This is a genomic window from Streptomyces sp. AHA2 (assembly GCF_036857595.1).
In the GTDB taxonomy this organism is placed as follows: domain Bacteria; phylum Actinomycetota; class Actinomycetes; order Streptomycetales; family Streptomycetaceae; genus Streptomyces.
Window position 1 is genome coordinate 113,833 of the sequence record NZ_JAUQWJ010000004.1, and the last position, 56,224, is coordinate 170,056.

Sequence of the window (56,224 nt, forward strand, 5' to 3'; positions counted from 1 at the left end):
ACCCCGGTCACCGTCACCTACGACCCGCGTGATCCCGCGGGCACGGCGACGGTGGCGGGCCGGGGCAGCTGGTCCCCGGTGCTCCAGGCGCTGGCCCTGGCCGCGGGCTGCACCCTGGGCGCGCTGGGCTTCGCGGTCCTGCTGTACGCCGAGATCTCCGGAGGGAACCGATGACGCTCGTCCGCTGCTGGGCCGTCGGCATCGTCGTGCTGGTGGTTTCCGAGTACCTGCAGATGACCCTGCTGCACGACCCGCTGGTCGGCCCCGAGGGGGTCGGCTCGTTCGGCGCGGCGGTCGCGCTGGTGCACCTGCCGAACCTGGTGTGCGTGGTGCTGGCGACCTGGGCGGCGGCGCGGGCGCACCCGCAGCCGTGGCGGGAGGTGCCCGCCCGTCACCTGGCGGCGGCCTGCGCGGCTCCCGTGGCGGCCCAGGTGCTGTTGCTGGGCCTGCGGCCGGACGTGCTCGACCTGTCCGGACCGGCGTTCTGGATGTCGACCGGCGTGCTGCTGGCGGGGTGCGCGGTGGGACTGCTCCTCGACAGGTTGGTCTGGACCTCTTGACAGCGGATGTGGTCTGGACCATTTTCTTGTCATGTCCCCACACAGATCACTGCGGCTGTGGGCGGGTGCCGTCACGGCTGCCCTGGCCCTCACTGTCACGACCGTCGGCCAGGCCTCGGCCGCCGACGTCAACAACGCCAGGAACGCCGGCTTCGAGGCGGGCCTGAGCAACTGGACCTGCTCGGCGGGCAGCGGCACGACGGTCTCCTCCCCGGTGCGCTCCGGGTCGGCCGCGCTGCAGGCCACTCCCTCGGGGCAGGACAACGCCCGGTGCAGTCAGACGGTGGCGGTGAAGCCCAACTCCACCTACACCCTGGGCGCCTGGGTCCGCGGCGGGTACGCCTACCTCGGCGTCTCGGGCACGGGCACGACGGACGTGTCCACCTGGACCCCGGACTCCACCGCCTGGAAGCAGCTGTCGACGACCTTCAAGACCGGCGGGTCGACGACGTCGGTGACCGTCTACACCCACGGCTGGTACGGGCAGGCCGCGTACTACGCGGACGACGTGTCGGTCTTCGGCCCCGACGGGGGCGGCGGCACCGACCCGGGCCCCACCGTCCCGGCGGCACCGGCCGGCCTCACGGTCTCCGGCACGACGACCTCCTCGGTCTCCCTCGCCTGGAACACGGTCTCCGGCGCGACCGGCTACACCGTCTACCGCGACGGCACGAAGGTCACCGCGGTCTCCGGCACCTCGGCGACCGTGACCGGCCTCGCCGCCTCCACGGCGTACTCCTTCCAGGTCACGGCGACCAACGCGGCCGGTGAGTCACCGAAGTCGGCGGCGGTCACGGCCACCACCACCAAGCCCGACGGGCCGGGCCCCGCCCTGCCCAAGCACGTGGTGACCGGCTACTGGCAGAACTTCAACAACGGCGCGGCCGTCCAGAGGATCTCCGACGTCCCCGGCCACTACGACATCATCGCCGTCTCCTTCGCGGACGCCACCTCCACGCCCGGCGCGGTCACCTTCAACCTGGACACGGCCGGCCTGAACGGCTACACCGTCGACCAGTTCAAGGCGGACGTCCGGGCGAAGCAGGCGGCCGGCAAGAAGGTCATCATCTCCGTGGGCGGCGAACGCGGCACCGTCAGCGTCAACGACGCGGCCTCGGCGACCAACTTCGCCAACAGCGTCTGGGCCGTGATGCAGGAGTACGGCTTCGACGGCGTCGACATCGACCTGGAGAACGGCCTCAACGCGACGTACATGACGCAGGCGCTGCGGTCGCTGTCGGCGAAGGCCGGGCCCTCGCTGATCCTGACCATGGCGCCGCAGACGATCGACATGCAGTCGACGTCCAACGCGTACTTCCGCACCGCGCTGAACGTCAAGGACATCCTCACGGTCGTCAACATGCAGTACTACAACAGCGGTTCGATGCTCGGCTGCGACGGCAAGGTCTACAGCCAGGGCTCGGTCGACTTCCTCACGGCCCTGGCCTGCATCCAGCTGGAGAACGGCCTCGCACCCTCCCAGGTGGGCCTCGGCCTACCGGCCTCCACCCGCGGCGCGGGCAGCGGTTACGTGGCGCCGAGCGTGGTCAACAACGCCCTGGACTGCCTGACCAAGGCCGTCAACTGCGGCTCCTTCAAGCCGCCGCGGACGTACCCCGACCTGCGGGGTGCGATGACCTGGTCGACCAACTGGGACGCCACGGCGGGCAACGCCTGGTCGAACGCGGTCGGACCGCACGTGCACGCACTGCCGTAGCACCCGCTCGACCGCACCGGCGGGGTGGAGGGGACCGGCCCTCTCCACCCCGCCGTCCCGTCCGGGTCCGCTGCCGTGCCCGCCGGCTAGAAGAAGTCACCCCAGGGCTGGTCCCAGATCTGCTTCAGGCACAGCACCAGGAACAGCAGCCCGGCCACCGCCAGCATCACGTTGCTGAGCGGGCCGTTGCGCCACTCCCGCGGGGTGCGGGAGGTGTTGAGGAGCCAGATGAGGGTCCCGGCGAGGAACGGCATGAAGGCCGCGCCCAGCACGCCGTAGAGGATGACCAGGCGGAACGGCTGGCCCTCGAACAGCAGGACCATGGGCGGGAAGGTCAGCCACAGCAGGTAGCCGCGGAAGGGCCAGGAGCGTTCGCGCTCGCCCGAGGCGACCTCCTCGCCCTTGGCCCGGCCCCGGCCCGTCAGCCGGGCCACGAAGTCGGCGAACATCAGGCTCACGCCGTGCCAGACGCCGATCAGCGAGGTGAAGGACGTGGCGAAGAAGCCGATGAGGAAGAACTTGGCGGTGGCCGCGCCGTACTCCTCCTCCAGGATGTCGCCCAGCTGGACCAGGCCCTTGTCGCCGCTCGCGATCGCCACGTTCGCCGAGTGCAGCAGCTCGGCCCCGACGAAGAGCATCGCGATGACGAAGACGCCGGTGGTGAGGTAGGCGACCCGGTTGTCCAGCCGCATGACCTTCATCCAGCCGGTGTCCGTCCAGCCCTTGGCGTTGACCCAGTAGCCGTACGCGGCGAGGGTGATCGTGCCGCCGACCCCGCCGATCAGGCCGAGGGTGTTGAGGATCGAGTCCTTCTCGTCCGGCAGGACGGGCAGCAGGCCGGCGAAGGCGTCCGCGAGGTTCGGCGTGACCCGGATCGCCAGGTACACCGTCACCACGAACATGACGCCGACCAGGACCGTCATCACCTTCTCGAAGACCGCGTACTTGTTGAACCAGACGAAGACCAGCCCGACCAGGCCGCACGCGATGCCCCACCACTTCAGGTCCATCACGCCCGGGAAGAGAGCCTGCAGCGGGAGCGCGCTGGACGACATCGCCGCCGCCCCGTACACGAAGCCCCACACGACGACGTAGACCGCGAAGAACCAGGTCGTCCAGCGGCCGAGGCTCGCCCATCCGTCGAACAGGGTGCGGCCCGTGGACAGGTGCCAGCGGCCCGCCGCCTCGGCCAGGGAGATCTTCACCAGGCAGCCGATGATCGCGGCCCACAGCAGGGTGTAGCCGAAGTTGCTGCCGGCGATGAGGGTGGCGACGAGGTCACCGGCGCCGACACCGGTCGCCGCGACGACGATGCCCGGGCCGATGTACTTCCAGCTTGCTTTGCGGGGCTGTGGGGGGTGGGTGGCCTGGTTCTGCGTGGTGTCCGCCATGCAGATCAAGAAACCGCAAAGGAGACCGGCCGACAAGAGGGCGGTGACCGTCCGGCCCAAGGGGGGCGGGGAACCGCGCGGGAACCCGTTCGCCCCGCGGCCCGAAGCCGGACCACGGCGGAACGGCGTACCGCCGTGGTCCGGCGCGGCGGAGCGTCACGGCTGTCGCCGACCGCAGCCGTCCGATCCGCACGTGCCGAGTTCGAACCACACGGTCTTGCCCGGCCCGTCCCGGTGGCAGCCCCAGCGCTGGGCCAGCGCGTCCACCAGGAACATCCCGCGGCCGTTCTCCCCGGTGCCCGCCTCCACCACCCGGGGCACCCGCCGCTCGGTGTCGGCGACCTCGCAGCGCAGGACGCCGTGCGCGGCGGAGAGCGTGAGCCGGAAGGAACTGCCGGCGTGCACGAGCGCGTTGGTGGCCAGTTCCCCGACGAGCAGCTCGGCCACGTCCACGACCTCGCCGCGCTCGTCGAGCCCCCAGCCCTCCAGCGCCTTGCGGACCTCCGCGCGCGCCTCGCGGACGGTGACGGGCCCGGGGGCGTACTCGACGCTCAGGTGGCCCGCTCCCAGGGGCGGCTGGGGGAACGGGCCGTGGTGGGCGTCGGGGTCCGGGACGGAGCACCCGGAGAGTTGCAGCATGACTCCAGGGTGATCCCCGGGGACGGCCGGGCGCAGGGGGAGGACTACCCGTTCCCGTACCTGCTTGCGCAGGTGGAGGGCTACGCGTACTGCAGACGGACGGTCGCGCCGCCGCTGTCGTCGCGGATGTCGACGTACGCGCACACCTGGCGCGCGTACCACAGGCCCGGTGGGGGTTCGGTGCCGTCGGCCGGGGGCGGGACGAAACCCGCGAGCGGGTCGTCGACGCGGCGGGCGGAGCGCAGTTCGCAGACGCACGCGGGCGCCTCGCCCCACAGCAGGGCGGCGCCGTCGAGGGGCGCCAGGGCCGCGGCGGTCTCGGCCACGGCCGCGGCGAACAGTTCCGCGTCGGCGGCCTGCATGCCCCGCCCCTCCGCCCAGCTCCGCACGGCTGCGGCGTCCGGCGCGGCCAGGGCCCGGGCACCTGCGGGGGGCGACGGCAGAGGGGCGGCGTCGAGTTCGGCCACGAGGTGCTCCGGCTCCTGGTACACCTCCGTGCCGGGGTGGGCGCGCAGGGCCGCGGCGACGACGGCGGGTTCGGCGGTGCGGGTGTCGTAGGCGCACAGGGCGGTCGTGGCCATGGGCGCGAACAGGAGGTTGGCGAGGGCCTCGTAGCGGATCCACTCGGTGGCCTCACGGGCCGACCGTCCGGCCCGGCCGCCCCACACGGGTTCCATGAGCAGGTGGATGCCGCCGCCCGGGCCGGCATGCGCGGTGAGGTAGCCGGCGGCCTGGGCGACGGCGTTGGCGGCGGAGCCGGTGTACCAGTCGGTGTGCGGGACGCAGACGACGTCCTTGGTGTCGCCGCCGAGGGCGTCGCGCAGCAGGTCCAGGTTGCGCGGGTCGGCGATGGCCACGGGCGGGGGCTCGCCGGGGGCGGCGAGCCCCTCGCCGAGGAAGGGCAGGGCGGCGGCGAGGAAGGCGTCGTCGGAGCCGAAGACGGTGATGCGGTGGTCGAACGGGGCGGGTCGTCCGTCGGTCATGCGATCCCCTCGGGGTGGGTGCGGTTGCGGGTGGGGCGCCGGGTCAGCGCCGGGCCGTCACCCAGGCGGCGATCTGGCTGCGGTTGCTGAACCCGAGCTTGCTGAGGATGCGTTCCACGTGGCCCTCGGCGGTGCGGCGGGCGATCACCAGCCGGTCGGCGATCTGCTGGTTGGCGAGCCCTTCGGCGACGAGCCGGGCGACCTCGTTCTCGCGGCGGGTGAGCCGGACCGCGCAACCGTCCTGCGACGGCTGTTCCCCGTCGGGCCCGCCGGGGTGCGGGCGGCCGGGTTCCTGAAGCGCGTGGCCGGTGAGGTCCGGCAGGGAGAGGCTTCCGCCGCGCCGGTGGGCCCGGTCGAACGCCTCCTGTCCCAGGGCCCTCGACGCCAGCTCCTCGCTGCGCCCGCGGGCGGCGTTGAGGGTGCGCGAGCCCCAGCGGCCGGCGTGGATGCCGGCCCAGACGCGGTCGGCGCCGCCGAGCAGTACGGCCGTGTGCTCGTGCGCGCCGCGTTCGGCGGCGACGGACGCCAGCAGGTCGAGGGTGAGGGCCATGCCGATGACGTCGTGGACGGCGACTTTCAGCCGCAGCGCGTCCCGGGCGTGCCGCTCGGCCAGGGCCCAGTCGCCGCGCACGGTGTGCGCCAGGGCGAGCATGCGCGCCACGTACGAGCGCACCCACTGCTCGCCGTGGCGCTCGCACAGCCGCAGGGTCCGCTCGCAGACCTCCACCGCCCGGTCGGCCTCGCCGAGGAAGCCCAGCGCGCAGGCGAGTTCGACCTGGTCGAGTCCTGCGAGGCTGAGGTGCTGGCCGGGCACGGGACCGCGGGCGACGGTGGCCTCGAAGTGGCTCAGCGCCCCGGGCAGGTCGTCGCCGAACAGCCGGATGACGCCGATGACGTACTCGGCGTGCGCGGCCTCGGCGGCGTCGCCCAGGGCGCGGGCCAGGGCGAGGGCGTCGGCGGCGTGGCGCCGGCCCCGGGGCAGGTCCTGGGTGGCGGCGGCGAGCAGACCGGCGACCCACAGGCCGCGGGCCCGCTCCCGGGTCGGCTCGGGGCAGGCCGCCAGGGCGCGGTCGAGCCAGTGCAGGCCCTCGCGGGAGGCGCCGCAGGCGTGCCAGTAGAACCAGAGCGTGCCCGCGAGGCGCAGTCCGGTGCGGGCCTCGCCGGGCGTGGACAGGCTGAAGTCCAGCGCCGCCCGCAGGGCGTCCCGGTCGGCGCGCAGCCGGGCGACGGCCTCCGGCTGGCCCGGCCCGAACCACCCGTGCTCGTAGGCCTCGACCCGCCGCAGGACGTGGTCGCGCTGCCGGCGCCGGGCGGCCTCCTCCTCCCCCGCGACGCGTCGCAGCCGCTCCAGCCCGTACTCCCGCAGGGTGTCCAGCATCCGGTACCGCACCCCGCCGGCTCCCGTCTCCCGCTGCACCACGGACTTGTCCACGAGCCCGGCCAGGGCGTCGAGGACGTCGTCCGGGCGCGAGAAGGGCCGACGGGTCCCGCCTTCGCCGCGCGACGCCGGGACCGCGCCCGCGGGGCGGGGCGCCGGCGGGGCCGCGGGAACGGGCACCGCGCCGGGGGAGGGCAGGGCGGCGCCTACAGGCACGGGCACGGGCGCTGCCCGCGTCTCCGGGGTGTCCGCGCAGACCGCTTCGGCGGTTTCCAGGTCGAAGCAGCCCGGCAGGACCGACAGGCGGGCCCACGCCAGCTGTTCGGGGCCGGTGCACAGGTCGTGGCTCCAGGCGACCGCGGCCCGCAGGGTCTGGTGGCGGGGCGGGGCCGCGGGGCTGCCGGTGGTCAGGACGCGGTAACGGTCGTCGAGGCGGGCCAGGAGCTGCTCGGCGTCGAGCACGCGCATGCGGACCGCGGCGAGTTCGATGGCGAGGGGCAGGCCGTCCAGGCGGCGGCACAGCCGGGCCACGGCGGCCCGGTTGTCGGGGGTGAGGCGGAAGCCGGGGACGACGGCGGCGGCCCGGTCGGCGAAGAGCGCGAGGGCCGGGCATCCGTCGGCCGCCGACAGGTCACCGTCCGGGTCGGGCACCGGCAGCGGACGCACCTCCAGCAGGTGCTCCTCGGTGAGCCCGAGCCGGTGCCGGCTGGTGGCGAGGATCCGGACCCCCTCGGCGCCGAGCAGCAGCGCCGCCGCCAGCCGGGCGCAGGCGGCCGTCAGGTGCTCGCAGTTGTCCAGGACGAGGAGCAGCCGCCGCTCGCGCACCTGCTCGACCAGCGCGTCCGGCTGCGGCCTGCTGGAGTGGTCGTGCAGCCCCAGCGCGTCGGCGACGGCGAGCGGGACGAGGTCCGGGTCGTGCAGCCCGGACAGGTGCACGATACGCACGCCGTCCGGGAAGGCACGCTGGACCCGGGCAGCCAGGCGCGCGGCCAGCCGTGTCTTGCCGACGCCGCCCGGTCCGGTCAGCGTCACCAGCCGTGCGCGGGCCAGCAGTTCGCGGCCCTCGGTCAGTTCGCCACGCCGGTCGACGAAGCTGGTCGTCTCGGCCGGCAGGGAGTGCTCCCGTCGTGGCGCTGATCCGCCCATGATCAGCCAGTCCTTCGGGGGTGTGGTCCCGGGGTCCGGTCGCCCCGGCTCCCCTTGCGCGAGCCCCCACCCTCTCCCGGCCCCGGGCCGATAGGCTCGCGCGGATCACACCCCCGGGTGCACTTGCGCCGCTCCTCCCCGGCTGCCGCGTCGCACGCGTACACTGCGCGGCCGCTTTCAGTCTTGACCTGGTCATGCCATTGGCAGAACGATGTGCGCCACCCGCACCACGCACGTCGCACGGAACAACCCCACCTCCCACAAGGAGATTTCATGCGACTTCGCACGTCAGGCCCGGGCGCCGGCAGACGCACCGCCGCCCTCGCCGCCCTCCTCGCCCTCGCCCTCGCGGCTCCCCTGTACGGGACGACCTCCGACGCCACCGCCGACAGCGCTCCGAAGGCCGCACCGGCTGCGGACGACATCCGGCAGTACGAGGTCCACCTGCACGCGACGGCCGAGGACCGCACGGCACTCCAGCGCACCGGCGTGAGCGTCGACGAGGCCGACAGCCACGGTGTCGTGGTCTCCGGCCGCGCCGACCAGATCAAGAAACTCCGCGCCCAGGGCTACGAGGTCACCCCGCTCGGCGCGGTGCCCGACCGGTCCGCGGGCAAGGACGACGTCCGGCTGTTCGACTTCCCGTCGGGCGACTCGAAGTACCACAACTACGCGGAGATGACGAGCGCGATCAACTCGATCGTCGCCGCGAACCCCTCCATCGCGAGCCAGCGCGTCATCGGCACCTCGTACCAGGGCCGCAACATCGTCGCCGTCAAGATCAGCGACAACGTGGCCGCGGACGAGTCCGAGCCGGAGGTCCTGTTCACCCACCACCAGCACGCCCGTGAGCACCTGACCGTCGAGATGGCGCTCTACCTGCTGCGCGAGCTGACCTCCGACTACGGATCCGACTCCCGCGTCACCAACATGGTGAACAACCGCGAGATCTGGATCGTCCCCGACATCAACCCGGACGGCGGCGAGTACGACATCGCGACCGGCTCGTACCGCTCCTGGCGCAAGAACCGCCAGCCCAACTCCGGCTCCTCGTACGTCGGCACGGACCTGAACCGCAACTGGAACTACCGCTGGGGCTGCTGCGGCGGCTCCTCGGGCTCGACGTCCTCGGAGACCTACCGGGGCCGGGCGGCCGAGTCCGCTCCCGAGGTGAAGGTCGTGGCCGACTTCGTGCGCAGCCGGGTCGTCGGCGGCAAGCAGCAGATCAGGGCCGGGGTCGACTTCCACACCTACAGCGAGCTGGTGCTGTGGCCGTTCGGCTACACGTACTCGGACACCACGACCGGGATGACCGCGGACGACAACGCGGCGTTCAAGGCGGTGGGTCAGAAGATGGCCGCGAGCAACGGGTACACCGCGGAGCAGTCGAGCGACCTCTACATCACGGACGGGTCGATCGACGACTACCTCTGGGGCGTGCACAAGATCTTCGGCTACACCTTCGAGATGTACCCCCGGTCCGGCGGGGGTGGGTTCTACCCGCCCGACGAGGTGATCGAGCGGGAGACCTCACGCAACCGGGACGCGGTACTGCAGTTGCTGGAGAACGCGGACTGCATGTACCGGTCCATCGGCAAGGAAGCGCAGTACTGCGGTTAGGCGCGCGCTTCCTCGCCGCCCTCCGGCTCGCCGGCTTCGCCGACCTCGAAGTAGGCGTCGAGGACCGCGTCCAGCTGCTCGTCCCACTCGGCGAACCGGCTCCTGGCCGGCGCCTCGATCTCGATCGGGTACCAGCGGCGGTCAGGGGTGTGGACGGTGACGGTGTACCGCTTGCCGAAGCGGGCCGTCTCCGTCTCCACCGCGCCGATCTCGTCCCAGCGGAACTCGCACTCCTGGTCGTCCAGGCAGAGCCGGACGCCTCGGTGATCGGCTGTTATCCGCGCACGGCGGTCGGACGCCTCGAACACGGGACCGTCGGACCCGGTGTCCTCCTCCGGCCCGGAGGAGGACACCGGGTCCGTCTCCTCCGGCTCGGGGGCGGCCTCCTCGGCCTCGGCGGCCCCGGGTTCCTCGGCCGGCTCGCCGTCCTTCGTCCGTGGGGACGCGGGTGACGTGAGCCCGGGGATGAAGGCCGGGTCGAACCCGGCGCCTTCCAGGGGCTGGCTGCTCGAACCTATGCGCTGCTCCACAGCGCAGCAGTATGGTCGACAAACCTGTGCGGCACACAGCCGGGCCCGACTTCGTTATCAGACTCCTACACGAACAGGCTCAGCACGGCGGCGACCACGAACCCGGCCACCGACAGCACGCTCTCCAGCACCGTCCACGACTTGAGCGTGTCGCGCTCGCTGATGCCGAAGTACTTGGCCACCATCCAGAATCCGCCGTCGTTGACGTGCGAGGCGAAGATGGAGCCCGCGGAGATGGCCATGATGACCAGGGCGACGAACGCCTGGGAGTGGTCGCCCTCGGACAGCAGGGGCGCGACGATGCCGGCCGTCGTCACGATCGCCACCGTCGCCGAGCCCTGGGCGACACGCAGCACCACGGAGATCAGGTAGGACAGCACGATCACCGGCAGGCCCACGTCGTGGAAGGTGTCCGACAGGGCCTGGGCGACGCCGCTGGCCTTGAGCACGGCGCCGAAGATGCCGCCCGCGCCGACCACCAGCAGGATGTTGCCGACCGGCTTGAGGGACGCGGTCGACACCGTCTCCAGGGACTTGCGGGACCAGCCGCGGCGGATGCCGAGCAGGTAGTAGGCGAGGAAGAGGGCGATGGTCAGCGCCACGAAGGGGTTGCCGAAGAACTCGACGACCGAGCGGAGCGTGGAGGGGTCCAGGGCGATCGAGGAGAAGGTGGCGGCGAGGATGAGCACCAGGGGCGTGCCGATGATGCCGAGGACCGTGCCGAGGGAGACCGGCTCCTCGCGCGGCTCCACGCCGGCGGCGCGCTGCTCGTCCACGACGGCCTGCTTGGCCTCCTGGGCGGCCTCGACCATGTCCTGCGGCACGGCGACGAACACGCGGCGGCCGATCCACGCGGCGTAGCCCCACGCGGCCACCACGGCGGGCAGACCGCAGACGATGCCCATGAGGATGACCCAGCCGAGGTCGACGTGCAGGAGGCCGGCGGCGGCGACCGGGCCGGGGTGCGGGGGCAGGAACGCGTGGGTGACGGACAGGCCCGCGAGCAGCGGCAGGCAGTACAGCAGGATCGACTTGCCCGAACGCTTGGCGGCGGCGTAGACGATGGGCGCCAGGACGAAGATGCCGACGTCGAAGAAGACCGGGATGCCGAAGATCAGACCGGTCAGGCCCATGGCGAGGGGGGCGCGCTTCTCGCCGAACAGACCGAGCAGACGGCCCGCCAGCACCTCGGCGCCGCCGCTGACTTCGAGGATCGCGCCGAGCATGGTGCCCAGGCCGATGATGATGGCGACGTGGCCGAGGATGCCGCCCATGCCGGACTCGATGGTGGAGACGGCGTCCGACCTCTGGACGGTGCCGAAGAGTTCGGTGACGGACAGGCCGGCCGCGAGGCCGACGGCTATGGAGACCGCCAGCAGGGCGACGAACGGCTGGAGTCTCATCCGGATGATGAGGAAGAGCAGCAGCGCGATGCCGAGCGCGGCGGTGAGCAGGAGCCCGGCGGTGCCGTCGACGAGGAGGAGCAGTCCTCCGGTGTGCGGTGGGGCTTCGGCGGGGGCGGACGCGGCGAGCGGAAGGGACATACGGGGGTCCTCTGCGTAAAGGCATGCAGCTTCTGGGTAGGGGGGAGCGCGGCGCGTCGAAGGCGCCGCGCCTCGAAGAAGGCGGGGTGGGGTGGGTCAGCCGAGGACGGCCAGCGCGTCGATCTCGATGAGGAGGCCCGCGGGCAGACCGACGTAGACGGTCGTGCGCGCGGCGGGCGGCTGGGTCAGCCCCTGCTCCTCGAAGTACGCGTTGTAGATCTCGTTCATCTCGGCGAAGTGGGCGACGTCCGTCAGGTAGACGCGGATCATCATCACGTCGTCCCAGGAGGCGCCGCCCTCCTCCAGGATGGCCTTGACGTTGGCCAGGGTCTGCAGGGTCTGCTCGCGCAGGGTCGGCCCGGCGGGCGTGGGCGCCTTGCCCTCCTCGGCGGGCAGGAAGCCGACCTGGCCGGCGACCTGGAGGATGTTGCCCTTCCTCACACCGTGGGAGAACCTGGCCGGCGGGGTGGTGTGGGTCTTCGGGGTGAGTGCGGTCTTGTCGGTCATGCGGTGGTGCCCTTCACTGGTGTTCTGCCGGAGTACTCCCCGCTGATGGCGTCGGCCGTGCGGCGCACCAGCGGCAGGAGGGTGAGGAGTTCGTCGGCGGTGACGACGACGTTCGGCGCGGACACCGACATCGCGGCGACGACCCGGCCGTCGGCGCCGCGGATGGGCGCCGCGACGCAGTTGATGGACTCCTCGTGGCCGCCTAGGTCGGTGGCCCAGCCCTGTTCGCGCACCTTCTCCAGCTCGCGCAGGAACGCGCTCGCGTCGGGGGTCGAACGGGACGTGTAGGTGGGGTAGTCGAGCTTCTCGGCGACCGCGCGCCGCTCGTGCTCGGGCAGGTCGGCCAGCAGCAGCTTGGCGACCGCGGCGACGGTGATGGCGACGGGCTTGCCGATCCGCGAGTACATGCGCACCGGGTAGCGGCTGTCGACCTTGTCGATGTAGAGGACCTCGTTCTCCTCGTACACGGCGAGGTGCACGGTGTGCCCGCAGGTCTCGTTGAGGCGGACCAGGTGGGGATGGGCGATCTCGCGGACGTCGAGGTTCTCCATCGCCTCCTGGGCGAGGGCGAAGAGCCGGGCACCCAGGCGGTAGCGCTGGTCGGACTGGCGGTAGACCAGGCCGTGCTCGTGCAGGGTGCGCAGCAGGCGCAGGGCCGTGGACTTGTGCACGCCGAGGCGGTCGGCGACCTGCCCCAGGTCGGCGGGGCCCTCGGCGAGCAGCGGCAGGATGCTGAGCGCGCGGTCGACGGTCTGGCTCATGACGTACGTACCTCCTCGTCGGCCCGCTGTGTCCCCTCGGTCCAGCCCGGGCCGAGTCGCAGTCTCCCCCATGCGTCGTCGTCCAGGGCGGCGAGGCGGTCGGCGTGGTCCCGGGCGGGCGGGGTGGCGAGGTCGCCGGGCACGGTGAGCGCGGCGGCGGCCGTCAGGTGCCCGTGGCGCAGCCGGTCCCGTACGGGCAGGGCGCGCAACGTGGCGGAGAGGAACCCGGCGGCGAAGGCGTCCCCGGCGCCGACGGCGGCGACGACGTCGACGCGGGGGGCGGGGACCAGCGTGGCGGTGCCGTCCGCGTCGCCGGCCCCGGTGGTGTCCCGGCCGAGGGCGACGGCGCCGTCCGCGCCCAGCTTGACGACGACCAGGCCGGGCTCGGGCAGCGCGGCCCGGACGGCGGCCGGGCCGTGCAGGCCCCACGCGTCCTGGGCCTCGTCGGCTCCGACGAAGACGACGTCGGCGCGGCGGGCCAGGTCGAGCAGGACGCGCGCCCCGGCCGGGTCGGCCCACAGGCCCGGCCGGTGGTTGACGTCGAAGGAGACGAGCGGGCGCCGCGCTCCCGGCTCGGTCAGTTCCCACAGCAGGTCGAGGCACGTGCCGGACAGCGCCGCGGTGATGCCCGACAGGTGCAGGACGCGGCCCGCGCGGGCCGCCGCCAGGTCGACCGTGGCGGCCGACATGGCCGAGGCGGCCGAACCGGCCCGGTAGTAGGCGACCTCGTGGGCGTCGCCCGCGCGGTCGCCCGCCGTGCGGAAGTAGACGCCGGTCGGGCGTCCGGGGTCGCGCCGCACCGAGGCGACGTCGACTCCGTAGCGGCCGATCTCCGCGAGGAGGTGGTCGCCGAAGCCGTCGGCGCCCACGGCGCTGACCCACCGCGTGGAGTGGCCCGCTGCGGCCAGCACGCAGGCCACGTTGGACTCCGCGCCGCCGATGCCGCGGTCGAAGGACGGCACGTCGGCGAGGCGGCCGGGCCGGGAGGGCAGGAACGCGACCATGGACTCGCCGAGCGCGACGACGTCCACGACGTCGGGGGCGTTGCAGGGTCCGGTGGGGGTCACGATGCTCGTAGCTCCTCGGCTGTTCGGTGGGCGGCTCGTTCATTGACCGGCGGTGGCCGAGATGTTAGACAGCGTTGAGCGTTATACGCAATGAAGGTTGCAGTACATGCAACACCGCTGATCAGGAGGGTTCATGCCAGCCGACACCGCAGCCGAGTCCCTCGCCCGGCTGGCCGCCGAGCGCGTCGACCACCGCTTCAAGGGGCTTCCGCCGGACGCCGGCGGACTGACCGTCGGGGAGCTGGCCGCCCAGCGCCGCAACCTCTTCACGGACGGGTTCACCACCCCCGTGCTCGCGCTGTCCGCCGAGCGGCTGGAGCACAACCTGAAGCTCATGGAGTCCTACGCGGCCCGGCACGGCCTGGCCTTCGCACCGCACGGCAAGACCTCCATGGCACCGCAGCTGTTCCAGCGCCAGATCGAGCACGGGGCGTGGGGCATCACCCTGGCCGTGCCCCACCAGGTGCGGGTGGCCCGGGCCTTCGGGATCCGGCGCGTGTTCCTGGCCAACGAGCTGGTCGACGTGGCGGCCCTGCGCTGGATCGCGGCCGAGCTGGACGCCGACCCGGAGTTCCGGTTCGTCTGCTACGTCGACTCGGTGCGCGGGGTGGAGGTGATGGACGCCGCGCTGCGGGAAGCGGGCGCCACGCGTTCCCTGGACGTCGTCGTGGAGCTCGCGGCCGGCGAGGGCGCCCGGACCGGTGTCCGTACGGAGGCGGAGTGCGCGGCGGTCGCGGACGCGGTGGCGGCCACGCGGACCCTGCGCCTGGCCGGCGTCGCGGGCTACGAGGGCGAGGTGCCGAAGGCCGACACCGAGCGGGTGACGGCGTGGCTGCGGCGGCTGGTGGCGCTCGCCGCCGACTTCGACGAGGCCGGGCGGTTCACCGGCCTGGACGAGATCGTGGTCAGCGCGGGCGGCAGCGCCTGGTTCGACGCGGTCGCCGGCGTCTTCGCGGACCTCCCGGAACTGTCGCTGCCGGTGCTGAAGTTGCTCCGCTCGGGCGCCTACGTCTCGCACGACGACGGCCACTACCGCAAGCTCACCCCGTTCAACCGGGTCCCCGAGGAGGGCGCCCTGGAGCCGGCGTTCCGCCTGTGGGCCCAGGTGGTGTCGCGGCCCTCCGCCGAGCAGGCCTTCGTCAACGCGGGCAAGCGGGACGCCGCCTACGACCTAGACCTGCCCTTCGCCCAGGTGGTCCGCCGCGGCGGCACCGAGCGGCCGGCCGCCGGCGTCACGGTGACCGCCCTGTCGGACCAGCACGCCTGGCTGAGCACCGCGCCGGAGGCGGACCTGGAGGTCGGCGACTGGGTGGGGCTCGGCCTGTCCCATCCGTGCACCTCGTTCGACAAGTGGCAGCTGATCCCCGTCGCCGAGGCGGACGGCACGGTCGTCGACTACGTGCGCACGTTCTTCTAGGAGGTCCAGGCCATGGAAGAGCTCGTCATCCGGGACGCCGACGTCGTCGACGGCTCCGGCGCGGACGCCTACCGCGCCGATGTCGTGGTGGACGGCGGCCGGATCGTGGAGATCGTGAAGGAGGCCGCGGCGGCGGGCTGCCAGCGGCCGGAGGCCCGCCGCGAGCTGGACGCCGAAGGGCTCGTCCTCTCCCCCGGCTTCGTCGACATGCACGCCCACAGCGACCTGGCGCTGCTGCGCGACCCCGACCACAGCGCCAAGGCCGCGCAGGGCGTCACGCTGGAGGTCATCGGCCAGGACGGCCTGTCGTACGCGCCGGTCGACGACCGCACGCTCGGCGAGGTGCGCCGCGCGATCGCCGGGTGGAACGGCCCCGGGGACGACGTCGACTTCGACTGGCGCACGGTCGGCGAGTACCTCGACCGGCTGGACCGCGGGATCGCCGTGAACGCGGCCTACCTGATCCCGCAGGGCACGGTCAGGGCACTCGCCGTCGGCTGGGAGGACCGCCCGGCCACCCCGCGGGAGCTGGACCGGATGCGGCAGGTGGTCGCCGAGGGCATGGAGCAGGGCGCCGTCGGCATGTCCTCGGGCCTGACCTACACCCCGGGCATGTACGCGCGGGACGCCGAACTGACCGAGCTGTGCCGGGTGGTGGCGTCGTACGGCGGCTACTACTGCCCGCACCACCGCTCCTACGGCGCCGGCGCGCTGGAGGCCTACCGGGAGATGGTCGCGCTGACCCGGGAGGCGGGCTGCCCGCTGCACCTGGCCCACGCCACCATGAACTTCGGCGTGAACAAGGGCCGGGCGCCCGAGCTGCTGGCCCTGCTGGACCAGGCCCTGGCGGACGGGGCGGACATCAGCCTCGACACCTACCCCTACACGCCCGGCTGCACCACCCTCGCGGCCGTCCTGCCGAGCTGGGCGAGCGAGGGCGGCCCGGAGGAGACCCTCAGGCGGCTGGCGGACGACGGCACCGCCGAGCGCATCCGCCACCACCTGGAGGTCATCGGCTCCGACGGCTGCCACGGCGTGCCCGTCGAGTGGGACACCATCGAGATCTCCGGCGTGGCCGATCCGGCCCTGGCCGACTTCGTCGGCCGGACCGTCCAGGAGTCCGCGGCGCTGCGGGGCGAGGATCCCTGGGTGACCGCGCGTCACCTGCTGCTGTCCGACCGGCTGGCGCCGACGATCCTGCAGCACGTGGGCCACGAGGAGAACGTCCGGGAGATCATGCGTCACCGGGTGCACACCGGCGGCTCGGACGGCATCCTCCAGGGCGCCAAGCCCCACCCGCGCGCCTACGGCACGTTCCCGCACTATCTCGGCCACTACGTCCGGGAGTTGGGGGTGCTGTCGCTGGAGGAGTGCGTCGCGCACCTCACCTCCCGCCCGGCGGCGCGGCTGCGCCTGCCCGACCGGGGCCTGGTCCGCGAGGGGTACGTGGCCGACCTGGTGCTGTTCGACCCGGCGACGGTGGCGGCGGGCTCCACGTTCGCCGAGCCGCGCACGCTGCCGACGGGCATCCCCCACGTCCTGGTGGGCGGCCGGTTCGTGATCGAGGACGGCCGGCGCACGGACGTGCTGGCGGGCCGGGCGATCCGCGGGACCCCTCCCGCGTGACCGCCCGGCCGGCACCCTGCCCTGGGCTCAGGGCTTGGGCAGGGTGCAGCCGCTCGCGCTCAGGTCGAGCTTGCTGTCGATGCCGATGCAGGCGGGGATGCCGTAGGTCTGCTGGGCGTAGTTGATGCCCTGGCGGACCGTCACGTCGCCGTCGGCGTCGACCTCGCACGGGTTGTTCACCGTGCAGCGCTCACCGTCCTCGTTGCCGGTGTTGTTGACGGCGACGACCCTGTTGGTGGCCTGGTCGACGACGGGCGAGCCGGAGGTGCCGCCGATGGTGGTGCAGGCGGAGGTGTAGCGGACCGAGTCCTTCCAGGTCCAGCCGCCCTCCTTGAGGGTCGGCACGAATCCGTCGATGCTGCAGCTGTAGATCCGCTTCCAGTACCCGGAGGGGATGCTGATGGCGGTGCCGGCGACCGGGTGGGCGTCGTTCAGCGTCAGCGCGTCGATGCCGTACGAGCTCTTGATGCGCCCGTAGGTGGTGGTGAGCTGGTACAGCGCGACGTCCGTGTCGGTCATCGTGCCGTAGGCGAGTTTGGCGGCGCGCAGGGTGGCGACGCGCGAGCCGGAGGCGTTGAGCAGGCTGAACGTGCGGCTGGAGGACCTGTCGACGAGCACCTGCCCGGGGGCGGGGAAACCCGACTCCAGACAGTGGCCGTTGGTCATCACCAGCGCCGGGTCGTCGCTCTCGGAGTCCGGCATGCGCACGACGGAGCCGGAGCAGTTGCTGAGCGCGACGGTGCCCGCGAAGGTCACGGCGCCGGCCGACGGCCGGGCCGGCCCGGACAGCGTCTGCCCGACGGACGCGACCACGTCCGACACGACGGACGCGGCCGGGCCCGTGTCCGCGGCCTTGCCGGCGCCCGTGGGGGCGACGCCGGCGGCGGTCGCGGGAGCCGCGCCGGCCCCGGCTATCGCCAGGGCGAGGAACGCGGCGGCGAGAGGTTTTCTCATGGGGGGTCCCCTCTTGCGACGGAGGCGGCCGGAGAACCTCCGGCCGCCCACACTGTTGTCATGTGCATTCTCATCGTCGCGAGGGGTGCGCACAAGGACCCGATCCACGACCGGAATCGAATGTTCCGCCGCAGCCCTTCCCGACCGACCCGTCGGGTCGGCTACTTCGGCCCCTCGGTCCCGCCCGGGCCGCGCCCCGGTTTCCCGCCCGGCCTGCCGGGGGCCGAGGAGGTGACCGTGGGCGCGGGCTCCGCCGGGGCGCTGGTCGCGAGGTCGCCGTTCGGCGGCACCGCGTCATCCGCGACGGACGCGGAGGGGGTCGGACTCGCGGCGCGGGACGGACCGACGGGCCCGGAGGCCGACGGCCCGCCGGACGCCGCCGGCGCATCGGCGAGCGGGTCGGCGAGCGGGACCCGGACGGTCGCCGCCGGGCCGGTGCCGGCGGGCGACGCCGCCGGGAAGTCCTCCGCCGTCGGAGCCGTGCGCCCACGCCGGCCGTCCGGCGACCCGCCGGAGGACGAACCGCTCAGGGTGAACCCGGCGACCAGGGCGATCGCCGGACGGCTCACGGCCCGCCGCCGTGGCGTGCGCCGGGCCCCGCGCCCCCCGCCCGGACGGCTCGGGGGCGGTGCGGCCGGCGACTCCCGGGTGCGCTCCGTACCGTCGAGCCCCTCGCCGGCGTGCGTGCCGCCGGCGGCACGCCTCCCGGACGAGTCGGGATCCCCGGTGCCGTATGCGTCCCGCCGTCCGTGCGCGGCGGCCGGATCCGCTTACGCCTCGTACGCAGGGCGCGCGGCTCCCTGCGGCAGATACACGGGCGGCGGCTCCAGCGGACCGCCGCCCTTCGCTCCGTCGGCGTACTCGAACCGCTCGGGCACGGCGGCGCATTCGGGGACTGAAGGTGCTGGTGGGACAGCGTGCGGCGATATCCCACCAAAGCGCCCCGTCTCACGTGGCGGAAAACACGACCCGTCAGGCATGACCGGGCCGTAAGCTCCCTGCATGCAGGTGATCCAGTCGACCAAGCTCGCCAACGTCTGTTACGAGATCCGGGGCCCGGTGCTCGAGGAGGCGATGCGGCTGGAAGCGGCCGGTCACAAGATCCTCAAGCTGAACACCGGCAATCCGGCCGCGTTCGGCTTCGAGTGCCCGCCGGAGATCCTGGAGGACATCCTCCGCAACGTCTCCTCGGCGCACGGCTACGGGGACGCCAAGGGCCTGCTGGCGGCGCGCCGGGCCGTCGTCATGCACAACCAGACCCTCGGCATCGAGACCGACGTCGAGCACGTCTTCATCGGCAACGGCGTCTCCGAGCTGATCGTGATGGCGATGCAGGGCCTGCTGGACGACGGCGACGAGGTGCTCGTCCCGGCCCCCGACTACCCGTTGTGGACGGCTGCCGTCTCCCTCTCGGGTGGCACGGCGGTCCACTACCGCTGCGACGAGCAGGCCGACTGGATGCCCGACCTGGCCGACGTCGAGCGCAAGGTCACCGACCGCACCAAGGCGATCGTCATCATCAACCCGAACAACCCGACGGGCGCGGTCTACGACGAGGCGATGATCAAGGGCCTGACCGACATCGCCCGCCGCCACAACCTGCTGGTCTGCTCCGACGAGATCTACGACAAGATCCTCTACGACGACGCCGTGCACACCCCGACCGCCAAGGTCGCCCCCGACCTGCTGACGCTCACCTTCAACGGCATGTCGAAGGCGTACCGGGTGGCCGGCTACCGGGTCGGGTGGATGTCGATCTCGGGACCGCGCGCGCACGCCGACTCCTACATCGAGGGCCTGACGATCCTGGCGAACATGCGGCTGTGCGCCAACATGCCGGGCCAGCACGGCGTGGTCGCCGCGCTCAGCGGACGCCAGACGATCAACGACCTGGTCCTGCCGGGCGGGCGGCTGCGCGAGCAGCGGGACGTGGCGTACGAGCTGCTGACCCAGATCCCGGGCGTGAGCTGCGTGAAGCCGAAGGGGGCGTTGTACCTCTTCCCGCGTCTGGACCCGGAGGTCTTCAAGATCAAGGACGACCGCCGCATGGTGCTGGACCTGCTCCGGCGCGAGAAGATCATGGTCGTGCAGGGCACGGGCTTCAACTGGCCCGAGCCGGACCACTTCCGGGTGGTGACCCTGCCGACGGCGGGGGACCTGCGTGACGCGATGGGCCGGATCGGCCACTTCCTGGACGGCTACAGCCAGCCCTGACCCCGGGCCCGTGATTCCCGGCCCCTGACCGCCGCCGCTTCCGCCGACTGCCTGCTCACCGTATGTGCGCAGGCAGTCCGGTTTTGTGAATGACTCAACTTTAGACGAAATCTAAGCTAGGATGGTTTCCTGTTGAACTCAGGAGGCCCTCCCATGTACGAACCGATCCGCACCAAGTCGGTCCACAGCACGGCTGACGGCCCCAACCCGGACTTTCCCCACCGTTCCCGTGAGGAGGAGCTGGACATCCAGCTCGCCGGGCACCTCGCCGCGCTGCTCGCCGTCACGGACGAGCTGCGCGCGAGGGAGGCGTCGGCCGACCTGGACGCCGCGGCGGAACGGCTCGCCGAGCAGGTGGGCCGCCTGCGCGGCGGCCGGGCCCCGGTGCGCGCCCCGCTGGGCGCGACCGGCCGCGAGCGCGGCGCCGCCGCCCTGCACCGCAGGGCGCACGCCCTTGCGGGCCGCGCGCTGGTCGTCGCCGCGTCCCGCGCCGACACGGCGGCCGCGATCCTGGCCGCCGAGCGCATGGACGCCCACACGGCGGCCCTGGGACCCCGCGAACTCGCGTCCCGCTGAGCCCCTTTCGGGGCTCCCCAAGACGGCCCCGGTCCGCGCGCACCCGCAGCGACGCGCGGACCGGGCGCCACGAACCCCTCCGTGAGGGCCGTCGGGTATCCGTACCCGACGGCCCTCACGCCCGTGGTGAAGCGCGCCGCGATCACCCGGCCGCCCCGGGCGTCGGCCGCCCGGATCCGCCTGCGGCCGTCGGCCCACCGGGGCCGCGTACGGCCGGGACCACGCGCGGCGGGGGACGACGAAACCGGCCGGCTCAGCCGGAGTGCCGCGCGCCGAGGGCGGTGACGACGTGACGGAGGATCACGCGGCCGTCCCCCTCCGCCGTCGCCTCCGCCCGCATCAGGACGCCCGTCTCCGGATCGACGGTGAAAGCGCACGCCAGGCTCTCGTCCGGTGCCCAGGCACTGCACGGGAAGGTGCGCAGCGGACGCACCCCGGCCCGGACGGAGGTCGCCGATACTGCCGTTATGTGCGCCAGATGGGACACGATCCTGGCCGGGGTGAGCAGTTCGGCCAGCCGGGCCGCCGACGGGCTGGTCGCGTCCGGCGCGTAGTCCCCGGTCACCGTCAGCTCCCGCCCGCCGGACGAGACCGTCCAGGACCGGGCCGACGGCTCGCCCGTGAAGGCCAGGTCCTCGTGCGGGTCGGCCTCGACGGCGACGGCGGCCCTCAGCCGGACGGGCTCGACCAGAGTCCTGGCCATCCGCGCCACCACCCGCCCCGCCGCAGCCGACGACCGCACGTCGCGGACGTGCAGGTCAACGAGCCGAGCCGAGACCAAGGGACCGCGGTCGTCGTGCAGCGCGGCGGACCGCAGAAAACCGGTGCCCGGGTCGAGCCGCACGACGAGGCCCCGGGCACCGGGCGGCAACCAGGCGTCGGCCGGGTGGGCGAACGATGGGTGCGGAACCAGGGAGAGTGCGACGTACCCCTCACCACGCTCGGCCCGCGTCACCGCCCCGATTCCCCGGATCAGCCGGGCAGGGTCGAACAGCACGGCCCACGGTTCGTCGGAGTCCTCCCCCCGGAGCCGGGCGGGTGAGACCCCGTCCAGCCGGAAGGTCCGCGTTCCCCCGGACCGCGGCGAGGCATGTCCGCCCATCGTCTCGAAGCCGAACCGTCCCCCGAGATCCGGCTCGAACTCCCGCTTCGCGAAGGCGATGTGAACCACCGCGTCCACTCGCGCGTCCTCGGCGGCCGTCGCGGCGATCCGGGACAACGCCCAGCAGGTCAGCGGGCCGTGCTCCGTGGGCGGGTCGCCCAGCCAGTGGGTGGTTGCCATGATGCCCAGGTCTCCTCGGCGCCAGACGATCGGGTCCCACTGCACGGACAGTACCGGGGCCGTGTGGGAGGCAGCCGTGCTGTTCGGCCCAGGCCTGGGGAAGGCGCCGGCTCAGGCCGAGGGTGCCGACTTGAGGGACGTGACGAAGGACGTCCAGGCCGGGGCCGTGATGGTGAGGACCGGGCCGTGGGGGACCTTGGAGTCCCGGACGGGGACGACGGAGGTGTGGGCATCGCACACTTCGAGGCAGTTGCCGCCGTCGCCGTTGCTGTGTGTGCTCTTGCGCCAGTGGGCCGTGTCGGGGAACGCTTCGGCAACCTCCAGGCAGTCGCCGCCACTTCCGTTGCTGTACGTGCTCTTGCGCCAGACGGCTGTGCTCAAGTCAATCCCGTTGCTTGCCATTTCCGCCATCCTCAGCCGCTTGCTCGATCAGGGCGAGGGACGCCTCCGGGGGCAGTGCGGCGGCCCTGAGCCGATCGTATGCCTTGCGGTACTGCTTCACGAGAGCCGGATCGTCGATGGTGTCCCCGCTGTACTGAGCCTCCGTGTAGGCCAGGGGCGGGGCGTCCGGGAAGGTCATGACCATGGCCGAGCCCAGCATCAGCGGATGCGCCCCGCAGTTCCACGGAAGGATTTGGGGAACGATCCGCCGGCGTCGCGCGAGTTCCGCGACGCGCTCCCACTGTTCGGCGCTTCGCTCCGGCGGCAAGATCGGCTGTCGCAGCAACGACTCGGGCAGGATCACCCAATACTCCGGCGTCTCGTGGCCGTCCTCGAACAGCCGCGCCCGCGCCAGCCTGGCGGTCACCTTCTCCTCTACTTCCTCGTCCGGAGCGAGTGGGTGCGTTGCCCGCACCACCGCCCGCGCATACGCCTCCGTCTGCAACAACCCCGGCACCAGCGTCGGGCACCACTCCTCGATGGACTCGGCGTGCTGCTCCGCCTCCAGCACCCGCTCGAAGTAGCTCGCATGCCCCCGCCGCTTCGCCCGTCGCACGTCCTCGCACCGCCGCCGGAAGAAGCCGTCCGTGCCCAGCACCCGGTCCACGTGCTCGGCGAGTTCCGCCGGCATCCGGCGCGTGCCCCGCTCGATCTCGCTGAGGTGGCTCGGGCCGTAGAAGCTGCCCTCGACGAGTTGCTGGAGGGTCAGGCCCGCCTCCTCCCGCTTCCAGCGCAACTCACTGCCGTAGAAGGTCGGGACGCCCGTCGAACCGTCGATGTCCTTGCGCTGACCCATCGTTCACCGTCCTTGGTGTGCCGTTACCGCGCGCTACCAGCCCCTTCACCACGCAGCCGCAGTTCGGGAGCGGGAGGCGGAAGGACTGTCACGGTACGGCGGTTGGCGTCACAGTGTGAGGAGTTCGTCACTCAGCGCACTGGAAGGTGTGAACCCCCATGCACAGCCCTGCCGAAGCGGAAGCCGACGCCTGCGTCGAGGACCTGCGTGTCGCGCTCGCCGCGCACGGCATCACCCTGCCGTCCCTCGGAGTCGATCTTCCGTCCTTCGCCTCCCGCTGCCCCACCCGGCCGCTGATCGTGCTCGGCCACTGCAATCTCCTCACCGCCAAGGCCCTGGCCGCCGCCCTGCGCAAGGGTGCGGCGTGATGCGGCCGGTGGTGACGCTCGAACTGCTCGCGACCCCCGCCGAGGTGTCCGCCGTGCGGCGGGCCCTGCGCGCGTACGGGATCGACGTGCAGCTCTGCGTGAGCGAGCTGGTCACGAACGTCATCCGGCACGTCGGGGAGGGCGTCCCCGTGACGGTACGGGTGTGGGAGGAGGAGGGCGGACACGTCCGGGTCGGGGTCACCGATCCCGATCCCCGGGCCCTGCCCGTCCTGGTCGCGGCGGCCAGGGCCGAGGCGGAATCCGGGCGCGGGCTGGCGCTGCTCGACGCGCTGGCCGTGCGGTGGGGTGTGGAGCAGGAGGCCGGTCGCAAGACGGTGTGGTGCGAGCTGCTCGTCCGCGTTCCGGGAACGCCCGAGCGCTCCGGTCGACGCAAGGCGTCGGCCGGAGCGCTCGGTCCTTCATCGGCACGTTCGTGAGCCCGCGGGGCGGGCCGCGCCGAAGCGGGCGGGAGTGGGCCTGTCGCCGCCGGGTTCCGTCGGGGCGGACGGAGGGCGGCCACGGGCCAGGTGCCCCGCACGCCGTTGTGCGGGCCCCGCCGGTCGGTCCCGCGGCCGGCCGTGACGATGTTGCTGGTCAGGGCACTGTCGGTTCCAGCCGGCCGCGGAGTTCAGGAGTGGGTTCAGCCCAGGCGCTTCACCAGCGCGCGGTACTCGTCCCACAGCTCCTTCGGCGTGTGCTCGCCGAAGGTGTTGAGGTGCTCGGGGACCAGCGCGGCCTCCTCGCGCCAGACCTCCTTGTCGACCGTGAGCAGGAACTCCAGGTCGGACTCGGCCAGTTCCAGGCCGTCGGTGTCGAGGGCCTCCTTGGTCGGCAGGACGCCGATGGGGGTCTCGACGCCGTCGGCCTTGCCGTCCAGGCGCTCCACGATCCACTTCAGGACGCGGCTGTTCTCACCGAAGCCGGGCCAGACGAACTTGCCCTCGTCGTCCTTGCGGAACCAGTTGACGTAGTAGATCTTCGGCAGCTTGGACTGGTCCTTGTCCTTGGCGACGTCGATCCAGTGGGCCATGTAGTCGCCCATGTTGTAGCCGCAGAAGGGCAGCATGGCGAAGGGGTCGCGGCGCAGCTCGCCGACCTTGCCCTCGGCGGCGGCGGTCTTCTCGGAGGCCACGTTGGCGCCGAGGAAGACGCCGTGGTTCCAGTCGAAGGACTCCGTCACCAGGGGCACGGCGGTGGCGCGGCGGCCGCCGAAGAGGATCGCCGAGATCGGCACGCCCTTGGGGTCCTCCCACTCGGGCGCGATGATCGGGCACTGCGAGGCCGGGACGGTGAAGCGGGCGTTGGGGTGGGCGGCCGGGGTACCGGACTCGGGGGTCCAGTCGTTGCCCTTCCAGTCCGTGAGGTGGGCCGGGGGCTCCTCGGTCATGCCCTCCCACCAGACGTCGCCGTCGTCCGTCAGCGCCACGTTGGTGAAGACGGCGTTGCCCCACAGGGTCTTCATCGCGTTGGCGTTGGTGTGCTCGCCGGTGCCGGGCGCGACGCCGAAGAAGCCGGCCTCGGGGTTGATGGCGTAGAGGCGGCCGTCCTCGCCGAAGCGCATCCAGGCGATGTCGTCGCCGATGGTCTCGACCGTCCAGCCGGGGATGGTCGGCTCCAGCATGGCGAGGTTGGTCTTGCCGCAGGCGCTCGGGAAGGCGGCGGCGACGTACTTGGCCTCACCGCGCGGCGGGGTCAGCTTGAGGACGAGCATGTGCTCGGCCAGCCAGCCCTCGTCACGGGCCATGACGGAGGCGATGCGCAGGGCGTAGCACTTCTTGCCGAGCAGGGCGTTGCCGCCGTAGCCCGAGCCGTAGGACCAGATCTCGCGGTCCTCGGGGAAGTGCGAGATGTACTTGGTCCGGTTGCACGGCCACGGCACGTCCTCCTGGCCGGGCTCCAGCGGGGCGCCCAGGGTGTGCACGGCCTTGACGAAGAAGCCGTCGGAGCCGAGCTCGTCGAGGACGGCCTGGCCCATGCGCGTCATCGTGCGCATGGAGACGGCGACGTAGGCCGAGTCGGTGATCTCGACGCCGAGCGCGGACAGCGGCGAGCCGAGCGGACCCATGCAGAAGGGCACGACGTACATGGTGCGGCCGCGCATCGAGCCGCGGAACAGGCCGCCCTCGCCCTCGGAGCCCTGGAAGATCTCCCGCATCTCGGCGGGGGCCTTCCAGTGGTTGGTGGGGCCCGCGTCCTCTTCCTTCTCGGAGCAGATGAAGGTCCGGTCCTCGACGCGGGCGACGTCGGTCGGGTCGGAGGCGGCGTAGTAGGAGTGGGGGCGCTTGATCGGGTCGAGTTTCCGGAAGGTGCCCTTCTGGACGAGCTCCTCGCACAGTCGCTCGTACTCGGCCTCGGATCCGTCACACCAGACCACGTTGTCCGGCTGCGTCAGTTCGGCGATCTCGTTGACCCACGAGATCAGTCCCTGATGGGTGGTGGGGACGGTGGGAGCCGCGATGTCGCGCGCCACGATTGCTCCTAGATGAGGGATTTGTGTCGTTGTGGAGGCCCCGTGGGGGCTGCGACCCGGATGCTTGTCGATGACTTGGCGCTCATCCGGTGCCGACCGCACTCATTTGATCATCCGACGTGAGCGCCCATCTGTCCAGAGGAGCGCACAGGTGAGCAACGTGAGGATCGCCACGGTTTCTCGCGCACGCTTTGCGTGCACGTTGCGTTCACCTGACCGTCCGTTTGCGTGACCACCGCACCGGGCGGGGTGAGACGGACCACTGGTGACCGGCGAAAAGACCCGGCTGATGGGCCACTTACGGTTCCGTAGCTACCATTTCTCCATGACTGCGTTCGCCCCCGACGCGCCCACGGACACGCCGGACGACGGCAGCGGTCCGCAGGCGCTCCACTTGCCGCACCCGGTGAAGCCCAAGCTCCGCGGCTGGCTCCACCTGGGCATGTTCCCGGCCGCCCTCGTCGCGGGCCTCGTCCTGACCGCGCTCGCCGACTCGACCAGGGGACGCATCGCCTGCGGGATCTACGCACTGACGGCGTGCCTGCTGTTCGGCGTCAGCGCGCTGTACCACCGGGGCGACTGGAGCCCCCGCATGGACGGCGTCCTGCGCCGGCTGGACCACGCCAACATCTTCCTGATCATCGCGGGCACCTACACGCCGCTGGCCATGCTGCTTCTGCCCGGTGCCCAGGGTGAGTGGCTGCTGTGGGGCATCTGGGCGGCGGCGGTGGCCGGCATCCTCTTCCGCGTCTTCTGGGTCGGGGCCCCGCGCTGGCTCTACACGCCGTGCTACATCGCCATGGGCTGGGCGGCCGTCTTCTACCTGCCCGACTTCATGCGCACCGGCGGCGTCGCCGTCCTCGTGCTGATCGTCATCGGCGGTGTGCTCTACAGCGCGGGCGGTGTCGTCTACGGCATCAAGCGGCCCAACCCGTCCCCGCGCTGGTTCGGCTTCCACGAGGTGTTCCACTCCTTCACCCTCGCGGCCTTCATCGCGCACTACGTGGGCATCTCCCTGGTCGCCTACCAGCACGGATGACCGTCCCGGCGGGGGGACGCGCCGCGGGCCGGTGCCCGAGAGCGAGGTACGTGACGGCCGTACGCACCACCCCCGCCGACCGCCCCCGGCCGGGGCCGCGGGAGCGGAGGAGCCGAGCGCGCCGAGGTGTCCCCGTCGAGGGTCTCCCGCGCTTCCCCGCCGAGGAGGACATCGTCGTCGCCGACGAGTGGGACGCGGTGACGGCGGAGCCGCGGGCCCGTCCGCGGGACGAGCCGTGAGCGGACGCCCTGCGGCACGGGGTGCGCACGGCCCTCGACCTCGGCCTCGCCGGGGAGCCCGAGGTGACCCGGTTGCCGGATGACGGAGAGCATGGCCGGCACCGGGCACCTGCTGCGCCGAGACCGGTCAACCGGGACGACGTCCGCCGGCTCGTCGACCGCGCCCCGGACGTCGTGGAGCGCGGCCTGCCGACCGGAAAACCCTCGGGCCGCCGCCCGCCCCCGTGACATCCTGACCGGGTGAACGGTCCCGAGATCCACGTCGAGTTCGCCCCCGAACTGCACGTCTTCGTCCCCCGTGCCCGCAAGGACGGCATCGTGCGGGCCGCCACCGACGGCGTCTCCAGCCTCGGCCACGTCGTCGAGTCGCTGGGCGTGCCGCTGACCGAGGTGGGCGTCCTGCTGGCCGGGGGCCGCGAGGTGCCGGTCTCGCACGTGCCGGTCGCCGGGGAGTCGGTCGCGGTACGGGCCGTCACCCGTCCGCAGAACGTGCCGGGGGCTCCCCTGCGCTTCCTCCTCGACGTCCACCTCGGCACGCTGGCCCGCCGGCTGCGGCTGCTCGGCGTGGACACGGCCTACGAGTCGACCGACATCGGCGACCCGGCACTGGCCGCCCGGTCCGCCGCCGAGCAGCGGGTGATGCTGAGCCGCGACCGGGGGCTGCTGCGCCGGCGCGAGCTGTGGGCGGGGGCGTTCGTGTACAGCACCCGGCCCGAGGAGCAGCTCGACGACGTCCTGGACCGGTTCCGTCCCGGGCTGCACCCCTGGACGCGCTGCACCGCCTGCAACGGTCTGCTGCGCAAGGCGACCAAGGAGGAGGTCGCCGATCAGCTCGAACACGGCACGCAGGCGACGTACGACGTGTTCGCGCGGTGCGGTGCGTGCGGGCGGGCCTACTGGAAGGGCGCGCATCACGAGCAGTTGGAGGCCATCGTCGAGCGGGCGACGGCGCGCTTCGGTCCGAGCGCCGTCGAGGGTTGAGCGCCACGGGGGACCGCGCGACCGTCGTGGCCGGTCGCGCGGTCCCCCGCGCCCCTGACGGGACGCACCCCCCTCAGCGCTCGCCCAGGTCCTGCTTGCCGCAGGCGACGCCGTCCCCGTCCCTGTCCAGGCCCAGGGGGTCGTCCTTGCCGTTGATCTTCAGACGGCCGTAGTCGTTCTTCTCGAGCCACGCGCAGCGGGCCGCCGTCGTCTTCCCCACCTCCGCCGGGAAGTCGGTCGGCACGCAGACGTTGATCGAGCCGTAGTGGCGGTCGCAGCCGGAGATCGTGGGGCTGACCTTCTGCGCGGTGCGCTTCCTGCCCGGGCCCGTCACCTCGCCCCCGGGCGCGGCCGCGAAGTCGTGGACGTGGGCCGAGGCGTCCGTCGCCTTCAGGGCCTGCGGGCCCTGCAGGTGCACCCACTTCGCCACGGACGGCACGCCGTTGGCGTCGACCGCGAAGAGCATGTACCAGCCGGGCGGCGCCAGGTCGGGGTTGCTCGTCACGTTCAGGTCGACGTTGTCGCCGTCGACGGACAGCGGCAGGTCCACGAACCGCTGGTTCGGGTCGGAGGAGTGCGTGACGGCGGCCGGGCGGATCAGCTCGGCCTTGGCGATGGGCCGGTCGACGGTGATGCGCTGGGTGTCGCCGTAGGTCCACTCGGTGTCGATGACCGACGTGATCTGCGGGCGCGGGCCCTTGAACAGGTAGGGCGGGCTGTAGACCGACACGTCGTGGTTCCAGGAGCCGTTGCCCGGGTTGTCGCCGGTGGTCATCACGCGGCCGTCGGGCAGCAGGAACGCCGAGGAATGGTAGCCGCGCGCCTCGGGGTCGACGGCCACCGGGTCGAAGGTCTCCGTCGCCGGGTCGAAGATCGACGTCTCGTAGACCGGGTCGGCGCGGTTGTGCAGGGCGCCGCCCGTCTCCAGCACCTTGCCGTCGGGCAGGAGCACGGCGGAGACGTACATCTTGCCCTGGTCGCCGGTCTGCGGGACGGGCCCGTCGCCCAGGTCGACCGTGCCCTGCGGGATCGGCGGCCCGGCCACGTACGACGGGTTCGGCTGCTTGAGGTCGATGATGTCGGTCAGGCGGTTGGCCTCGGGGTTGGAGTCGATGTTGCCCCCGCCGAGGGTGAGGACCCTCTGGTCCTGCGCCGGGGGCAGCAGCACGCTGGCCGACTGGTCGCGCTCGTCCTTCTTCCGCAGGCCCGGGACCTGCGTGATCGTGTTGGCGCCGTAGTCGTAGATCGCCGAGCCGGTGCCGGGGATGTTGTTGCCGAAGACGTGGCTGCCGGAGTAGAAGAGGCGGCCGTCCTGCATGAGGATCATCGACGGGTACAGGCCCCAGTACGACCAGGTCTGGTTGACCTTCCACAGCGGCTGCCACCGCTGCTCGGCCTCGGAGAACAGCTCGGCGGCGACCGAGCCGGTGGAGTCCTCGCGCAGGCCGCCGAAGGAGATGACGTCGCCGTTGCCGAGGATCGTGGCCGACGGGTACCAGTGGCCGTCGTTCATGTCGTTGGTCCTGCTGTAGGTCTCGGTCTCCGGGTCGAAGACGTACGAGTCCTTGTAGCCCTGGTAGCCGATCCGGCCGTCCGCCGTCGGGTAGCCCTTGTTGCCGGACATGACCAGCACGCGGCCGTCCTGGAGCTGGACGTGCCCGGCGCAGAACATGTCCTTCGGCGTGGGGACGATCTTGTAGGAGCCGTTCGCCGGGTCGTAGACGGCCGAGGTGAAGGTGCCCGCCTCGAACATCGACTCGTCGTTGCCGGAGCCGGCGATCAGCAGCACCTTGCCGTTGTGCAGGACCACGGAGTGCATGGAGCGGACCGGGTTCCGCGTGGGCAGCACGTCCCACCTGCCGTTGGCGCACTGCTCGGCGGTGCCCGTGCAGTCCGGCGGCGGGACGGGTTCGGCGACCTGGTCCATCGTGTGGTCGTCCGTGGTGGCGGAGCCGGTGCCGTAGACCGAGACGCCCCAGGAGATGCGGTCGGTCCCGGCCGGGACCTCGGGGGTGCGGACCGTCGCCTCGGTCCAGTCGCCCGCCAGGTCCAGCGTCTTCAGGTCGGTCCAGTACTGCCAGCCGGCCGTGGTGTCGTGCCGGAACAGCGTGATCGCGGCGTCGGGCGTCGTCGTCTTGTACCAGAGACCGAGGTCGTACTGCTCGCCCGGCGTCACCACCGGCGCGCACGCGGCGGACTCGGTGATCAGGGCCTTGCGGTCGCCGTCGACGCGGCGGGTCAGCTCGACCTTCATGGCCTTGGAGCCGGTGTGCGCGTCGGCGGTGGTGGTGAAGGCGAAGTCGTTGTCGCCCCAGCCGGACTTCTCCCAGCAGTACGGCATGTCACCGCTCCCGGCGGTCTCGAAGCCGGGGTTCTTGATCAGGTTGGCGGCGGAGGCGGTCTGGGGTGCGGTCAGCAGCAGGCCCGAGGTGAGGCCCGCCACGGACAGCAGTGCGGTCGTTCTGCGACGGAGGTTCACGCGGCTCTCCTTGCGGTGCGGCCGTCGCGCGCGGGCTTCTCACGCCCCCGGCGCGGCAGGTAGACCAGCGCTTCGGTCGCCGCGAAGCGCAGGACGAACGTCGTCACCAGCGCGAGCGCGGTGGCGGACAGCACGCCCAGGTGCAGCCGGTGCACGAACAGGGCGATCAGCGGGATGCGCAAGCCCAGGTCGGCGTTGGCGAGCAGCGCGAACCGCCCGGCCCGGTCCCACCAGCGCCGGTGCCGGCGCCGCTCGCGGAACAGCAGGTGCTCGATGAGCAGGAAGTTCCAGGCGACACCGAGCTGGTTGGCGAGGATCTCCGCCGGTACGTAGTGCATACCGAGCGAGGTCAGCGCCCACAGGCCGAGCAGGTTCGGCAGGAACCCGGTCAGTCCGATCAGGCCGAAGCCCACCATCCGCGCGGCCGGTGAGGCGGCGCGCAGCCCGGCCAGGTGGCGGAGGAAACGCAGGCCCTCCTGTGCGGTCGACTTCGACTCCCCCGCGAACCGGTCCTGGAAGACGAACGGCACCTCGGTGACCGTGCGGGGGCGGCTGCGCACGGCGAGTTCGAGGAGGATCTTGTAGCCGAGCGGCTGGAGGACCTCGGCGGTGACCGCGCTGCGGCGGATCGCGAAGAAGCCGCTCATCGGATCGCTGATGCCGTGCAGCCGCCGCGGGAACAGCGCCTTGGTCAGCCAGGTCGCCCCGCGCGAGACGGCGATGCGGTAGCCGCCCGCGAGCCCGGCGCGGCTGCCGCCCTTGCTGTACCGGGAGGCCACCACCAGTCCCGCGTTGGCCCGTTCGCCGGTGGCGACCAGGTCGGGCACGAGGGACGGCGGATGCTGGCAGTCGCCGTCCATGACGACGATCCAGTCGGACGTGGCCGCCTTCAGCCCTTCGACGACCGCGCCCCCGAGCCCGCCGGCCGGTTCCTCGCGGTGCAGCACCGTCACCGGGAACGGGCAGTCCTGCGCCGCCTCCTCGATGACCGCGGGCGTGTCGTCGGTGGAGTCGTCGACGAACACCACCTCGCAGGGCAGCCGGGCCGGCACCGACTCGGTGATCAGGCGCAGCAACCGCCGTACGTTCGCCGACTCGTTGAACGTCGGGACGACGATGGTGACGGCGCCCGGTTCGGGGACCTCGGCCGTCTCGACGACCTCACGGGGGGCGGTGTACTCCTGGCTCATCGCGCGCCTCCGGCGGACGTGTGGATGCGGCGGATCTCGATGCGGTCCTCGCCGGTGCCGAAGGTGGCGACCGGGTCCGAGTGCTCCATGGCGGCCCTGACGTTGGGCAGGTCGGCCGCGTCCCGCCGCACGGTGGGTGAGGCGACCACGTAGTCCAGGTCCTTCCAGCCGCGCGGCATCGTCTTCGTCACCGCCGGGTCGAGGTCGGCCTTGTAGAACCAGATGACGCCGAGCCCGGGCCGGTAGCCCTGGTGCACCAGGTCCAGCCAGAGGGCGTCGTCGACCAGCACGCGCGTGCGCCGCGGGTTCTCGACCTCGGTGGCCAGCCACTTCGAGGCGGCCTCGTAGGGGGCGTTGGCGTCGGTGGTGACGGCCGTGTGCGCGCCGTCGTACCAGCGGGGCACGACGTAGGCGCCGGCGGCCAGGGCGAGGACGGTGGCGAGCGCGTAGCGGCCCACGCTGACGTGGCGTTTCTCCGCCTCGGAGCGACGTCGCCTGAGGACCGCGTGGGCGACGGAGGCGGTTCCACCGGCCAGGACCAGGGCGAGGAAGGGCAGGGCCTGGATGACGTACATCGCGGGCAGGTAGCCGTTGGGGCGCAGGGCGAGCGCGGCGAGGATCGCGACGGCCAGGGCCGGTCCGGCCAGGGCGCGGGCGGTGACCGACCAGCGCCAGGTGACCAGGAGCAGCAGGGCGCCGGCGAGGCCGCCGAGGGGCAGGATCCTGTCGTAGTACAGCCACGACCGGAGCACGCCCCAGGAGCCCGAGCCCCGGTCGAGGATGAAGCCGGAACCGGGCCGGGTCATCTGGTACCTGACGCCGTCCCAGAGGGAGACGTGCCCGGCGCCCGGCAGCAACTCGCCCTTGAGCAGGGCGAACAGCGGGTAGGAGAAGCCGATCAGCGCGCAGGCCGTCACGGCGCCGGTGAGGGCGAACTTCCGGGTGTCGCGGTGGCTGTGCCGCCACATGGTGAGGAACAGGGCCGGCAGGACGACGAGCATCGTCTCCTTGGTCAGCACGGCCGTGGCCGCCGCGATGCCCGCGCCGAAGTGGTGCCACAGGTGGCGGCTCGGGGAGGCGGCCAGGGTGAACGCCAGCAGCGTCCACATCACCGCCAGGTTGTCGAGGAAGATCTCGCGCTGGAGCACCACCGACAGCGGTGACAGGCCGAACAGCGCCATCCCCAGCCCGGCCGCCCAGCGGGGCAGGGCCAGCCGGCGGCCCAGCACGTAGACCAGGACCGCGCTGATGCCGCTGATCACCAGCATCGCGGCCCGCATGGTGCCCACCGTCATCGACTCGGGGCTGATCAGGGCGGGGATCCAGGTCAGCACGGCGAGCTGGATCCAGCCCAGCGGCGGGTGGTCGTACCAGTAGGTGTAGTGGGCCAGGCCGTTGCCCTGCTGCACCGACCAGGCCTGGGCGAGGTAGGTCCCCTCGTCGTCGCTGAGGGCCGGGTAGTCGGCGATGTTCCAGCCCTGCACGACGAGGATCGCCAGGAGCAGCACGCCGCACAGGAGCAGGTCGGGCCGTGAGGAGCGCAGCCGGCGCGGCGGCTCGGGACGACGGTGGGTACCGGTGCCGGGCACGGGCCGGCGCTGCGCGGGGACCCTCGCAGTGGCCGCCGCGGGAAGGGTGGAGGTCACGCCGGAACGTCCTCTCGGGTCGCGTCCTGCCGGGTCACGGCCGTCTCGTCGAGGTGCGCCCCGACATGGCTGGTCAGCTCCCAGTCGTTGCGGCCGCGCTGCTCGCGCCAGACCGCGCGCAGGGCCGCACCGGCGAGCAGGACCTGGTAGAAGGGCCCGCCCAGGACCAGCTTCAGGTAGTGCACGAACCGCACGCGCAGCCCGTACTGCCTGCCGAAGTCGTGCAGTCCGACGATCTCGAAGACGAAGGTCACCAGGGCGGTGACGGCCGGCAGGAAGGTGATGAAGGCGATGCCGACGGGCACGTCGAGGAAGAGCGCGATCGCCACGTTGAGCGGGATGATCAGGCCCGTGAAGGCCTGCATGAACGGCGTCATCAGGGTGTAGCGGGCCAGGAGGCGCTGTCCGAGGGTGGGCAGCTGCTTCCAGTCCTTCTTCCGGTACACCTGGAGGAAGCCCTGGTTCCAGCGGGTGCGCTGCTTCAGCAGCGACATCAGCGAACCCGGGGTCTCCTCGCGGGTCACCATGTCGGAGTCGTAGGCGACGACGACCTTTTTGCCGACGCTGGACAGGCGCACCCCCAGGTCGCAGTCCTCGGCGAGGCAGTCCGGGTCCCAGCCGTCCGCCTGCCGCAGGACGTGGGTGCGGACGAACACCGTGTTGCCGCCGAGCGGAATGAAACCTTTCTGCGCGTGCAGGTGGAGCCGCGAGCGGAACCAGAAGAAGTACTCCAGGCAGTTGCGCAGGCTGTACCAGCTGGAGTGGAAGTTGATGAGCTGGACCCCGCCCTGCACGACGTCGGCGCCGGTGGTGCGGAAGGCGTGGTCGACGTGCGCGAGGAGCTCGGGATGGACCTGGTCCTCCGCGTCGAACACGCCGACGACGTCGCCGCGGCAGTGCGGCAGCGCCGTGTTCATGGCCTTCGGCTTGTTCTTCTTCTCGTGGGTGTCGACGACGACCCGGACCCGCGGGTCGCGCGCGGCGGCCCGCTCGGCCACGGCGGTGGTCTCTGGGTCGTCGTGCCCGACGATCACGATGATCTCGAAGTCGGTGTGGCTCGACTCCAGCAGCCGCTGGATCGTGTGGTCGAGCACCGCCTGTTCGTGCCGTGCGGGCAGCAGCAGCGAGAACGAGACGTGCTCGTCCCCGTCCGGGCTGCTGAACCGCGTGGAGGCGAGCACCTCCGGCGTGCGCCAGGCGTGCATCTGCCACCACAGGGTGAACGCGGCCATCCAGAACAGTGCCAGTGAAACGGCAGCGATGAAGACAGACGTCAGCAAGCAGATCCCCCCAGATCCCTGAGCCCCCGTCGTGACGGCGTGCCGATGCGGCCCTCTCCCGTCACGTCACCGTGCAGAGATTAGGGGGGAACTGTGAAGCCCGGGGGCTGTTCCGATAAAGAGCGTGTTTCCGTTGATTCCCGACTTCAGTCGCTCAGCACCGCACGCAACCGTTCAACGTCCGTCGTCGGTGCGTCACATGTGAAGTTACGGCAGACGTAGGCGGACGGTTCACCACCCACCAGCGGACGGTCGCCGAGCAGCGGGAACTCGTCACTGTCCGGGACGCCCACGGCGACGACCGCCCCCGGCGCCGTTCCCAGGAGTGCCGTGCGATGCAGGGCCCTCGTGCCCGCGTCGTCCAGCGACGGCCCCACGATCGCCACCTCGCGCGGACCGTCCAGCACGGCTTCCGCGACGGCCAGCCCCCAGCCGGTGAACCGGGGCACCCGCGGACCCAGCGCCTTCACCACCCCCAGGGCCTTCTCCGCGGCCGTGCGGTGCGGCGCGGAACCGGTGTGCGCCGCGTAGCTCAGCAGCGCGCCCGCCGCCGCACTCCAGCCGGACGGCGTGGCGTTGTCGGTCGGGTCCTGCGGCCGGCGGATCAGCCGCTCGGCGTCGGCGGCGGTGTCGAACAGCGCACCCGACTCCGGGTCGGCGAAACGGGCCAAAACGTGGTCGAGCAGGAACCCGGCGAACTCCAGCCACACCCCCTCCCCGGTGACCGACGCCAGCGCCAGGAACCCCTCCGCCACGTCGGCGTAGTCCTCCAGGACACCGGCGTTGGCGCCCGCGTGACCGTCCTTGCTGGTGCGCGTGAGACGCGCCTGCTCGTCCAAATGCAGCCGCACCAGGAGATCGGCGGCGGCCACGGCGGCCTCGATCAGGTCCGGCCGGTCGAAGTAGGCGCCCGTCTCGGCCAGCGCGGCGATCGCGAGCCCGTTCCACGCGGCGACGACCTTGTCGTCCCGGCCGGGCGCGGGACGCTCCGCCCGCGCCGCGAGCAACCGCTGACGGATCGAGGCGATCCGCTCCGCGTCGAACAGCCCGTCCTGCACGGGCAGTTGCAGCACGGACTGCCCGTGCTCGAAGGTGCCCTCCTCGGTCACGCCGAAGTACCGGACGGCGACCTCGGCGTCCTGCTCGCCCAGCACCTCGCGCAACTGCCCCGGCGTCCACACGTAGTACGCGCCCTCGACGTGCCTGCCGGTGCCGTCGTCGCTGTCGGCGTCCAGCGCGGAGGCGAACCCGCCCTCGTTCGTGCGCAGTTCGCGCACCATGAAGTCGGCCGTCTCCAACGCGACCCGCCGGGCCAGCTCCGAGCCGGTGGCGCGCCAGAGGTGCGCGTACACGCGGCACAGCAGGGCGTTGTCGTACAGCATCTTCTCGAAGTGCGGCACGACCCAGTCACGGTCGACCGAGTAGCGGGCGAAACCGCCGCCGAGCTGGTCGTAGATGCCGCCCCGGGCCATCCGCTCGCAGGTGTCGGCCGCCATCTGCAGGGCGCCCTCGGCTCCGGTGCGGGCGTGGTGGCGCAGCAGGAACTCCAGCACCATCGACGGCGGGAACTTCGGCGCCCCGCCGAACCCGCCGCGCTGCGGGTCGTACTCCCGGGTCAGCCCGAGCAGCGCCTGCGCCAGCTCCTGCTCCCCCGGCGTCCGCACGTCCCCGTACGAGATCTCCCGCCCCGCCAGGTCCCGCACGATCTTCCCGGCCACCTCGGTGACCTCGTCCCGCCGCTCCTGCCACGCCTGGCTCACGCCCTGCAGCACCTGCCGGAACGAGGGCATGCCCTGCCGGGGCTCGGGCGGGAAGTACGTACCGAAGTAGAACGGCTCGGCCCCGGGCGTCAGGAACACGGTCATGGGCCACCCACCGTGCCCGGTCGCGGCCTGCACGGCCTCCATGTAGACGGCATCGACATCGGGGCGCTCTTCGCGGTCGACCTTCACGCTGACGTAGTGGTCGTTGAGGTACTCGGCGGTCTGCCGGTCCTCGAACGATTCGTGCGCCATCACATGGCACCAGTGACAGCTGCTGTACCCGACGCTGAGCAGCACGGGCACGTCCCGCCTGCGCGCCTCTTCGAACGCCTCCTCCGACCAGGGCCACCAGTCGACGGGGTTGTCGGCGTGCTGCAGAAGGTAGGGGGACGTCTCGTGCGCCAGTCGGTTCGGCATGGTGTCCATCCTGCCGCAGTACCCCGCGTGTCACCCGGCAGGCGTCCCGGGGCGCGGTCGATGTGCGGGACCCGGGATCACCGTGCCCTCTCCCCAGGGTGTGCGGGGCACAGCACACTTGACGTGAACACCGTTGCCACCGGAGGGGGACGTGACATGCGGGACGGTCATCGGGGGGAGGCCGAGCGGTTGTTGGTCCGGGCCGTGGAGGAGGAGGTGCGGCGCTCCGGCGGGCGCACCGACGGCGGCGTGCTGCTGGCCCGGGCGCGCGCGGCGCTCGACGAGATGGCGCGCAGCGCCTCCGAGGAGTACGAGGCGTACACGCGCGCCCTGGACGAGGCCGCGGCCGGTCAGCTGACCTTCGGGCAGCGCTACGCCCGGGAGGGGGCGGGGACACCGCTGCTGGTGGCGGGGGCGGCTGCGGTGGCGGCGGTCGTCGCGGACCTGGCCCTGGGCACGGGCACGGGGACGGCCCTGGGCGCGGGCGCGACGGTGGCGGTGGTGGGCGCGGCGGCGACCGTCGCGAAGGTGGCCGGCTCGCACGTGCCGGCCGCGCACCGCCGGGCCGGCGCGGTGCACCAGCCCGGTGGGGTGGAGCAGTTGCGGCTGCAGTGGCTGACGGCGCTGGAGGTGCGGGGCATCCGGCCGTACCTGGACCAGCAGCGGATGCTCGCCGCGTCCACCGGCCCGAAGAAGGCGGGGCCGCGGCTGCGGGGCGCGGACAAGAGCGCGGCGGCCCGCGGGCGCAACGTGCTGGCGCAGTCGTTCGCGCAGTTGCCGCGGGCGGTGGAACCGTTCGCGGGGCGGCGGCGTGAGCTGGCGCGGATCCGGCAGTGGGTGCAGGCGGCGCGGGCGAGCACGGAGACCCGGGCGACCGTGGTGATCCTGCACGGCGCGCCCGGCAGCGGCCGGACGGCCCTCGCGGTGGCCGCCGCGCACGAGCTGAAGGACTACTTCCGCGGCGCCTGCGTCGTCGACCTGCGCGCGGAGGGCCCGAGCGGGTCGCCGCTGTCCACGCGTGACGCGCTGCTGCACCTGCTGAACCGGCTGGGAGCGCCGCGCGAGCAGTTGCTGTTCCGTGAGCGTTCCTCCCCCGACCAGCAGGTCAGGCGGCTGGCCGAGCTGTACCACCAGCATCTGACGGGCGTGCCGGTGACGATCGTCCTGGACGACGCCTCGGACGCCGGGCAGATCCGCGCGCTGGTCCCGGAGCGGTCCGACAGCCTGGTGCTGGTGACCGCGCGGGAGCCGCTGGAACCGGCGGACCTGCCGGCGCGGGTGCACCGGCTGGCGGTGGAGCCGCTGGACGCCGCCGGCGCGGAGGAGCTGCTGGGCGCGGCGGCGGAGGACCGGTCCGAGCCGTACGACGCGGAGTCGGCGGACCGGGTGCGGGAGCTGTGCGGGGGGCTGCCGCTGGCGCTGCGGATCGCGGGCTCGGGGCTCGGTCCGCGTTCCCCGCGGGCGCTGGCCGCGGACCTGGCGGCGTACGGGCCGGTGGAGCCGGTGGAGCGGGCCCTGTGGCTGCGCTACACCGACCAGGCGGAGACGGTGCGCCGGCTGCTGCGCCGGCTGGCCCTGGCGGGCCGGGCCTCACTGGGGGCCGCGGCGGCGGCCGCGCTGCTGGCCACGGACGAGGCGGAGGCGACGCGTCAGCTGCGGGCCCTGTCCCGCGCGGGCCTGATCGACCCGGTGCGCGGGGACCGCTACCGGCTGCACGACCTGGTCCGTTCCTTCGCCCGGGCCCGCCTGATGGACGAGGAGGACCCGGCCGAGCGCGCGGCGGCGCAGGAGCGGCTGATCGTGAACTACGCGGAGCTGGCCGACTCGGTGCTGCGCATGGTCGACGGCAACATGTCGACGCGCACCAACCGTTTCAGCCCGTACGGTTTCACCTCCCTCGACGAGGCGCTGCGCTGGCTGGACGACGAGTCGAGCTTCATCACGGCGGCGTTGCGGCACAGCGAGGGCGTGGACCGGGGGGCGGTGCTGAACCTGCTGGGCGCGCTGTGCGACTACTGCCTGCTGCGCGGCGATCTCTACCGGCTGGGCGAGATCAGCGAGCTGGCGCAGGCGGTGGACGAGGGTCTGCTGGTCCGCTCGGTGCAGTGGCGCACGGGCATCGCGGCCCGGCAGCTGGGCGAGCTGGACAAGGCCCGTACGACGCTCGCCTCGGTGGTCGACCTGTACCGGGAGGCCCATCACGACGCGGGGGCGGCCCGGGCGCTGTGCTCCCTGGGCATCACGCTGCACCACCAGGGGAATCTGACGGAGGCGTCGCAGAAGCTGCGCGAGGCGCTGGCCCTGCAGTCCTCGCCCGAGCTGGCGACGGACCGGGCGTGGACGATGCACGCGCTCGCGGCGGTGGAGCGGGACCGGGCGCGGCTGGGTGAGGCGCTGGAGCTGCTCACGGAGTCGCTGGTGCTGCACCGCCGGGGCGAGTCGGTGCACGGCCAGGCGTGGGCGCACTTCCAGTTGGGTCAGCTGGGTCTGCGCATGGGGGACGTCGCCCGGGCGGAGGCGGAGCTGCGGGCGGCGCTGGAGCTGTACCGGCGCACCCGTGACGCGCGCGGTGAGGCGTGGGCGCTGACGCAGCTGGCCCGGGTGCTGCTGGTCTCGGGTGAGGCGTCGCAGGCGGTGGAGGAACTGCGGGGCGCGGCGGCACGGCACCGGGACAACGAGGACGCGCGCGGTGAGGCGTGGACCCTGTACTACCTGGGTCAGGCGCTGGAGGAGACGGGCGATCTGGACCGGGCGGTGCGGGAGCTGGAGCGTTCGCGGACGATGTTCTCCCGGATGCGGGACGTGTACGGCCTGGCCTGCGCCCGCCACCACTCGGCGCGCGTCACCCGCGACCAGCGGGCCGCGCAGACGGGTTCGCTGCGCAACTCCGGCTTCGCCCGGCAGCTGCTGGTCGACGCCCGCGCGGACTTCCAGCGCATCGGTGTGGCCCACGGGGAGGCGTGGACGTGTCTGGAGCTGGCGGTGGTGGACGCGGGCAACGGCCGCACGCGGCAGGCGCTGGCCCTGTGCGACGAGGCGGCAGCGCTGTTCGCGTCGTACGGTGACCGGCGGGGTGAGGACTGGGCGCGCTTCCTGCGCTGCACGCTGCTGCCGTACGCGGCGCCGGGCGGTGTGGAGGTCGGTACGGCGGTGGCCCAGGAGGAGTTGTCCCGGTTGTCCCGCGCGGACCACCCGCTGCGGGACGAGAAGCTCGACGACTGCGCCGGCGCGTGGGCCCTGCTGCTGGAACGCGGAGTGAGCCTGGAGGCGGGCTGGCAGGCCTGGACCCTCGGCATGACGCCCAGCAGGCACGCGCGCGAGGTGATGGGGGTGCCGGTGCGGTCCCGGGCGTGAGACGGGGCGCGCGAGTGCGCCCTTGCCCCCGGGTGGCGCAGGAGGCCCGGCGGTCACGGGCAGCGCAGGCGCGTCCTCGAACCCCGGCGGCGCGGAAGACCCGGCGAACACGGGCGGCACCGCGCACCCTCGAACCGGGCCCGCCCGGTCGGCCGGCCGGAGGCGGAGCCGGGCGCGAGCCGCGACCGCACCGCTTCCGTCCGAGGCACGCCGCGGGACGGGAGCGGCCGGTTGCGGGATGCACGTCGCGCCCGCCGGCGGTGGTGGGGCCGCCGGCGGGCGGGTGTCCGGCCGGGGGCTGCCCGGCCGGAGGGGTCAGACCTGCTTCTTGCCCTGGCCCGAGGACCCCGCGTCGGCGGTGCCGGCGGACTCGGCCCGGGACGGCTCCGGGTCGGAGGGCTCCCTGGGGTCCGGGACCTGGGTGAACTCGACCCTGTTCATGTGCCGGCTCATGGACTTCATCAGGGCCCACACGGCCAGGGCCATCGCCGCGAAGACGATGAAGCCGAGGACGCCGGGGGTGACCTTGTCCTCGTCGACCTCCTTGGCGATGGTGACGAGGTGCGTCATTGCCAGGCTTGCGCTTGCGCTCATGTCAGGCATTGTCGCGGATGCCCGCGAAGAGGTCGTCCTCGGGGAGGGAGGTATCGACGAGGGACTTCGCCAGCTCGTACTCCTCCGTCGGCCAGACCTCCTTCTGGATCTCCATCGGGACCTTGAACCAGCCGCCGTCGGGGTCGATCTGCGTGGCGTGCGCGATGAGGGCCTTGTCGCGGATCTCGAAGAACTCGGCGCACGGGATGTGGGTGGTCAGCGTGCGCTGCTTCATGCCGAACTCCTCCCAGCGCTTGAGCCAGTCCCCGTAGGGCGACTCCAGACCGCGGTCGAGCATCGCCTGGTGCAGGGCCTCGGTGCGGGGGCGGTTGAAGCCCTGGTTGTAGTAGAGCTTCTGCGGCTGGTAGGCCGGGCCGTACTCGGCCTCCGGGTACTTCTCGGTGTCCGCGGCGCTCTCGAAGGCCACCATGGAGATCTTGTGGGTCATGATGTGGTCGGGGTGCGGGTAGCCGCCGTTCTCGTCGTAGGTGGTGATCACCTGCGGACGGAAGGCGCGGATCTTGCGCACCAGCTCGCCGGCCGCGTGGTCGACGTCCTCCAGGGCGAAGCAGCCCTCCGGCAGCGGCGGCAGCGGGTCGCCCTCGGGCAGGCCCGAGTCGACGAAGCCGAGCCACTCCTGCTTGACGCCGAGGATCTCGCGGGCCTCGTCCATCTCCTTCTTGCGTACCTCGTGGATGTGCTCCTCGATGTACGCGTCGCCCTGGAGCTTGGGGTTGAGGATGGAGCCGCGCTCCCCGCCCGTGCAGGTCACGACCAGCACGTCCACCCCCTCGGACACGTACTTCGCCATGGTCGCCGCGCCCTTGCTCGACTCGTCGTCGGGGTGGGCGTGGACGGCCATCAGTCGCAACTGGTCAGTCAAGACTCAATCCTCAGTAAGTCGGCGCCCTGTGTGCGTCGGCGCGATCGGCGGCTTCTATAGTGACCGAATCGGGGGGCGAATAATTCCGGGACCGGGTCCCGGGGCCCCTTTCGGGACACGCGTCCCGGCCCTGTCTGGAGGACGATCATGACCACGGCGAGCACGCGGCCGCCCGAGGGCCGCTACGGCCGTACCTCGGACGAGCGCGCCGACCGCACGCTCAAGGTCGTCGGCGCCGTCCTCGGGGTGGCGCTGCTGGGCCTCATCGGCTGGTTCGGCTACCACTACGTGGCCAAGAACGAGATCAGCGCCGAGGTCATCAGCTTCGAGCAGGGCAGGGAATCCGTCCGGGTGCACCTGGAGGTCCGCAAGGACGCGGGCACGGACGGCTACTGCACGGTCCGCTCGCAGGCCGAGAACGGGGCCGAGGTGGGCCGGGCCGACTTCCGCTTCGCGGGGGACGCGACCCGCATCGACAAGGTCGTCACGCTCCGTACGACCTCGCCGGGGACGACGGCCGAGCTGCTGGGCTGCCACACCGACTGACGGCGACGGGTGTCGCCCGCGATCCGCCGGTGCTGACCTGCGCCGACGTGATTCTGGTCGCTTATGTCCTCCCCCTCGGGCCCCCGAATTGTTAGGCTCGTGGTTTCGCCCTTCCGTGAAGGAACATGCTTCTGGGTAGGGCGATGCTTTGTATTCCCAGTACCTACGAGGAGCACCTGTGACCCAGACCAGCGAGAACGTCACCTGGCTGACCCAGGAGGCGTACAACAAGCTCAAGGCTGAGCTTGAGTACCTTACTGGTCCCGCGCGTGCGGAGATCTCCGCGAAGATCGCCGCGGCGCGCGAGGAGGGCGACCTGCGCGAGAACGGCGGGTACCACGCGGCCAAGGAGGAGCAGGGCAAGCAGGAGCTCCGTGTGCGCCAGCTCACCCAGCTCCTCGAGAGTGCGAAGGTCGGTGAGGCGCCCGCCGCCGACGGCGCGGTCGCCCCCGGCATGGTCGTCACGATCGCGTTCGACGGTGACGAGGACGACACGCTGACGTTCCTGCTCGCCTCGCGCGAGTACGCCAGCTCCGACATCGAGACCTACTCGCCGCAGTCCCCGCTGGGCACCGGCGTGATCGGCCACAAGGTCGGCGAGGACGCGGAGTACGAGCTGCCGAACGGCAAGAAGGCCTCGGTGAAGATCCTCAAGGCCGAGCCGTACGAGGGCTGACCCTCCCCCTCCGGATCATCGACCTGCCTCCGGCGCCGACGGCGCCGGGGGCTTCGTCATGCGGTCGCGGAGCGGTACTTGCGCACCGCCAGGGTGCGGAACACCACGATGATGACGACCGAGTAGATCAGCGAGGCCCACACGGGGTGCTGCATGGGCCAGGCGTCCGAGGCGGACTGTCCCGGATTGGCGAACAGCACACGGCAGGCCTGCACCGTGGCGCTGAACGGGTTCCACTCGGCGATGTGGCGCAGCCACGGGGTCATGTTGCTGGTGTCGACGAACGCGTTGGAGATGAAGGTGACCGGGAAGAGCCAGATCAGGCCGCTGGAGGTGGCCGCCTCCGGTGTGCGCACGGACATGCCGATCAGCGCGCCGATCCAGGTGAACGCGTAGCCGAGCAGGAGCAGCAGGCCGAAGGCCGCGAGGACCTCGGCGGCGTTGGTGTCGCCGTCGGATCCGACGCGCCAGCCGACCAGGAGGGCGACCGCGGCGAGGACGACGAGGGTGAGGGCCGTCTGCACCGAGTCGGCCAGGGTGCGTCCGGTGAGGACCGCGCCGCGTGCCATGGGCAGGGAGCGGAAGCGGTCGATGAGGCCCTTGTGCATGTCGTCGGCGATGCCGGCGCCGGAGCTGGCGGTGGCGAAGGTGACGGTCTGCGCGAAGATGCCGGCCATCAGGAAGTTCTTGTAGTCGATGGCGCTGGTGCTGTTGCCGATCTGCATGGAGCCGCCGAAGACGTAGGTGAACAGCACCACGAACATGATCGGCTGGATCAGGCCGTAGATGATCATCTCGGGGATGCGGCTCATGCGGATCAGGTTCCGCTTGGCGACCACCATCGAGTCCCGGATCGACTGGCTGACCGGGTTCGCGGCCGGCGTGACCCGCATGGTGTCGGTGACGGCGCTCACTTCGCGGCCTCCTTGTCGCTGTCTTCGTCCTTGGCCTCGGCGACGTGTCCGGTCAGGGACAGGAAGACGTCGTCGAGGGTGGGCCTGCGCAGTCCGATGTCGTCGATCTCGATGCCGCGGGTGTCCAGCTCGCGGATGACCTCGGCCAGGAGCTTGGCGCCGCCGGTGACGGGCGTGGTGAGCTTGCGCATGTGCTCCTCGACCGTGGTGTCGCCCTTGCCGAAACCGGCGAGCACCTCGGCGGCGGTGCGGATGTGCTCGCGCTCGTGCACCACGAGCTCGACCCGCTCCCCGCCGGTGCGGGCCTTGAGCTGGTCGGAGGTGCCCTGGGCGATGACCCTGCCCTGGTCGACGACCGCGATGTCGTGCGCCAGGTGGTCGGCCTCCTCCAGGTACTGCGTGGTCAGCAGCAGTGTCGTGCCCCCGGACACCAGGTGTTTGATGACCTCCCACAGCTGCTGGCGGTTGCGCGGGTCCAGGCCGGTCGTCGGCTCGTCCATGAACATGACGGGCGGTGAGACGACCAGGGCGGCGGCGAGGTCGAGGCGGCGGCGCATGCCGCCCGAGTAGGTCTTGGTGGGGCGGTCGGCGGCGTCGGTGAGGTGGAACTGCTCCAGCAGCTCGGCCGCGCGCTGCTTCGCCGCCTTGGCCTTCATCTGGTAGAGCCGGCCGACCATCTGGAGGTTCTCCCGGCCGGTCAGGTACTCGTCGACCGCCGCGAACTGGCCGGACAGGCCGATGGAGCGGCGGACGGCGTCGGGTTGCTTCAGCACGTCGATTCCGGCGACGACCGCGCGTCCGCTGTCGGGCCGCAGCAGGGTGGTCAGGCAGCGGACGGTGGTCGTCTTGCCCGCGCCGTTCGGCCCGAGCAGGCCGAGGACGGTGCCTTCGGGCACATCGAGGTCGACACCGTCCAAGGCCCTTACGTCACCGAAGGTCTTGACCAGACCCTCGGCATGGATGGCGCCTGGCATATGAGTCTCCACGTCTTCGGGGAATCCCGGACGGACGTCCGGTGAGGTTGCTCACGGACACACCATAACGCGATGTATCGCGTCTCACAACGAGTTTTCGCGCGTCGCACTGCGTGATCACGGGCGAGTCCCCGGCCTGCCGGAGCGCCCCGCCGGCGGGGACGCCCGGCCGGGCGCGGGCAGCTCCCCGAGCCGCCGGACGGTCCGACCGGCCGGAGGGCCCGGCCGGTCCGGGGGCCTCAGACCATGACCGTGTAGCCCGCCTCGCGCAGCGACCGGCCCACCTCGGCGCAGTGCGCCGGCCCCTTCGTCTCCAGGTGCAGCTCCACCTCCGCCTCCGTGAGCCCGAGCCGCGGGTCCGTCCGCACGTGGCTCACATCCAGGACGTTAGCGTCGACCGCCGACAACACGCCCAGCAATTGCGCGAGGGCGCCCGGCCGGTCCGTCAGCCGCAGCCGGACCGCCAGGTAACGGCCCTGCGCGGCCATGCCGTGCCGCAGCACCCGCTCCATCAGCACCGGGTCCACGTTGCCGCCCGACAGCACCGCGACGACCGGGCCCGCGAAGGAGCCGGGGTCGCTGAGCAGGGCCGCGACCGGGCTCGCCCCGGCCGGCTCCACCACCAGCTTCGCCCGCTCCAGGCACAGCAGCAGCGCGGCCGACAGCTCGTCCTCGCTGACCGTGCGCACCTCGTCCACCAGCTCGCCGATGATGCCGAACGGCACGTCACCGGGCCGTCCGACCTTGATGCCGTCGGCCATCGTGGCCGGGTTCTCCACCGACACCGGCCGTCCCGCCGCCAGCGACGGCGGATAGGCGGCCGCGCCCGCCGCCTGCACGCCCACGATCCGCACGTCCGGGCGCAGGGCCTTCGCCGCCACCGCGATCCCCGCGGCCAGCCCGCCGCCGCCGATCCCGACGACGATCGTCGCGGCCTCGGGGCACTGTTCGAGGATCTCCAGCCCCACCGTGCCCTGCCCCGCGATGACGTCCGGGTGGTCGAAGGGGTGGATGAACACCGCGCCCGTCCGCGCCGCGTACTCCTGCGCCGCGGCCAGGGTCTCGTCGACCACCTGCCCGTGCAGCCGCACCTCGGCGCCGTACTCCCGGGTCGCGCTGACCTTCGGCAGCGGGGCGCCCTGCGGCATGAACACCGTCGAGTGCACGCCGAGCAGCGACGACGCGAGCGCCACTCCCTGCGCGTGGTTGCCGGCGCTCGCCGCGACCACACCGGCGGCGCGCTCCTCGGGCAGCAGACCGGCGATCCTGACGTAGGCGCCGCGCAGCTTGAACGAGCCCGTCCGCTGGAGGTTCTCGCACTTCAGGTGCACCGGCGCGCCCACCATCCGGGACAGGTGCCTGCTGCCCTCCAGCGCGGTCGCCCGTGCCACGCCCGCGAGCATCTTCTGGGCGCCGCGCACGTCGTCGAGGGTGACCGAGCGCAAGGAGTCAGCCGTGCTGTAGCTCATGACTCCCAGCATCGCAGTTCACGGGCGGGAACGACCGTTGTGACCAACCTCCGAGACCCGCTTTGCGCAGCGCCGGTACGACCCGCCCCCCGGCCGCGTACCCTGTCCCCCAATCTGCCAGCCCTCCACGAAGTGAGCCCCCGGCCATGCCCACAACACCTGGAATGTCGATGGACATGACGACCGTCGGTGACAGCGGTCTCCTCGACACGCTGCAGCACGAGGTGGCGCTGTTCGCCCGCCGTGCCGAACAGACCCGGCTCGGCGGGGTCGGGCAGGTGCGCAACTCCATGGACCGCGCCGCGTACCTGCTGCTCAACCGTCTGGACAAAGAAGGCCCCATGGGCGTCAAGGCGCTCGCCGCGAGCATGGGGATCGACTCCTCGACGGTCACCCGCCAGGTGGCTCCGCTCGTCGACACCGGCCTGGTCAAGCGCACCTCGCACCCCGAGGACGGGCGCGCGGTGGTGCTGCAGCTCTCCCCGCGCGGGCAGGCCCGCCTGGAGGAAGTACGCTCCTCGCGGCGCCAGTTGATGGCCGAGCTGACCCAGGACTGGCAGCCGGAGGAACGCGAGGCGTTCTGCTCCCTCCTGACCCGCTTCAACAGCGCGCTGTCCTCCCGGATGTCGGCACAGGGGGTGCCGGGCCCGGAGGCACAGACGGAGTCCTGAGCACCGTACGAACGGACCGCACACGCGCGGGGCACTCGGAGGCGGACGCCGACACCGTCGTCCGGGCGGCGCACGTGACGGTCGTTCCGGTGCTGCGCGGCTCTTGACCGCGAAGGCGTCGCCGGTCTGATATGAGACCGGGTCCCCGTCCGATGCGGCCGGGGACCGCATCGGACGGGGAGGCCGTCGGGCGGGAGGCGCGGTTGCGAGAGCGGCACGCTGTCCAGGCAGCCCGCCGGGCCCGCGAGTTCGAGGCGTTCGTCGCGGGCGCGGCCGGGCGGCTGCTGCACGCCGCCACCCTGCTCACCGCCGAGGACCCGGACGACAACCCCCGCGCGCGGCGCCTGCTGACACTGGCGCTGGCGCACACGTACGCGTGCTGGGACCGGCTGCGCGGCGACGACCCCTACGACCGCACCCGTCAGCACCTGGCCACCCGCTTCGCCCGCGGCGCGTGGCACCACCGCGCCGTTCCGGGGCGGCGGGCACAGGCCGCCGGGCCGCTGGCGTCCCTCGGCCCGCAGGAGCGGCTGGTCCTGGTGCTCCGGCTCCACGAGGGCGTCGCCGAGGAACAGGTGGCGGCCCTGCTCGGCCTGTCACCGGAGCGTGTGCGGGCGATCTGCCACCGCGCGAAGTCGGCCCTGCTGCACGGGGCGCGGAACCCCGCTACGGCCGTCACGGCGGCGAAGGCACCATCGAAGCCACCGGCTCACCGGGCGGTGCCGTCGTGACCGGCACGGCCGGTGCGGCGCGCCCGCGGAGCCGGGCATGAGCGGCGGCGACCGGGAGGCCGCCCTGCGGCGGCTGCTGGAGCAGGGGCAGCGGACCGTGCCGCCCGGGATCCACGCGGAGGCGGTGCGCCGGGGCGGCCGGATGCTGCGGCGCAGGGCGCTGGCCCGCCGCCTGCTGTGGCTGCTGCTGGTCGCGGCCGCGGCGGCGTTCGCCGCGTGGGCGCTGACCGTCCAGCCGTGGGTGGAGCCGCCCTCGGAGACGACCCCACCCCTGACGGGCTGGTGACCCGGCCGGGACGGCCCTAGCCCAGCGCCTGCTGCAGGTCCTCCAGCAGGTCGTCGGCGTTCTCGATGCCGACGGACAGGCGCACCAGGTCGCCGGGGACCTCCAGCAGCGAGCCGGCCACGGACGCGTGCGTCATCCGGCCCGGGTGCTCGATCAGCGACTCGACGCCGCCCAGAGACTCGCCCAGCGTGAACACCTTGGCGCGGTTGCACACCTCGACGGCCGCCTCCTCGCCGCCCTCGACGCGGAAGGAGATCATGCCGCCGAAGGACTTCATCTGCTTGGCGGCGACCTCGTGGCCGGGGTGCTCCGGCAGGCCCGGGTACAGCACGCTCGTCACGCGCGCGTGCCGCGAGAGCATGTCGGCGACCTTGGCGGCGTTCTCGCTGTGCCGGTCCATGCGCACGGCGAGCGTCTTGGTGCCGCGCAGCACCAGCCAGGAGTCGAACGGGCCGGCGACCGCGCCCATGGCGTTCTGGTGGAAGGCCAGCTCCTCGCCGAGCCCGGCGTCGGCGGTGATCAGCGCGCCGCCGACGACGTCGGAGTGGCCGCCCATGTACTTGGTCAGGGAGTGCACCACGACGTCCGCGCCCAGCGCCAGCGGCTGCTGGAGGTAGGGCGTGGCGAAGGTGTTGTCGACGACGAGACGGGCGCCCCCGTCCCGGGCCACCTGGGCGACCGCGGCGATGTCGGTGATGCCGAGGAGCGGGTTGGAGGGGGTCTCCACCCACACGACCTTGGTCTTCGGGGTGAGGGCGGCGCGCACGGCGGCCGGGTCGCTCGTGTCGGCCACCGACCACTCGACGCCCCAGCGGGCGACGACCTTCGCGAACAGCCGGAACGTGCCGCCGTAGGCGTCGTTGGGGATGACCACGTGGTCGCCGGGGGCGAGCAGCGTGCGCAGCAGGCAGTCCTCGGCCGCCAGCCCGGACGCGAACGCGAGACCGCGGCGGCCGCCCTCCAGGGCGGCGAGGTTCTCCTCCAGCGCGGTCCTGGTCGGATTGGCGCTGCGGCTGTACTCGTAGCCGCCGCGCAGGCCGCCGACGCCGTCCTGCTTGTAGGTGGAGACCTGGTAGATCGGCGGGACGACCGCGCCCGTCAGGGGGTCGGCGGTGTTGCCCGCGTGGATCGCGAGCGTCTCGAAGTGCTGACTGATGTGCCTGTCGCTCATGGGCCCGAGGGTAGTGCGCCGGGACGCGGAGTGCCGGGGGACGGGGCGGCGCGGGCGCCGCAGTGGCGTTTCCGAGGGATTTCCCCCGGGCCCGCGCGACCGCGGGCGGGGTTTTCCACAGGTTCGGGGAGCAGGTTGGCCAATTGTCGGCGCGGTCTGGTTCGCTTGTTGCATGGAGATTCTCTGGGTCCTGATCGCGCTGGTCATGCTGGGCTTCGTGCTGCTTCCCTTCCTGCGGCGCAGGCGCGGTGCGGTCGGGCTCGTCTCGCCCGACCACCCGGACGCGGCGGACCCGGCGAACTACGGCTTCGTCCGCGAGGAGGAGCTCGACATCCGCATGCCCGGCCCCGACCAGGACCTGCTCGACGTCCTGGACCTGGTGCAGCGCACGCAGGACCACCGCGCGGCCCAGCAGCTCCTGGCGGGCACGGAGGCCGAGGGCGAGCGGCGCTGGCAGCGCGTGCAGGCCTTCGCCGGCGCGGCCTCGCTGGAGCTCGCCCGGCGGCCGGGCGGAGTGAGCGACTCTCCGGGCGGCCAGTGGCTGCGGGTGTGGCGGGCGGAGGCGCCCAAGGACGCGGGCGGCGCCGCGGTGCACGCGGAGTTCCTGGTCCAGCAGGCCTGGCGGACGGCGACGCCCGGGACGGACGAGTTCCGGATCATCATGGAGGAGGCCAGGGCGGCGTGCGGCGAGGCCGCGCTGCTGGCACCCGGCGATCCGGTCCCGTACATCGTCGAGCTGTCGGTGGCCCGTGGGCTGGGCTACTCGCAGAAGGACTTCGAGCAGGTGTGGCTGAAGATCCTGGACCGCGCCCCGGTCCACATGGGGGCGCACCTGGCCGCGCTGCACTACTGGTGCGAGAAGTGGCACGGCTCCCGGCAGGAGGCGTACGCGTTCGCGGAGGCCGCGGCGGCCCGCGCCCCGCAGGGTTCCCTGCTGGCGGCCATGCCGCTGTTCGCGGTCTTCGAGCACCTTCCCGAGGTGACCCTGGTCAGCAGCTTCTGGCAGAGCGAGGTCGTCACCAAGGCGATGCACGGCGCGCTGCACGCGGTCCACTCCGCCCGCCCGGACGACCCGATGCTGGCGCACGTGCGGCACATGCTGGTGTTCTTCCTGGTCCGCAGCGAGCGCTGGTCGGAGGCGATGAGCCAGCTGGTCCACGTCGACGGCCATGTGGGCGCCCTGCCGTGGACGCTGTCCGCCGACCCGGCGGCGGAGTTCGCGGTGTACCGGGCGCTCGCGGTGGCGGGCTACGAGGCGAACGGCGGCAGCCCGGCGAGCCTGCCGCACTGAGCCCGGGCCGGTCGCAGCCGGGCCGGGGCGAGCCTGCCGCACCGAGCCGGCCCGCCGGCTGCCCGGCCCCCGGAATGCCGTGCGGCCGGGGCCGGTTGAAGGGGGCGTCCACCCGAGGGGAGCCCGCATGTTCCTGTACCGCCGTTCGCCGCAGCTGCCGACGCCCGAGCAGGCGCTGAAGGGCCGCCCGAAGCCGGTGTTCACGGTCCCCGGCCGCCACACCGTCCTCGGGAACCCGCTGCTCGGCCCCTACCCGGGGGATCTGGAGACCGCCGACTTCGCGCTGGGCTGCTTCTGGGGTGCCGAGCGCGTGTTCTGGCGGCTGCCCGCCGGGGTCTGGACGACCCTCGTCGGCTACCAGGGCGGCTTCACCGAGAACCCCACCTACGAGGAGGTCTGCTCGGGCCTGACCGGCCACACGGAGGTCGTCCGCGTGGTGTACGACCCCCGGCAGATCTCCTACGAGCGCCTGCTCAAGACGTTCTGGGAGTCGCACGACCCGACGCAGGGCTTCCGCCAGGGCAACGACGTGGGCACGCAGTACCGTTCGGCCGTGTACACCCACTCCCCCGAGCAGGACGCCGCGGCCCGGTTCTCCCGCGAGGCCTACCAGAAGGCCCTCACGGCCTCCGGCCACGGCGCGATCACCACCGAGATCCTTTCGGCGGCCGACCGCCCCTTCCACCCGGCCGAGCCCTACCACCAGCAGTACCTGGACAAGAACCCGGCGGGGTACTGCGGCATCGGCGGGACGGGGGTCTCCTGCCCGGTCGGTGTGGCACGGGCCGGGGGCTGAGAGCGGGTCCCGCGCCGAAGGGGCCGCGCGGGAGCCCCGTGACGCGGACCGGCGGGCGGGGAGCCGGAGGTGACACGGGGGTCCGGCCGGCCGGGGGGACCCAATAGGGTGCCTGCGTGACTGCGCCCTTGAGTTCCGACAAGTCCCGTGCCGCGCTGCGGATAAGCGCGCGGGTGTCCGCCCAGTTCCTGCTGGTGTTCGCCGCGTCGGCGGTCGCACTGTGGTTGCTCGGCCGGATGTGGTCCGTGGTGTGGCCGCTCGTGGTGGGGCTGCTGCTGACCACGCTCACCTGGCCCGCCGCCCGGTACCTGCGTCGGCGCGGATGGCCGCCCGCGCTCGCCGCGTCCGTGGTGACGGTGCTGTTCCTGCTGCTCGCCGCGGGGGTCGTGGCGCTGATCGCGGTGCCGGTGGCCTCGCAGTCCGGGGAGCTGACCGACGGGGTCGTGGAGGGCATCCAGCGGCTGCGGGAGTGGGCGGCCGGACCGCCGCTGAACATCGGGGACGCGCAGATCAACAAGGCGTTCGACAGCGCCGTCGCCCGGGCCCAGGAGGGCGTGGGCAGCATGGTCGGCGCGGTCGTCACGGGCGTGAGCACCGTGGTCAACGGCGTCGTCACCGCCGTCCTCGCGCTGTTCCTGATGTTCTTCTTCCTCAAGGACGGACCGCGGTTCCTGCCCTGGCTCGGCCGTCAGCTGCCCGGGCGGCTCGCCACCGACGTGCCGACCGTCTTCGACCGCGGCTGGGCGACCCTCGGCGCGTTCGTGCGCTCCCAGGCGGCCGTCGGCCTGATCGACGCCGTGCTGATCGGTCTGGGCCTGTGGATCCTGGACGTGCCGCTGGTGCTTCCCCTGGCCGTGCTGACCTTCGTCTCGGCGTTCGTGCCGATCATCGGCGCGCTGTTCGCCGGGTTCGTCGCGGTCCTCATCGCGCTCGTGTCCAACGGCCTCATGGACGCGCTGATCGTGCTGGCCGTCATCATCGTGGTGCAGCAGTTGGAGGGCAACGTCTTCCAGCCCATGATCCAGAGCCGGGGCCTCGGCCTGCACGCGGCCGTGGTGCTGCTGGCGGTGACCCTGGGCGGCAGCCTCGCCGGCATCGTCGGCAGTCTGCTCGCCGTGCCCGTCGCCGCGCTGATCGCGGTGGTGTGGAACTACCTCCGCGAGCAGCTCGCCGACCCGCCGGCCGGACCGGACGCGGACGGCACCGCCCCGGCCGACCCCGCCACCCCCTGACGGCCCCGTCACCCCCTGACGGGGCCGGCCGGTCACGGCCCGACGGCCACCCGCCGCGGACCAGTGGTCGCCGTCTGCCCTGCCCTGCCCTGCCGTGCCCTGTGACGAGGCTGCGCGGGGATACCGTCGGCCCATGAACGGTGACCGTCCGGGATGGCTGTGGTGTCTGCTCGCCGGCGCGGTGTTCGCCGTGTGCATGGCCGGCACCACGCTGCCCACCCCGCTCTACCCCCTCTACCAGGCGGAACTGGGCTTCTCCGAGCTGACCGTCACCGTCGTCTACGCGGTGTACGCCTTCGCCGTCATCGGTGTGCTGCTGCTGGCCGGCAACGCCTCCGACGCCGTGGGCCGACGGCTGGTGCTGCTGGGCGGCCTGGGATTCTCCGCGGCGAGCGCCCTCTGCTTCCTGTGCGCGACGGGGCTGGGCTGGTTGTACGCGGGCCGGCTGCTGTCGGGGCTGTCCGCGGGCCTGTTCACGGGGGCGGCCACGGCGTACGTGATGGAGCTGGCGCCCCGCGGCGGCGCCTCCCGGGCCACCTTCGTGGCGACGGCCGCCAACATGGGCGGACTCGGCTGCGGTCCGCTGCTGGCCGGGCTGCTCGCCCGGTACGCCCGCTGGCCGCTGTACCTGCCGTTCGCCGTGCACCTCGCCCTGGTCGTGCTGTCGGCCGCCGTCCTGCTGCGCCTGCCGGAGACCGTACGGGAGCTGCGGCCGCTGCGGACCGTCCGGCCGCAGCGGCCGGCCCTGCCCGCCCGGGTGCGGGCGGTGTTCGGCCCCGCGGCGACCGCGTCGTTCGTGGGGTTCGCGCTGTTCGGCGTGTTCACGGCCGTCGGCCCGGCCTTCCTCGCCGAGTCCCTGGACCTGCACGACCACGCCGTGAGCGGGCTGGTCGTCGCCCTGGCGTTCTTCTCCTCGACCGCCGGGCAGCTGGCGGTCGGCCGCATCGGTGTCGGCCGGTCGCTGCCGCTGGGCTGCGCCGCGCTGCTGGCGGGTCTGCTGCTGCTCGCGGGCGCCCTGCACTGGAGCCTGCTGGCGCTGGTGGTGCTGAGCGCGCTCGTCGGCGGTGCCGGACAGGGGCTGGCGTTCCGCGGGGCGCTGTCCTCGGTGGCCGCGGCGTCACCGGCCGACCGGAGGGCGGCGGTGATCTCGACGCTGTTCGTCGTGGCCTACGCGGGGATCTCCGTGCCGGTCATCGGCGTCGGGCTGCTGACGGAACCGCTCGGCCTGGAGGGCGCCGGGCTGGTGTTCCTCGCGTGCATGGGCGTGCTGGTCACCACGGCCGCCGTCTACCTGCTGCGCCGGCCGGTACGGTCCGGGGTGTGACGGCGGGGACGGCCGGCATCCCGGGAACCCCGGCGGAGGCCGTCGTTCCCCCCTTACGCTCCCTCGCATGGTTCTCGGACGAGCGTTACGACGAGCGTTACGACGAGCGTTGAAGGTGATCACGATCGTCGTCCTGGCCCTCGCCGGGGCGGTCCAGGGCACGGCGTACGCCGGGCAGGGCGGGAGCGGGCGGCAGCTGCTGTTCCACAACCACGCCTACGGCGTCCTCGACCGGGAGACCGCCGACGCCATCGAGCACTCCGCCTACCTTCGGGACTTCGCGAACTTCCAGGTCCGCACGACGACGGGTGTCGACGGGCAGACCTGGACCGGCCGCTACCTGATGGGCCGCGAGACCTACGTCGAGCTGTTCGGGGTCGGCGACGTCCCCGGCAAGGACGGCACCCTCGGCGCCGCCGGTCTGGGTGTCTCCGCCGAGCGGAAGGGCGGTCTGGAGCAGGTGATCGCCCGGCTGCGCGAGGAGGGCGTCCCCGACCCGGTCCGGTTCCGGCAGACGCGCGACTTCGGCGACGGCGTGCCCGTGCCCTGGTTCGACGCCGTGTTCACCACCGGTGAGTACGACCTGTTCGGGGCGTGGGGCATGGAGTACCTGCCCGAGTACTTCGCCGACCCGCGCAGCAACACCGAGCCCGCGGCGTACCCCGGCGACGTGGGACGCGAGCGCTACCTGCCCGACGCCTACCGCGAGCACCTGATGCGGGACGTGACGGGCATCCGCCTCGCCGTGACCGCGCGCGACCTCGCGAACACCGTTCCCCTGCTGGAGGCCGGGGGGTTCCGGGTCCGCTCCGTGGAGGGCGGGGGCGTCGTCGCCGAGGGCGGCGGGACGGCACTGAGGTTCGACGTGGCGCCGCTCGACCGGGTCGGGCTCAAGCGGATCGACCTGTCCCTGAACAGGGCGGTGCCCCACCGGCACGTGGAGCGGATCGGGCACTCCGGCCTCGTCGTCGGCCCGGGCCCCCGTGCCGTGTGGACCTTCGGGGAGCAGGGTCAGCGGCGCCCGGCGCCACGGCAGTAGCGGCCGATCAGCCGCCGCTGCCGTACGGCCTGGTGATGATCTCCAGGCGGTGGCCGTCGGGGTCGTCGAAGTACGTGCCGCGACCGCCGTCGTGGTGGTTGATCTCGCCCGGGCGGCTGTGGAACGGATCCGCCCAGTACGTCAGCCCGGCCTGCCGGATGCGGCCGAAGATCTCGTCGAACTCGTCCTCCGAGACGAGGAAGGCGTAGTGCTGCGGCGTGATGGCCCCGGGGCTGTCCATGAAGTCGAGGGTGACGCCGTTGGGGATCTCGACCGGGAGGAACGGACCGTAGGGCGGGCCGACCTCGAGCCCGAGGATGCCGGCGAGGAACCGGGCCGATGCGCGTTTGTCGTGCGCGGCGACGATGGTGTGGTTCAGCTGCACGGTCATGGCGGGCCTCCCCTGACGGAGCGGTGAACCCGTGGTGCACTCCCCCCTGTGTACCCGGGCACGCGCTCTCGCGCACCAGGAACGCCAGAGGGCCCCGGCTCGTGCCCGGGGCCCTCGTCGCGGGGGGGGCACGCCGCCGGGGTCCCAGGGCGCGGCCGGGGTCCCCGCGGTCGTACGGCGACCGGCCCGTCCGTCTCAGATGGTGGCCGCGTCGATCACGAAGCGGTACCGCACGTCACTGGCCAGCACCCGCTCGTAGGCCTCGTTGATCTGGTCGCCGCGGATCAGCTCGATCTCGGCGCCCAGGCCGTGCTCGGCGCAGAAGTCGAGCATCTCCTGGGTCTCCGCGATGCCGCCGATCATGGAGCCGGCGAGGGACTTGCCGCCGCCGATCACCGAGAACAGGTTCAGGGAGATGGGCTCCTCGGGGGCGCCGACGTTGGCCAGCGTGCCCTCGGTCTTCAGCAGCGACAGGTAGGCGCCGAAGTCCAGCGGGGCCGAGACGGTGGAGACGATCAGGTCGAAGGTGCCGGCCAGCTCCTCGAAGGTCTTCGGGTCGCTGGTGGCGTGGTAGTGGTCCGCACCCAGCTTCAGGCCGTCCTCGCGCTTGCGCAGCGACTGCGACAGGACGGTCACCTCGGCGCCGAGCGCGTGCGCGATCTTCACGCCCATGTGGCCGAGGCCGCCGAGGCCCACGATCGCGACCTTCCTGCCGGGGCCGGCGCCGAAGCGCTTGAGCGGCGAGTAAAGGGTGATGCCGGCGCACAGCAGCGGCGCGGCGACGTCCAGGGACAGGCCGTCGGGGATGCGGAGGACGAAGTTCTCGTCGACGACGACCTTCTGCGAGTAGCCGCCGTAGGT

General features: G+C 72.6%; 52 protein-coding genes (2 of these 52 running past the window's edge). 24 read left to right on the top strand and 28 right to left on the bottom strand.

Going from position 1 to position 56,224, the window contains the following annotated elements; translation table 11 throughout:
- The 3 genes in view from Q5694_RS10990 to Q5694_RS11000 are tightly spaced (at most 31 nt apart) and all read left to right on the top strand, a layout consistent with a single transcriptional unit that may run on beyond the window.
- Positions 1-174: the 3' portion of a DUF3592 domain-containing protein gene (locus tag Q5694_RS10990; RefSeq protein ID WP_333932443.1), read on the top strand. The gene continues 261 nt to the left of window position 1, outside the view; 174 of the gene's 435 nt are visible here — the last part of the coding sequence; its start codon lies off the left edge, out of view; its stop codon occupies positions 172-174.
- Complete coding sequence (locus Q5694_RS10995) at positions 171-560, top strand: hypothetical protein (protein ID WP_333932444.1); 390 nt, start codon at positions 171-173, stop codon at positions 558-560. The genes Q5694_RS10990 and Q5694_RS10995 overlap by 4 nt, the downstream gene beginning before the upstream one ends.
- Before the next feature lie 31 nt (positions 561-591).
- Positions 592-2,277 carry a chitinase gene (locus Q5694_RS11000; protein ID WP_333932446.1) on the top strand — a complete coding sequence of 562 codons (1,686 nt, stop codon included), beginning with the start codon at positions 592-594 and terminating at the stop codon, positions 2,275-2,277.
- An 86-nt stretch (positions 2,278-2,363) separates the two neighbouring features.
- On the opposite strand, the gene Q5694_RS11005 is transcribed toward Q5694_RS11000, so the two are convergent.
- The 4 genes from Q5694_RS11005 to Q5694_RS11020 form a co-directional block, all read right to left on the bottom strand.
- The gene (locus tag Q5694_RS11005; protein WP_333932447.1) at positions 2,364-3,668 is read right to left on the bottom strand and encodes an Nramp family divalent metal transporter; all 1,305 of its coding nucleotides are present in this window, start codon (positions 3,666-3,668) and stop codon (positions 2,364-2,366) included.
- A gap of 156 nt (positions 3,669-3,824) precedes the next feature.
- Positions 3,825-4,307, bottom strand: a complete 483-nt coding sequence (locus Q5694_RS11010; RefSeq protein ID WP_333932448.1) for an ATP-binding protein — start codon at positions 4,305-4,307, stop codon at positions 3,825-3,827.
- Between the two features lie 80 nt (positions 4,308-4,387).
- Positions 4,388-5,290, bottom strand: coding sequence for an MEDS domain-containing protein (locus Q5694_RS11015; RefSeq protein ID WP_333932450.1), 903 nt, complete (start codon positions 5,288-5,290; stop codon positions 4,388-4,390).
- 43 nt (positions 5,291-5,333) lie between these two features.
- Entirely contained in the window at positions 5,334-7,814 is a 2,481-nt protein-coding gene (locus Q5694_RS11020) for an ATP-binding protein (protein WP_333932451.1), read from the bottom strand.
- A 273-nt stretch (positions 7,815-8,087) separates the two neighbouring features.
- On the opposite strand from Q5694_RS11020, the gene Q5694_RS11025 reads away from it, so the two are divergent.
- Positions 8,088-9,434, top strand: coding sequence for a M14 family metallopeptidase (locus Q5694_RS11025; RefSeq protein WP_333932452.1), 1,347 nt, complete (start codon positions 8,088-8,090; stop codon positions 9,432-9,434).
- Here the strand turns inward: Q5694_RS11025 and Q5694_RS11030 are convergent.
- The 5 genes from Q5694_RS11030 to Q5694_RS11050 all read right to left on the bottom strand — a co-directional run bounded on the left by Q5694_RS11030 (position 9,431) and on the right by Q5694_RS11050 (position 13,843).
- Complete coding sequence (locus Q5694_RS11030) at positions 9,431-9,964, bottom strand: hypothetical protein (RefSeq protein WP_333932453.1); 534 nt, start codon at positions 9,962-9,964, stop codon at positions 9,431-9,433. The genes Q5694_RS11025 and Q5694_RS11030 overlap by 4 nt on opposite strands.
- Positions 9,965-10,029: 65 nt before the next feature.
- A complete protein-coding gene (locus tag Q5694_RS11035; protein ID WP_333932454.1) occupies positions 10,030-11,508 on the bottom strand; it encodes a GntP family permease in 1,479 nt (492 codons plus the stop codon).
- Between the two features lie 96 nt (positions 11,509-11,604).
- Entirely contained in the window at positions 11,605-12,015 is a 411-nt protein-coding gene (locus Q5694_RS11040; protein ID WP_333932455.1) for a RidA family protein, read from the bottom strand.
- Entirely contained in the window at positions 12,012-12,776 is a 765-nt protein-coding gene (locus tag Q5694_RS11045) for an IclR family transcriptional regulator (protein WP_333932456.1), read from the bottom strand. The genes Q5694_RS11040 and Q5694_RS11045 overlap by 4 nt, the downstream gene beginning before the upstream one ends.
- Complete coding sequence (locus Q5694_RS11050; protein ID WP_333932457.1) at positions 12,773-13,843, bottom strand: sugar kinase; 1,071 nt, start codon at positions 13,841-13,843, stop codon at positions 12,773-12,775. The genes Q5694_RS11045 and Q5694_RS11050 overlap by 4 nt, the downstream gene beginning before the upstream one ends.
- Positions 13,844-13,976: 133 nt before the next feature.
- Between Q5694_RS11050 and Q5694_RS11055 the strand changes: the two genes are divergently transcribed.
- On the top strand, positions 13,977-15,260 hold the full coding sequence (locus Q5694_RS11055) for an amino acid deaminase (protein ID WP_333932458.1): 1,284 nt from the start codon (positions 13,977-13,979) through the stop codon (positions 15,258-15,260).
- Positions 15,261-15,272: 12 nt separating this feature from the next.
- On the top strand, positions 15,273-16,886 hold the full coding sequence (locus tag Q5694_RS11060) for an N-acyl-D-amino-acid deacylase family protein (RefSeq protein ID WP_333932459.1): 1,614 nt from the start codon (positions 15,273-15,275) through the stop codon (positions 16,884-16,886).
- A gap of 27 nt (positions 16,887-16,913) precedes the next feature.
- Here Q5694_RS11060 and Q5694_RS11065 read toward each other — a convergent pair whose 3' ends face one another.
- Entirely contained in the window at positions 16,914-17,840 is a 927-nt protein-coding gene (locus tag Q5694_RS11065; RefSeq protein WP_333932460.1) for a S1 family peptidase, read from the bottom strand.
- Between the two features lie 161 nt (positions 17,841-18,001).
- Positions 18,002-18,409: a hypothetical protein gene (locus Q5694_RS11070; protein ID WP_333932461.1), complete on the bottom strand. Its 408-nt coding sequence runs from the start codon at positions 18,407-18,409 to the stop codon at positions 18,002-18,004.
- A 433-nt stretch (positions 18,410-18,842) separates the two neighbouring features.
- Between Q5694_RS11070 and Q5694_RS11075 the strand changes: the two genes are divergently transcribed.
- Both Q5694_RS11075 and Q5694_RS11080 read left to right on the top strand, forming a co-directional pair.
- Positions 18,843-20,054, top strand: coding sequence for a pyridoxal phosphate-dependent aminotransferase (locus Q5694_RS11075; protein WP_333932462.1), 1,212 nt, complete (start codon positions 18,843-18,845; stop codon positions 20,052-20,054).
- Positions 20,055-20,207: 153 nt separating this feature from the next.
- Positions 20,208-20,630, top strand: coding sequence for an SCO4983 family protein (locus tag Q5694_RS11080; RefSeq protein WP_333932463.1), 423 nt, complete (start codon positions 20,208-20,210; stop codon positions 20,628-20,630).
- Between the two features lie 253 nt (positions 20,631-20,883).
- Here Q5694_RS11080 and Q5694_RS11085 read toward each other — a convergent pair whose 3' ends face one another.
- From Q5694_RS11085 to Q5694_RS11095, 3 genes are all read right to left on the bottom strand, one after another.
- On the bottom strand, positions 20,884-21,912 hold the full coding sequence (locus Q5694_RS11085) for a hypothetical protein (RefSeq protein ID WP_333932464.1): 1,029 nt from the start codon (positions 21,910-21,912) through the stop codon (positions 20,884-20,886).
- Between the two features lie 111 nt (positions 21,913-22,023).
- Positions 22,024-22,314: a DUF397 domain-containing protein gene (locus Q5694_RS11090; protein ID WP_333932465.1), complete on the bottom strand. Its 291-nt coding sequence runs from the start codon at positions 22,312-22,314 to the stop codon at positions 22,024-22,026.
- Positions 22,295-23,149, bottom strand: coding sequence for a helix-turn-helix domain-containing protein (locus Q5694_RS11095; protein ID WP_333932467.1), 855 nt, complete (start codon positions 23,147-23,149; stop codon positions 22,295-22,297). Before Q5694_RS11095 ends, Q5694_RS11090 begins: the two co-directional genes overlap by 20 nt.
- Positions 23,150-23,307: 158 nt before the next feature.
- Between Q5694_RS11095 and Q5694_RS11100 the strand changes: the two genes are divergently transcribed.
- Complete coding sequence (locus Q5694_RS11100; protein WP_333932468.1) at positions 23,308-23,517, top strand: hypothetical protein; 210 nt, start codon at positions 23,308-23,310, stop codon at positions 23,515-23,517.
- Positions 23,517-23,954: an ATP-binding protein gene (locus tag Q5694_RS11105; protein ID WP_333932927.1), complete on the top strand. Its 438-nt coding sequence runs from the start codon at positions 23,517-23,519 to the stop codon at positions 23,952-23,954. The genes Q5694_RS11100 and Q5694_RS11105 overlap by 1 nt, the downstream gene beginning before the upstream one ends.
- A gap of 203 nt (positions 23,955-24,157) precedes the next feature.
- On the opposite strand, the gene Q5694_RS11110 is transcribed toward Q5694_RS11105, so the two are convergent.
- Positions 24,158-25,987 (bottom strand): phosphoenolpyruvate carboxykinase (GTP), encoded by a 1,830-nt coding sequence (locus Q5694_RS11110; protein WP_333932469.1) that lies wholly within the window; start codon positions 25,985-25,987, stop codon positions 24,158-24,160.
- A gap of 325 nt (positions 25,988-26,312) precedes the next feature.
- On the opposite strand from Q5694_RS11110, the gene trhA reads away from it, so the two are divergent.
- From trhA to Q5694_RS11125, 3 genes are all read left to right on the top strand, one after another.
- A complete protein-coding gene (gene trhA / locus Q5694_RS11115; RefSeq protein ID WP_333932470.1) occupies positions 26,313-27,026 on the top strand; it encodes a PAQR family membrane homeostasis protein TrhA in 714 nt (237 codons plus the stop codon).
- A 50-nt stretch (positions 27,027-27,076) separates the two neighbouring features.
- Positions 27,077-27,265: a hypothetical protein gene (locus tag Q5694_RS11120; protein WP_333932471.1), complete on the top strand. Its 189-nt coding sequence runs from the start codon at positions 27,077-27,079 to the stop codon at positions 27,263-27,265.
- A gap of 240 nt (positions 27,266-27,505) precedes the next feature.
- Complete coding sequence (locus Q5694_RS11125; protein ID WP_333932472.1) at positions 27,506-28,246, top strand: Mut7-C RNAse domain-containing protein; 741 nt, start codon at positions 27,506-27,508, stop codon at positions 28,244-28,246.
- Positions 28,247-28,319: 73 nt separating this feature from the next.
- On the opposite strand, the gene Q5694_RS11130 is transcribed toward Q5694_RS11125, so the two are convergent.
- The 5 genes from Q5694_RS11130 to Q5694_RS11150 form a co-directional block, all read right to left on the bottom strand.
- Positions 28,320-30,725 (bottom strand): galactose oxidase-like domain-containing protein, encoded by a 2,406-nt coding sequence (locus Q5694_RS11130; RefSeq protein ID WP_333932474.1) that lies wholly within the window; start codon positions 30,723-30,725, stop codon positions 28,320-28,322.
- Positions 30,722-31,915 (bottom strand): glycosyltransferase family 2 protein, encoded by a 1,194-nt coding sequence (locus Q5694_RS11135; RefSeq protein ID WP_333932475.1) that lies wholly within the window; start codon positions 31,913-31,915, stop codon positions 30,722-30,724. The genes Q5694_RS11130 and Q5694_RS11135 overlap by 4 nt, the downstream gene beginning before the upstream one ends.
- Positions 31,912-33,561, bottom strand: coding sequence for an ArnT family glycosyltransferase (locus Q5694_RS11140; protein ID WP_333932476.1), 1,650 nt, complete (start codon positions 33,559-33,561; stop codon positions 31,912-31,914). Before Q5694_RS11140 ends, Q5694_RS11135 begins: the two co-directional genes overlap by 4 nt.
- Entirely contained in the window at positions 33,558-34,841 is a 1,284-nt protein-coding gene (locus tag Q5694_RS11145) for a glycosyltransferase (RefSeq protein ID WP_333932477.1), read from the bottom strand. The genes Q5694_RS11140 and Q5694_RS11145 overlap by 4 nt, the downstream gene beginning before the upstream one ends.
- Positions 34,842-34,987: 146 nt before the next feature.
- Positions 34,988-37,021 carry a thioredoxin domain-containing protein gene (locus tag Q5694_RS11150; protein ID WP_333932478.1) on the bottom strand — a complete coding sequence of 678 codons (2,034 nt, stop codon included), beginning with the start codon at positions 37,019-37,021 and terminating at the stop codon, positions 34,988-34,990.
- 156 nt (positions 37,022-37,177) lie between these two features.
- On the opposite strand from Q5694_RS11150, the gene Q5694_RS11155 reads away from it, so the two are divergent.
- Positions 37,178-40,375: a tetratricopeptide repeat protein gene (locus Q5694_RS11155; RefSeq protein WP_333932479.1), complete on the top strand. Its 3,198-nt coding sequence runs from the start codon at positions 37,178-37,180 to the stop codon at positions 40,373-40,375.
- A 315-nt stretch (positions 40,376-40,690) separates the two neighbouring features.
- Here the strand turns inward: Q5694_RS11155 and Q5694_RS11160 are convergent, their stop codons facing one another.
- Together Q5694_RS11160 and mca are read right to left on the bottom strand one after the other, a co-directional pair.
- Positions 40,691-40,978, bottom strand: a complete 288-nt coding sequence (locus Q5694_RS11160; RefSeq protein WP_333932480.1) for a hypothetical protein — start codon at positions 40,976-40,978, stop codon at positions 40,691-40,693.
- The gene (mca, locus tag Q5694_RS11165) at positions 40,971-41,852 is read right to left on the bottom strand and encodes a mycothiol conjugate amidase Mca (protein WP_333932482.1); all 882 of its coding nucleotides are present in this window, start codon (positions 41,850-41,852) and stop codon (positions 40,971-40,973) included. Before mca ends, Q5694_RS11160 begins: the two co-directional genes overlap by 8 nt.
- Before the next feature lie 147 nt (positions 41,853-41,999).
- On the opposite strand from mca, the gene Q5694_RS11170 reads away from it, so the two are divergent.
- Both Q5694_RS11170 and greA read left to right on the top strand, forming a co-directional pair.
- The gene (locus tag Q5694_RS11170; protein ID WP_333932483.1) at positions 42,000-42,398 is read left to right on the top strand and encodes a DUF4307 domain-containing protein; all 399 of its coding nucleotides are present in this window, start codon (positions 42,000-42,002) and stop codon (positions 42,396-42,398) included.
- Between the two features lie 178 nt (positions 42,399-42,576).
- Complete coding sequence (gene greA / locus Q5694_RS11175) at positions 42,577-43,074, top strand: transcription elongation factor GreA (RefSeq protein WP_333932485.1); 498 nt, start codon at positions 42,577-42,579, stop codon at positions 43,072-43,074.
- A 56-nt stretch (positions 43,075-43,130) separates the two neighbouring features.
- On the opposite strand, the gene Q5694_RS11180 is transcribed toward greA, so the two are convergent.
- The 3 genes from Q5694_RS11180 to ilvA all read right to left on the bottom strand — a co-directional run bounded on the left by Q5694_RS11180 (position 43,131) and on the right by ilvA (position 46,431).
- A complete protein-coding gene (locus Q5694_RS11180; RefSeq protein WP_333932486.1) occupies positions 43,131-43,988 on the bottom strand; it encodes an ABC transporter permease in 858 nt (285 codons plus the stop codon).
- Positions 43,985-44,962 carry an ATP-binding cassette domain-containing protein gene (locus tag Q5694_RS11185; protein WP_333932488.1) on the bottom strand — a complete coding sequence of 326 codons (978 nt, stop codon included), beginning with the start codon at positions 44,960-44,962 and terminating at the stop codon, positions 43,985-43,987. The genes Q5694_RS11180 and Q5694_RS11185 overlap by 4 nt, the downstream gene beginning before the upstream one ends.
- 239 nt (positions 44,963-45,201) lie before the next feature.
- Positions 45,202-46,431, bottom strand: a complete 1,230-nt coding sequence (gene ilvA, locus Q5694_RS11190; RefSeq protein ID WP_333932489.1) for a threonine ammonia-lyase — start codon at positions 46,429-46,431, stop codon at positions 45,202-45,204.
- 164 nt (positions 46,432-46,595) lie between these two features.
- Between ilvA and Q5694_RS11195 the strand changes: the two genes are divergently transcribed.
- From Q5694_RS11195 to Q5694_RS11205, 3 genes are all read left to right on the top strand, one after another.
- Positions 46,596-47,102: a MarR family winged helix-turn-helix transcriptional regulator gene (locus Q5694_RS11195; protein ID WP_333932928.1), complete on the top strand. Its 507-nt coding sequence runs from the start codon at positions 46,596-46,598 to the stop codon at positions 47,100-47,102.
- A 203-nt stretch (positions 47,103-47,305) separates the two neighbouring features.
- Positions 47,306-47,833: a sigma factor-like helix-turn-helix DNA-binding protein gene (locus tag Q5694_RS11200; protein WP_333932491.1), complete on the top strand. Its 528-nt coding sequence runs from the start codon at positions 47,306-47,308 to the stop codon at positions 47,831-47,833.
- A gap of 37 nt (positions 47,834-47,870) precedes the next feature.
- Entirely contained in the window at positions 47,871-48,119 is a 249-nt protein-coding gene (locus tag Q5694_RS11205; RefSeq protein ID WP_333932492.1) for a hypothetical protein, read from the top strand.
- A gap of 16 nt (positions 48,120-48,135) precedes the next feature.
- Here the strand turns inward: Q5694_RS11205 and Q5694_RS11210 are convergent, their stop codons facing one another.
- On the bottom strand, positions 48,136-49,290 hold the full coding sequence (locus tag Q5694_RS11210; RefSeq protein ID WP_333932493.1) for a cystathionine gamma-synthase: 1,155 nt from the start codon (positions 49,288-49,290) through the stop codon (positions 48,136-48,138).
- Positions 49,291-49,462: 172 nt separating this feature from the next.
- Between Q5694_RS11210 and Q5694_RS11215 the strand changes: the two genes are divergently transcribed.
- The 5 genes from Q5694_RS11215 (at position 49,463) to Q5694_RS11235 (ending at position 54,972) form a co-directional block, all read left to right on the top strand.
- Positions 49,463-50,581, top strand: coding sequence for a hypothetical protein (locus tag Q5694_RS11215; RefSeq protein ID WP_333932494.1), 1,119 nt, complete (start codon positions 49,463-49,465; stop codon positions 50,579-50,581).
- Between the two features lie 127 nt (positions 50,582-50,708).
- Positions 50,709-51,377: a peptide-methionine (S)-S-oxide reductase MsrA gene (msrA, locus tag Q5694_RS11220; protein ID WP_333932495.1), complete on the top strand. Its 669-nt coding sequence runs from the start codon at positions 50,709-50,711 to the stop codon at positions 51,375-51,377.
- A 128-nt stretch (positions 51,378-51,505) separates the two neighbouring features.
- Positions 51,506-52,609, top strand: coding sequence for an AI-2E family transporter (locus tag Q5694_RS11225; RefSeq protein ID WP_443040861.1), 1,104 nt, complete (start codon positions 51,506-51,508; stop codon positions 52,607-52,609).
- 133 nt (positions 52,610-52,742) lie between these two features.
- Entirely contained in the window at positions 52,743-53,933 is a 1,191-nt protein-coding gene (locus Q5694_RS11230; RefSeq protein ID WP_333932498.1) for an MFS transporter, read from the top strand.
- A gap of 115 nt (positions 53,934-54,048) precedes the next feature.
- The gene (locus Q5694_RS11235) at positions 54,049-54,972 is read left to right on the top strand and encodes a DUF5829 family protein (RefSeq protein WP_333932499.1); all 924 of its coding nucleotides are present in this window, start codon (positions 54,049-54,051) and stop codon (positions 54,970-54,972) included.
- Between the two features lie 7 nt (positions 54,973-54,979).
- On the opposite strand, the gene Q5694_RS11240 is transcribed toward Q5694_RS11235, so the two are convergent.
- Together Q5694_RS11240 and Q5694_RS11245 are read right to left on the bottom strand one after the other, a co-directional pair.
- Complete coding sequence (locus tag Q5694_RS11240) at positions 54,980-55,363, bottom strand: VOC family protein (protein WP_333932500.1); 384 nt, start codon at positions 55,361-55,363, stop codon at positions 54,980-54,982.
- A 195-nt stretch (positions 55,364-55,558) separates the two neighbouring features.
- On the bottom strand, positions 55,559-56,224 hold the 3' portion of the coding sequence (locus tag Q5694_RS11245; RefSeq protein WP_333932501.1) for an NAD(P)-dependent alcohol dehydrogenase. It continues 375 nt past the right edge of the window; the window shows 666 of its 1,041 coding nt (coding positions 376-1,041); the start codon falls outside the window, past its right edge — the gene reads right to left on this strand; it ends in the stop codon at positions 55,559-55,561.

What these genes read in the sequence shown, in the direction of transcription:
- Q5694_RS10995 (WP_333932444.1), top strand. Translation starts at nt 171, where the DNA reads ATGACGCTCGTCCGCTGCTGGGCCGTCGGCATCGTCGTGCTGGTGGTT.
- Q5694_RS11000 (WP_333932446.1), top strand. Translation starts at nt 592, where the DNA reads ATGTCCCCACACAGATCACTGCGGCTGTGGGCGGGTGCCGTCACGGCT.
- Q5694_RS11005 (WP_333932447.1), bottom strand. Translation starts at nt 3,668, where the DNA reads ATGGCGGACACCACGCAGAACCAGGCCACCCACCCCCCACAGCCCCGC.
- Q5694_RS11010 (WP_333932448.1), bottom strand. Translation starts at nt 4,307, where the DNA reads ATGCTGCAACTCTCCGGGTGCTCCGTCCCGGACCCCGACGCCCACCAC.
- Q5694_RS11015 (WP_333932450.1), bottom strand. Translation starts at nt 5,290, where the DNA reads ATGACCGACGGACGACCCGCCCCGTTCGACCACCGCATCACCGTCTTC.
- Q5694_RS11020 (WP_333932451.1), bottom strand. Translation starts at nt 7,814, where the DNA reads ATGGGCGGATCAGCGCCACGACGGGAGCACTCCCTGCCGGCCGAGACG.
- Q5694_RS11025 (WP_333932452.1), top strand. Translation starts at nt 8,088, where the DNA reads ATGCGACTTCGCACGTCAGGCCCGGGCGCCGGCAGACGCACCGCCGCC.
- Q5694_RS11035 (WP_333932454.1), bottom strand. Translation starts at nt 11,508, where the DNA reads ATGTCCCTTCCGCTCGCCGCGTCCGCCCCCGCCGAAGCCCCACCGCAC.
- Q5694_RS11040 (WP_333932455.1), bottom strand. Translation starts at nt 12,015, where the DNA reads ATGACCGACAAGACCGCACTCACCCCGAAGACCCACACCACCCCGCCG.
- Q5694_RS11045 (WP_333932456.1), bottom strand. Translation starts at nt 12,776, where the DNA reads ATGAGCCAGACCGTCGACCGCGCGCTCAGCATCCTGCCGCTGCTCGCC.
- Q5694_RS11055 (WP_333932458.1), top strand. Translation starts at nt 13,977, where the DNA reads ATGCCAGCCGACACCGCAGCCGAGTCCCTCGCCCGGCTGGCCGCCGAG.
- Q5694_RS11060 (WP_333932459.1), top strand. Translation starts at nt 15,273, where the DNA reads ATGGAAGAGCTCGTCATCCGGGACGCCGACGTCGTCGACGGCTCCGGC.
- Q5694_RS11065 (WP_333932460.1), bottom strand. Translation starts at nt 17,840, where the DNA reads ATGAGAAAACCTCTCGCCGCCGCGTTCCTCGCCCTGGCGATAGCCGGG.
- Q5694_RS11075 (WP_333932462.1), top strand. Translation starts at nt 18,843, where the DNA reads ATGCAGGTGATCCAGTCGACCAAGCTCGCCAACGTCTGTTACGAGATC.
- Q5694_RS11080 (WP_333932463.1), top strand. Translation starts at nt 20,208, where the DNA reads ATGTACGAACCGATCCGCACCAAGTCGGTCCACAGCACGGCTGACGGC.
- Q5694_RS11085 (WP_333932464.1), bottom strand. Translation starts at nt 21,912, where the DNA reads ATGGCAACCACCCACTGGCTGGGCGACCCGCCCACGGAGCACGGCCCG.
- Q5694_RS11090 (WP_333932465.1), bottom strand. Translation starts at nt 22,314, where the DNA reads ATGGCAAGCAACGGGATTGACTTGAGCACAGCCGTCTGGCGCAAGAGC.
- Q5694_RS11095 (WP_333932467.1), bottom strand. Translation starts at nt 23,149, where the DNA reads ATGGGTCAGCGCAAGGACATCGACGGTTCGACGGGCGTCCCGACCTTC.
- Q5694_RS11100 (WP_333932468.1), top strand. Translation starts at nt 23,308, where the DNA reads ATGCACAGCCCTGCCGAAGCGGAAGCCGACGCCTGCGTCGAGGACCTG.
- Q5694_RS11105 (WP_333932927.1), top strand. Translation starts at nt 23,517, where the DNA reads ATGCGGCCGGTGGTGACGCTCGAACTGCTCGCGACCCCCGCCGAGGTG.
- trhA (WP_333932470.1), top strand. Translation starts at nt 26,313, where the DNA reads ATGACTGCGTTCGCCCCCGACGCGCCCACGGACACGCCGGACGACGGC.
- Q5694_RS11135 (WP_333932475.1), bottom strand. Translation starts at nt 31,915, where the DNA reads ATGAGCCAGGAGTACACCGCCCCCCGTGAGGTCGTCGAGACGGCCGAG.
- Q5694_RS11150 (WP_333932478.1), bottom strand. Translation starts at nt 37,021, where the DNA reads ATGCCGAACCGACTGGCGCACGAGACGTCCCCCTACCTTCTGCAGCAC.
- Q5694_RS11155 (WP_333932479.1), top strand. Translation starts at nt 37,178, where the DNA reads ATGCGGGACGGTCATCGGGGGGAGGCCGAGCGGTTGTTGGTCCGGGCC.
- Q5694_RS11160 (WP_333932480.1), bottom strand. Translation starts at nt 40,978, where the DNA reads ATGCCTGACATGAGCGCAAGCGCAAGCCTGGCAATGACGCACCTCGTC.
- Q5694_RS11170 (WP_333932483.1), top strand. Translation starts at nt 42,000, where the DNA reads ATGACCACGGCGAGCACGCGGCCGCCCGAGGGCCGCTACGGCCGTACC.
- Q5694_RS11185 (WP_333932488.1), bottom strand. Translation starts at nt 44,962, where the DNA reads ATGCCAGGCGCCATCCATGCCGAGGGTCTGGTCAAGACCTTCGGTGAC.
- ilvA (WP_333932489.1), bottom strand. Translation starts at nt 46,431, where the DNA reads ATGAGCTACAGCACGGCTGACTCCTTGCGCTCGGTCACCCTCGACGAC.
- Q5694_RS11195 (WP_333932928.1), top strand. Translation starts at nt 46,596, where the DNA reads ATGTCGATGGACATGACGACCGTCGGTGACAGCGGTCTCCTCGACACG.
- Q5694_RS11205 (WP_333932492.1), top strand. Translation starts at nt 47,871, where the DNA reads ATGAGCGGCGGCGACCGGGAGGCCGCCCTGCGGCGGCTGCTGGAGCAG.
- Q5694_RS11210 (WP_333932493.1), bottom strand. Translation starts at nt 49,290, where the DNA reads ATGAGCGACAGGCACATCAGTCAGCACTTCGAGACGCTCGCGATCCAC.
- Q5694_RS11215 (WP_333932494.1), top strand. Translation starts at nt 49,463, where the DNA reads ATGGAGATTCTCTGGGTCCTGATCGCGCTGGTCATGCTGGGCTTCGTG.
- msrA (WP_333932495.1), top strand. Translation starts at nt 50,709, where the DNA reads ATGTTCCTGTACCGCCGTTCGCCGCAGCTGCCGACGCCCGAGCAGGCG.
- Q5694_RS11230 (WP_333932498.1), top strand. Translation starts at nt 52,743, where the DNA reads ATGAACGGTGACCGTCCGGGATGGCTGTGGTGTCTGCTCGCCGGCGCG.
- Q5694_RS11240 (WP_333932500.1), bottom strand. Translation starts at nt 55,363, where the DNA reads ATGACCGTGCAGCTGAACCACACCATCGTCGCCGCGCACGACAAACGC.